Annotated in this window: 36 protein-coding genes; 14 read left to right on the forward strand and 22 right to left on the reverse strand. The window is 72.2% G+C overall.

The features are described 5' to 3' along the window. Positions 1 to 301: 301 nt before the first annotated feature. The gene (locus tag ACFWNV_RS23285; RefSeq protein WP_383950247.1) at positions 302 to 1,294 is read right to left on the reverse strand and encodes a helix-turn-helix transcriptional regulator; all 993 of its coding nucleotides are present in this window, start codon (positions 1,292 to 1,294) and stop codon (positions 302 to 304) included. 175 nt (positions 1,295 to 1,469) lie between these two features. On the opposite strand from ACFWNV_RS23285, the gene ACFWNV_RS23290 reads away from it, so the two are divergent. After that, a complete protein-coding gene (locus tag ACFWNV_RS23290) occupies positions 1,470 to 2,639 on the forward strand; it encodes an acyl-CoA dehydrogenase family protein (protein WP_383950250.1) in 1,170 nt (389 codons plus the stop codon). A gap of 67 nt (positions 2,640 to 2,706) precedes the next feature. Here ACFWNV_RS23290 and ACFWNV_RS23295 read toward each other — a convergent pair whose 3' ends face one another. Further along, on the reverse strand, positions 2,707 to 3,159 hold the full coding sequence (locus ACFWNV_RS23295) for a cell division protein SepF (RefSeq protein ID WP_214947996.1): 453 nt from the start codon (positions 3,157 to 3,159) through the stop codon (positions 2,707 to 2,709). Between the two features lie 283 nt (positions 3,160 to 3,442). On the opposite strand from ACFWNV_RS23295, the gene ACFWNV_RS23300 reads away from it, so the two are divergent. From ACFWNV_RS23300 to ACFWNV_RS23320, 5 genes are all read left to right on the forward strand, one after another. Continuing rightward, a complete protein-coding gene (locus ACFWNV_RS23300) occupies positions 3,443 to 4,594 on the forward strand; it encodes a DUF5685 family protein (protein WP_383950254.1) in 1,152 nt (383 codons plus the stop codon). A 384-nt stretch (positions 4,595 to 4,978) separates the two neighbouring features. Next, positions 4,979 to 5,863, forward strand: a complete 885-nt coding sequence (locus ACFWNV_RS23305; protein WP_383950257.1) for a S1 family peptidase — start codon at positions 4,979 to 4,981, stop codon at positions 5,861 to 5,863. Positions 5,864 to 6,010: 147 nt separating this feature from the next. Beyond that, entirely contained in the window at positions 6,011 to 6,853 is an 843-nt protein-coding gene (locus ACFWNV_RS23310; protein ID WP_383950260.1) for a DUF1684 domain-containing protein, read from the forward strand. 198 nt (positions 6,854 to 7,051) lie between these two features. Further along, on the forward strand, positions 7,052 to 7,876 hold the full coding sequence (locus ACFWNV_RS23315; RefSeq protein ID WP_383950331.1) for a S1 family peptidase: 825 nt from the start codon (positions 7,052 to 7,054) through the stop codon (positions 7,874 to 7,876). 116 nt (positions 7,877 to 7,992) lie between these two features. Further along, positions 7,993 to 8,472 (forward strand): hypothetical protein, encoded by a 480-nt coding sequence (locus ACFWNV_RS23320; RefSeq protein WP_383950263.1) that lies wholly within the window; start codon positions 7,993 to 7,995, stop codon positions 8,470 to 8,472. 20 nt (positions 8,473 to 8,492) lie between these two features. Here ACFWNV_RS23320 and ACFWNV_RS23325 read toward each other — a convergent pair whose 3' ends face one another. The 7 genes from ACFWNV_RS23325 to ACFWNV_RS23355 form a co-directional block, all read right to left on the reverse strand. Next, positions 8,493 to 9,389 carry a DUF4231 domain-containing protein gene (locus ACFWNV_RS23325; RefSeq protein WP_383950265.1) on the reverse strand — a complete coding sequence of 299 codons (897 nt, stop codon included), beginning with the start codon at positions 9,387 to 9,389 and terminating at the stop codon, positions 8,493 to 8,495. A gap of 91 nt (positions 9,390 to 9,480) precedes the next feature. Further along, the gene (gene fxsT, locus ACFWNV_RS23330; protein ID WP_383950268.1) at positions 9,481 to 13,497 is read right to left on the reverse strand and encodes an FxSxx-COOH system tetratricopeptide repeat protein; all 4,017 of its coding nucleotides are present in this window, start codon (positions 13,495 to 13,497) and stop codon (positions 9,481 to 9,483) included. Further along, positions 13,481 to 14,911, reverse strand: a complete 1,431-nt coding sequence (locus tag ACFWNV_RS23335) for a TIR-like protein FxsC (RefSeq protein WP_383950333.1) — start codon at positions 14,909 to 14,911, stop codon at positions 13,481 to 13,483. Before ACFWNV_RS23335 ends, fxsT begins: the two co-directional genes overlap by 17 nt. 43 nt (positions 14,912 to 14,954) lie before the next feature. Continuing rightward, the gene (locus ACFWNV_RS23340; RefSeq protein ID WP_383950270.1) at positions 14,955 to 15,689 is read right to left on the reverse strand and encodes an aminoglycoside N(3)-acetyltransferase; all 735 of its coding nucleotides are present in this window, start codon (positions 15,687 to 15,689) and stop codon (positions 14,955 to 14,957) included. A gap of 59 nt (positions 15,690 to 15,748) precedes the next feature. After that, positions 15,749 to 18,034 (reverse strand): radical SAM/SPASM protein FxsBH, inactivated beta-hydroxylase extension form, encoded by a 2,286-nt coding sequence (gene fxsBH / locus ACFWNV_RS23345; protein ID WP_383950273.1) that lies wholly within the window; start codon positions 18,032 to 18,034, stop codon positions 15,749 to 15,751. A 28-nt stretch (positions 18,035 to 18,062) separates the two neighbouring features. Then, positions 18,063 to 18,227, reverse strand: a complete 165-nt coding sequence (fxsA, locus tag ACFWNV_RS23350; protein ID WP_383950275.1) for an FxSxx-COOH cyclophane-containing RiPP peptide — start codon at positions 18,225 to 18,227, stop codon at positions 18,063 to 18,065. A gap of 407 nt (positions 18,228 to 18,634) precedes the next feature. Beyond that, entirely contained in the window at positions 18,635 to 19,537 is a 903-nt protein-coding gene (locus tag ACFWNV_RS23355) for an alpha/beta fold hydrolase (protein WP_383950278.1), read from the reverse strand. Between the two features lie 300 nt (positions 19,538 to 19,837). On the opposite strand from ACFWNV_RS23355, the gene adhE reads away from it, so the two are divergent. Then, the gene (gene adhE, locus ACFWNV_RS23360; protein WP_383950280.1) at positions 19,838 to 22,474 is read left to right on the forward strand and encodes a bifunctional acetaldehyde-CoA/alcohol dehydrogenase; all 2,637 of its coding nucleotides are present in this window, start codon (positions 19,838 to 19,840) and stop codon (positions 22,472 to 22,474) included. 99 nt (positions 22,475 to 22,573) lie between these two features. Here adhE and ACFWNV_RS23365 read toward each other — a convergent pair whose 3' ends face one another. Then, positions 22,574 to 23,131 carry a TetR/AcrR family transcriptional regulator gene (locus ACFWNV_RS23365; RefSeq protein ID WP_383950336.1) on the reverse strand — a complete coding sequence of 186 codons (558 nt, stop codon included), beginning with the start codon at positions 23,129 to 23,131 and terminating at the stop codon, positions 22,574 to 22,576. 214 nt (positions 23,132 to 23,345) lie between these two features. Between ACFWNV_RS23365 and ACFWNV_RS23370 the strand changes: the two genes are divergently transcribed. Then, the gene (locus tag ACFWNV_RS23370) at positions 23,346 to 24,743 is read left to right on the forward strand and encodes a purine-cytosine permease family protein (RefSeq protein ID WP_383950283.1); all 1,398 of its coding nucleotides are present in this window, start codon (positions 23,346 to 23,348) and stop codon (positions 24,741 to 24,743) included. 77 nt (positions 24,744 to 24,820) lie between these two features. Then, positions 24,821 to 26,473 carry an amidohydrolase gene (locus ACFWNV_RS23375; RefSeq protein ID WP_383950286.1) on the forward strand — a complete coding sequence of 551 codons (1,653 nt, stop codon included), beginning with the start codon at positions 24,821 to 24,823 and terminating at the stop codon, positions 26,471 to 26,473. A gap of 126 nt (positions 26,474 to 26,599) precedes the next feature. On the opposite strand, the gene ACFWNV_RS23380 is transcribed toward ACFWNV_RS23375, so the two are convergent. The 3 genes from ACFWNV_RS23380 to ACFWNV_RS23390 form a co-directional block, all read right to left on the reverse strand. Then, the gene (locus ACFWNV_RS23380) at positions 26,600 to 27,784 is read right to left on the reverse strand and encodes an AAA family ATPase (protein WP_383950288.1); all 1,185 of its coding nucleotides are present in this window, start codon (positions 27,782 to 27,784) and stop codon (positions 26,600 to 26,602) included. A gap of 78 nt (positions 27,785 to 27,862) precedes the next feature. Further along, complete coding sequence (locus ACFWNV_RS23385; protein ID WP_383950291.1) at positions 27,863 to 28,528, reverse strand: acetate uptake transporter; 666 nt, start codon at positions 28,526 to 28,528, stop codon at positions 27,863 to 27,865. After that, complete coding sequence (locus ACFWNV_RS23390; protein ID WP_383950294.1) at positions 28,525 to 29,628, reverse strand: DUF3533 domain-containing protein; 1,104 nt, start codon at positions 29,626 to 29,628, stop codon at positions 28,525 to 28,527. The genes ACFWNV_RS23385 and ACFWNV_RS23390 overlap by 4 nt, the downstream gene beginning before the upstream one ends. Positions 29,629 to 29,873: 245 nt before the next feature. Here ACFWNV_RS23390 and ACFWNV_RS23395 point away from each other — a divergent pair, with 245 nt between their 5' ends. Continuing rightward, a complete protein-coding gene (locus ACFWNV_RS23395) occupies positions 29,874 to 30,734 on the forward strand; it encodes an esterase/lipase family protein (RefSeq protein WP_383950297.1) in 861 nt (286 codons plus the stop codon). A 41-nt stretch (positions 30,735 to 30,775) separates the two neighbouring features. Here ACFWNV_RS23395 and ACFWNV_RS23400 read toward each other — a convergent pair whose 3' ends face one another. The 3 genes from ACFWNV_RS23400 to ACFWNV_RS23410 all read right to left on the reverse strand — a co-directional run bounded on the left by ACFWNV_RS23400 (position 30,776) and on the right by ACFWNV_RS23410 (position 33,508). After that, positions 30,776 to 31,810 (reverse strand): lytic polysaccharide monooxygenase, encoded by a 1,035-nt coding sequence (locus tag ACFWNV_RS23400; protein ID WP_383950299.1) that lies wholly within the window; start codon positions 31,808 to 31,810, stop codon positions 30,776 to 30,778. Positions 31,811 to 32,058: 248 nt separating this feature from the next. Further along, positions 32,059 to 32,541, reverse strand: a complete 483-nt coding sequence (locus tag ACFWNV_RS23405) for a DUF402 domain-containing protein (RefSeq protein WP_383950302.1) — start codon at positions 32,539 to 32,541, stop codon at positions 32,059 to 32,061. Between the two features lie 34 nt (positions 32,542 to 32,575). Then, positions 32,576 to 33,508, reverse strand: coding sequence for a GNAT family N-acetyltransferase (locus ACFWNV_RS23410; protein ID WP_383950305.1), 933 nt, complete (start codon positions 33,506 to 33,508; stop codon positions 32,576 to 32,578). A gap of 72 nt (positions 33,509 to 33,580) precedes the next feature. Here ACFWNV_RS23410 and ACFWNV_RS23415 point away from each other — a divergent pair, with 72 nt between their 5' ends. Further along, positions 33,581 to 33,973, forward strand: coding sequence for a GntR family transcriptional regulator (locus ACFWNV_RS23415; protein WP_383950308.1), 393 nt, complete (start codon positions 33,581 to 33,583; stop codon positions 33,971 to 33,973). 85 nt (positions 33,974 to 34,058) lie between these two features. Here ACFWNV_RS23415 and ACFWNV_RS23420 read toward each other — a convergent pair whose 3' ends face one another. Together ACFWNV_RS23420 and ACFWNV_RS23425 are read right to left on the reverse strand one after the other, a co-directional pair. Next, positions 34,059 to 34,601, reverse strand: a complete 543-nt coding sequence (locus ACFWNV_RS23420) for an FABP family protein (RefSeq protein ID WP_383950311.1) — start codon at positions 34,599 to 34,601, stop codon at positions 34,059 to 34,061. 117 nt (positions 34,602 to 34,718) lie between these two features. Further along, the gene (locus ACFWNV_RS23425) at positions 34,719 to 35,819 is read right to left on the reverse strand and encodes a DUF5925 domain-containing protein (protein WP_383950313.1); all 1,101 of its coding nucleotides are present in this window, start codon (positions 35,817 to 35,819) and stop codon (positions 34,719 to 34,721) included. 217 nt (positions 35,820 to 36,036) lie between these two features. Between ACFWNV_RS23425 and ACFWNV_RS23430 the strand changes: the two genes are divergently transcribed. After that, positions 36,037 to 36,837: an SGNH/GDSL hydrolase family protein gene (locus ACFWNV_RS23430; RefSeq protein ID WP_383950339.1), complete on the forward strand. Its 801-nt coding sequence runs from the start codon at positions 36,037 to 36,039 to the stop codon at positions 36,835 to 36,837. A gap of 64 nt (positions 36,838 to 36,901) precedes the next feature. Here the strand turns inward: ACFWNV_RS23430 and ACFWNV_RS23435 are convergent, their stop codons facing one another. After that, positions 36,902 to 38,602 (reverse strand): serine/threonine-protein kinase, encoded by a 1,701-nt coding sequence (locus tag ACFWNV_RS23435; RefSeq protein ID WP_383950316.1) that lies wholly within the window; start codon positions 38,600 to 38,602, stop codon positions 36,902 to 36,904. A 287-nt stretch (positions 38,603 to 38,889) separates the two neighbouring features. Here ACFWNV_RS23435 and ACFWNV_RS23440 point away from each other — a divergent pair, with 287 nt between their 5' ends. Beyond that, on the forward strand, positions 38,890 to 39,159 hold the full coding sequence (locus ACFWNV_RS23440; protein WP_267760327.1) for a hypothetical protein: 270 nt from the start codon (positions 38,890 to 38,892) through the stop codon (positions 39,157 to 39,159). 90 nt (positions 39,160 to 39,249) lie between these two features. On the opposite strand, the gene ACFWNV_RS23445 is transcribed toward ACFWNV_RS23440, so the two are convergent. Genes ACFWNV_RS23445 through ACFWNV_RS23455 form a run of 3 tightly spaced genes read right to left on the reverse strand, consistent with a single transcriptional unit; the run spans position 39,250 to position 42,231 of the window. After that, positions 39,250 to 40,446 (reverse strand): CaiB/BaiF CoA transferase family protein, encoded by a 1,197-nt coding sequence (locus ACFWNV_RS23445; protein ID WP_383950319.1) that lies wholly within the window; start codon positions 40,444 to 40,446, stop codon positions 39,250 to 39,252. Positions 40,447 to 40,477: 31 nt separating this feature from the next. Further along, positions 40,478 to 41,266 (reverse strand): ABC transporter permease, encoded by a 789-nt coding sequence (locus ACFWNV_RS23450; protein WP_383950322.1) that lies wholly within the window; start codon positions 41,264 to 41,266, stop codon positions 40,478 to 40,480. Further along, positions 41,263 to 42,231 (reverse strand): ATP-binding cassette domain-containing protein, encoded by a 969-nt coding sequence (locus tag ACFWNV_RS23455; RefSeq protein ID WP_383950325.1) that lies wholly within the window; start codon positions 42,229 to 42,231, stop codon positions 41,263 to 41,265. Before ACFWNV_RS23455 ends, ACFWNV_RS23450 begins: the two co-directional genes overlap by 4 nt. A gap of 70 nt (positions 42,232 to 42,301) precedes the next feature. Between ACFWNV_RS23455 and ACFWNV_RS23460 the strand changes: the two genes are divergently transcribed. After that, on the forward strand, positions 42,302 to 43,027 hold the full coding sequence (locus ACFWNV_RS23460) for a TetR/AcrR family transcriptional regulator (protein ID WP_383950328.1): 726 nt from the start codon (positions 42,302 to 42,304) through the stop codon (positions 43,025 to 43,027). Positions 43,028 to 43,193 lie beyond the last annotated feature (166 nt).

Raw genomic sequence — 43,193 nt, forward strand, 5'->3', positions numbered from 1 at the left:
CGCGCACCCACGGCGGGCCCCGGTCGACGACCGGGGCCCGCCGTTGCGCGTCCCGGACCGGGCGCGGGCCTTTCGCCGCCGGGCCCGGCCGCGAAAGCCCCGGAACGTCAGCGTCGCGCCCGGACGTTCCTCCATACCGGGTCACGCTTGTGTCACGGATTGTCGACAGTCCGCCACGGCGGAGTTCGTCCGTACCTTTTATTTCCCGCCCCGCGACACGCCCGGGGCGAATTCTGTTTCGAATTACTCCGGAACTCCCCGGAATTGTGGGCGCAGTGCACTCCGGGCGCCCTCCGCTTCCTCACAAATCCTTCACTTCCGCGGCGGGTTCACGCGGTTCCAGAGACCTGCCGAGCCGATCTCGCGCGGCCCGGATCCGATCCGTCAGCTCGGCCGGCTCGACGACCTCGAACTCACAGCCGATCATCATGAGGTGAATCACGAGGACATCGAGGCTGACCGCCCCGGTGCGCAGGATGCAGCTCCGCTCGTCGAGCGGTTCCAGGGTCCCGTCGGCCGGCCCGACGATCCGGGCCGCCTCCTCCTCGGGCACCCGCAGCCGGACGACCGCGCGGGCCGCGTACACCCGCTGGGAGATGCCCCGGGAGACGTACGCGGCGAGGTCCTCGGCCGGCGGCGGGCGCGGGGTGAAGCGCGGTCCGTGCGGGGGCCTGGGCTCGATCCGGTCCACCCGGAAGGTCCGCCAGTCCTCCCGGTCCAGGTCCCAGGCGACGAGGTACCAGCGGCGCTCGCTGCACACCAGCCGGTGCGGTTCGACGGTCCTGCGGGTGACGCTGCCCCCGTGGTCCCGGTACCCGAAGCGCAGCCGCTCGGCGTCGCGGCAGACGCCGGCCAGCTCCGTCAGCACGGAGGGGTCGATGGTGGCCGCACCCGCCCCGCGGAGCATGGGCACGGTGAACCGGTTCAGTGCGGACACCCGGGCCCGCAGCCGTGACGGCAGGACCTGCTCCAGCTTCGCCAGCGCCCGTACGGAGGCCTCGCCGATGCCCTCCACGCCGTTCCCGGCGGCGGTCCGCAGCCCCACGGCCACCGCGACGGCCTCGTCGTCGTCGAGGAGCAGGGGCGGCAGCTCGGCACCGGCCCCCAGCTGGTAGCCGCCGCCGGTGCCCGGACTGGCGTTCACGGGGTAACCGAGCTCCCGCAGCCGGTCCACGTCGCGGCGCACGGTCCGCGGCGTGACGCCGAGCCGGCCGGCCAGATCGGCCCCGGTCCATTCCCGGTGGGCCTGCAACAGGGACAACAGGCGCAGCAGCCGCGCGGAGGTATCGAGCATGTCCGCAGTCTGCCCGCCGGGCCGGGGGTCCCGGGACCGGGAACCGGGCGCTGGTCCCGGGCGCAGGTCCCGCGCACAGGACCGGAGTCACACCGGAAGCGGGTGGACCGGGGACCGCCGGACCGACAAACTTGCGGCGCTAGGTTTTTGTGATCCCGGCTCGCCAGGAGGCGCAGTGTCCTTCGTTCCCACCGACCCGCTCGGGCTCGACGAACTCCTCACGCCCGAGGACCTCGCGATCCGGGACACCGTCCGCGGCTGGGCCGCCGACCGGATCCTGCCGAACATCGCCGAGTGGTACGAGAACGGCGAGCTGCCCGGCATCCGCGAGATCGCCAAGGAGCTCGGCGCCCTCGGCGCCCTCGGGATGTCGCTCCAGGGATACGGCTGCGCCGGCGCGAGCGCCGTCCAGTACGGGCTCGCCTGCCTGGAACTGGAGGCCGCCGACTCCGGGATCCGCTCCCTGGTCTCCGTACAGGGTTCGCTCGCGATGTACGCGATCTGGAAGTACGGCTCCGAGGAGCAGAAGCAGCGGTGGCTGCCCGGCATGGCCGCGGGCGAGCTCATCGGCTGCTTCGGGCTGACCGAGCCGGACGTCGGCTCGGACCCCGGCGCGATGCGCACCCACGCCAAGCGGGACGGCTCGGACTGGGTCCTCAACGGCCGCAAGATGTGGATCACCAACGGCTCGGTGGCCGCCGTGGCCGTGGTCTGGGCGCAGACCGAGGAGGGGATCCGCGGGTTCGCCGTCCCCACGGACAGCGCCGGCTTCTCCGCCCCGGAGATCAAGCACAAGTGGTCCCTGCGCGCCTCGGTGACCAGCGAGCTGGTCATGGACGACGTACGGCTGCCCGCCGACGCGGTGCTTCCGGGCGTCACCGGACTCAAGGGGCCGCTCGGCTGTCTCAGCCACGCGCGGTACGGGATCGTCTGGGGATCCATGGGCGCGGCGCGCGCCAGCTTCGAGTCGGCGCTCGCTTACGCCAAGACGCGCGAGCAGTTCGGCAGGCCCATCGGCGGCTTCCAGCTCACCCAGGCCAAGCTCGCGGACATGGCACTGGAACTCCACAAGGGGATCCTGCTCGCCCACCACCTGGGGCGGCGGATGGACGCGGGAACCCTGCGGCCGGAGCAGATCAGCTTCGGCAAGCTCAACAACGTCCGCGAGGCCATCGAGATCTGTCGCACCGCGCGGACGATCCTCGGTGCCAACGGGATCTCCCTCGAATACCCCGTCATGCGGCACGCCACCAACCTCGAATCGGTCCTCACCTACGAGGGCACCGTCGAGATGCACCAGCTCGTCCTGGGCAAGGCGCTCACCGGGCTCGACGCCTTCCGCTAGGCCCGCGCGGGGCCCGCTGGATGCCGGGAGGGCCGGAAGGAACCGTAAGGAACCGGTGAGGCCTTGCTCAGCTCTGGTTGAAGAAGTCGCGCGAGCGGCCGCCGGACTCGCCGCTCACGATCTGGGTGTCGGCCGGGGTCAGCAGGAAGACCCTGGTCGCCACCCGCTCGATCGAACCGCGCAGACCGAAGGTCAGACCGGCCGCGAAGTCGACCACGCGCTTCGCGTCGCCCGGGTCCATCGACGACAGGTTCACGATGACCGGAACACCGTCGCGGAACAGCTCGCCGATGCCGCGGGCGTCGCGGAAGCCGTCCGGGGTGACCGTCGCGATGCGGCGGCCCTGCTCGACGGCGGACTCCGACGCCACCTTGACGCGCGGGTCCGTGACCCACTGCTCGCCGGGGCCGACCACCGAGCCTCCCTGCGGAGCCTCCGCGTAGTCGTCGTCGTAGTAACGCTCGTCGTCGCTGTCCTCTACGAGACCCAGCCAGGCACTCGCCTTGCGCACCGAACCCATGGACGCCTCCTTTCATCGCGGTCAGTTCTGTCTTGTCTTCCGCGTCCCTATCGTCGTCCATGATGCTGACAACGCGCCAAGTGGATAGTCGCCGCGCAGGGGTTTCGTGACGGTACTGGTGCAGAACATCCGTTGCACGGTCAAGGATCCCAGCGGCTACCGCTGCTGTCTGAGTGAAAATACGACCAGTGCATCCGTACGGGTGAGGGACGGGGGCGTACGGGTGACGGCCGGTCTCGCTACCATGCCCGTCAGCACGCGTATGACACACGGGGGAATCGTTTTGTTCGGCATCGTCAGACCCTGCACGCACCGCCTCGGGGAACGGTTCAAGACGGAGTGGATGGCCCATCTCTGCGGGCTGTGCCTGGCACTTCGGGGCGACCACGGCCAGTTCGCGAGGATCGTCACCAACTACGACGGGCTGCTCGTCTCCGTTCTGACGGAGGCTCAGTCGGGTCCCGCCCCGGGCTCCCGGCGCACCGCCGGCCCCTGTCCACTGCGCGGGATGCGCACCGCGGCCGTGGCCAACGGCGAGGGTGCGCGGCTCGCCGCCGCCGTCTCGCTGGTCCTGGCCTCCGCGAAGGTGCGCGACCACGTGGCCGACCGGGACGGCCTGTTGGCCCGCGCCCCGATCGCCCTCGCGGCGCGCCGGGTGGCCCGGGGCTGGGACCGGGCGGGCGCCCGTACCGGCGCCTCGCTCGGCTTCGACACGGCGGTGCTCGTCGACGCCGTGGACCGGCAGGCGGGCATCGAGACCCTGGCCGGAGCCGGCACGCCGGTGCTGGTGGTGACCGAGCCGACCGAGACGGCCACGGCCGCCGCCTTCGCCCATACCGCGACCCTCGCCGGACGGCCAGGCAACGCCCCCGCGCTCGCCGAGGCGGGCCGCTACTTCGGGCGGCTCGCCCACCTGCTGGACGCCGTCGAGGACCAGGCCGCGGACGCGGCGGCGGGTGCCTGGAACCCGCTGACCGCCACCGGGACCCCCCGGGCCGAGGCGCGCAGGCTGTGCGACGACGCGCTGCGCGGGATCCGGCTGGCGCTGCGGGAGGTGGAGTTCGCCGACGCGGGGCTCGCCCACCGGCTGCTCGTGCACGAGCTGCGCACCTCGGTGGACCGCGCCTTCGGCACCGCCGGCTGCTCCCACACGGCGACGGCCCCGGCTCCCGAGGGCTCCTTCGGGCCGCCCCCGGTGGACTTCGGCCCGCCCCCGGCGCCCCCGCGCAAGCCGCGCCGCGACCTGCTGCCGGGCTGCGCGGTGGCCCTCGGGCTCTTCTGCACCTGCCAGCTGTGCTGCACGGAGCACGAGGGCCCGTGGTCCCGGGAGCGGAAGGACCCGTGGTGCGATGCCGGTGACTGCTGCGACGGCTGTGACTGCTGCGGTGACTGCGGGTGCGGTGACTGCTGCTGCTGTCCCTGCGACGGCTGCTGAGGACGTCCGGGCTCCGCTTCGGCTCCGGCTCGGCTTCGGATTGGTTCCGGCTTGGCGCGGGCTTGGAGCGGGCTTGGTCCGGTCTCCCGCGCCCTCGATCCGGCAGGGCGATTTCCAGCCGTTCCGGAACTCGGTGTGCGGCGGGCGACAGCGCGGCCTGGGCTGCGGCAAGGGAGCGCTTCGGCCGAGGAGGTAGACGCGGAGCGGACAGTGGCTTGAACCAGCCCTTGCCCCGCGCGCCTCTCGCCGGAAAACCTTCGATAGCATTTACGGGGTTTGTCAGGGGCACGGCGAACGGCGATCTGCCGGCCGCGGCTCCTGGCGACTGCACAAGCTCGGGCACCGCACCTGCCCGGGCTTCGATTTCCTTCGGGAGGACAATAAGTGACGATCAAGCGCATCTTCCGTTCCCGGCTCTTCGCCGCGGCCGTCGGTCTGACCGCCGTGGCCACCCTCGCGGGTCCCGCGACGGCGGCAGAGGCCCCGAGCGGCAGCAGCGTCACCGCCGAGCGCCTCGCCGCGGCGGATGCCTCGCTCCTGCGAGCCGACGTCCCCGGCACCGCATGGGCCGCGGACCCGGCCACGGGGACCCTCGTGGTGACCGCGGACTCCACCGTCTCGGACGCGAACATAGAGAAGATCAAGAAGGAGGCCGGGGCGAACGCCTCGGCGGTGCGCATCGAGCGGACCCACGGCAAGCTGTCGATGCTGACCAGCGGAGGGGACGGCATCTGGACCACCTCGTGGCGCTGCTCCCTCGGCTTCAACGTGCACAAGGGCAGCACGTACTACGTCCTGACCGCGGGTCACTGCGTCAAGGGTGCCGGTACCTGGTACACCAACGCGTCGCGTTCCACGAAGATCGGCGCGAACGTCGGCGCCAGCTTCCCGGGCAACGACTACGGGCTGGTCCGCTACGACAACAAGGCCCTCAAGCACTCGGGCAGCGTCGGCAGCCAGGACATCAAGACCGCCATCAACGCCACGGTGGGCCTGAGCGTGAAGCGCCGCGGCAACACCACCGGCACGCACGGCGGCAAGGTGACCGGCCTGAACTGGACCGTGCACTACACCAGCGGTGAGACCGTCAAGGGTCTGATCAAGACCAACGTCTGCGCCGAGCCCGGCGACAGCGGCGGCCCGCTCTACTCGGGTACCCGCGCGGTCGGCCTCACCTCCGGCGGCAGCGGCGACTGCAAGGCGGGTGGCACCACCTACTTCCAGCCCGTCAAGGAAGCGCTGGCCCGCTGGGGCGTCAGCGTGTACTAAACCCACACGCACCCTGCTTCACCGTTGATCGCTGGACCCCCTCCCGCCTGCCGGGTGGGGGTCCAGTGCGTTGGGGCATGCGTGCGTTCGTGGCCATTCCCGAGCCTTGCGGTTCTCGGCCGGGCCGGTGTGGAAGGGTTGAGCGGCATGAGCGCTGACGCAGCCGACACCGGCGACACCGATGATGCGGAAGATCCGACCACCGCCTGGAAGCAGTGGCACGAGCACCGGGTGGCCACCGCGTCCGCCCCCTACGGGCCGCTCGCACTGACCGGCACCTACTGGCTCGCCGACTACCCGGAAGGTCGAATTCCGGCCGTTCCGGGGCTTTGGCGGGCCACCGGCGGAGGCGTGAGTCTGACCGCGGGGCCGCAGGACGGGATCACCCTGGGCGGCGAGCCCCTCGCCGGCGCCGCCGTGCTGGCCGCCGACGAGAGCCCGCCCTCGCGCTCCCGGCTCGCCGCCGGGGAGGTGCGGCTCGTCGTGATCCGGCGCGAAGGGGAATGGGCGGTACGGGTGTTCGACCCGGCCGCGCCGGGCCGCGCGGCCTTCACCGGGATCGAGGCCACCCCGTACGACCCGGCGTACGCGGTGCCGGGGCAGTTCACCCCGTACGGGCAGGAGCGGACCGTCCAGGTCGAGAACGTCGACGGGCGGGCGCGCGGGCTCGGCCTGGGCGGCGAGCTGAGCTTCGTCTTCGCCGGGGACCGGCACACGCTGCGGGTCGCGGTGGACGAGGAGGACGGCAGTCTGTGGGCGGTCATCGGCGATGCCACCGGCGGCCGTTCGAGCTACCGGTTCCGGTTCCTGAAGCCCGGAACGCCCGCCGCGGACGGCTCCGTCACCGTGGACCTCAACCGGGTCCAGCTCCCGCCGTGCGCCTTCGCGGACCACTTCGTCTGCCCCTTCCCGCCGCCCGGCAACACCCTGCCCTTCGAGCTCTCGGCGGGCGAGCGGCGGCTGAAAGGCGCCCTTGCTAGCGGTATCTGACACCAGGAGACTCCCGTCAGCGTCTCTCGGGGCTTGTCAGGGGCACGTCGAACGGCATCGCGTCCGTCGTGCCCCCGGCCGCCCTCCACGGGCTCCGGCACCACCCCACCCCGCCGGGCCTCCGACCCCCACTCGGGAGGACGACAAGTGACGATCAAGAGCATCATCCGTTCCCGGCTCTTCGCCGTGGCCACCGGCATGGCCGCCGTGGCCGCCCTCGCGGCCCCCACGGCCGCGCACGCCGACGGCGGGTTCAGCGCCGACCGGCTCGCCTCCGCCGGGGCCTCGGTCCTGCGCGCCGACGTGGCCGGCACCGCCTGGCACACCGACCCCGCCACCGGCACCCTCGTGGTCACCGCCGACTCCACCGTCTCGGCGGCCGACATCGCCCGGATCCGCAGCGAGGCCGGAACGAACGCGGCCGCCCTGCGCATCGAGCGCACCCCCGGCAAGCTGCGCAAGCTCGTCTCCGGCGGCGACGCCATCTACGCCACCAGCTGGCGCTGTTCGGCCGGCTTCAACGTGCGCAGCGGATCCACGTACTACATCCTGACCGCCGGCCACTGCACCGACGGCGCGGGCACCTGGTGGACCAACTCCTCGCACACCACCGTCATCGGGTCCACCGTCGGCTCCAGCTTCCCGACCAATGACTACGGCCTGATCAAGTACGCCTCCAACTCCCCGGTGCCGCCCGGCACCGTCGGCAGCCAGGACATCACCAGCGCCATCAACGCCACCAACGGTCTGGCCGTCACCCGCCGCGGCTCCACCACCGGCATCCACAGCGGCTCGGTGACCGGCCTCAACGCCACCGTGAACTACGGCGGCGGCGACGTCGTCTACGGGATGATCCGGACCAACGTCTGCGCCGAGCCCGGCGACAGCGGCGGCCCGCTCTACTCGGGCACCCGCGCGGTCGGCCTCACCTCGGGCGGCAGCGGCAACTGCTCCTCGGGCGGCACCACGTTCTTCCAGCCCGTCGTCGAGGCGCTCAACGCGTACGGCGTGAGCGTCTACTAGCCCTCGCCCGGGGCCGCACCACGGACCCGTGCGCCCCCGCCGCACCCCTGGACGTCCTCCCGCCTTCTGGGAGGATGTCCAGGGCGTTCGTGTCCACGGGGGGAGCGGGTTTCTGCATGAAGCGAATCGGCGTGACCGGGCACCGGTCGATCCCGAACGAGCTGCTCGGCCATGTGGAAGACGGTCTGCGGGCCGTACTGGGCGGCCACGAGGGGCCGTTGGAGGCCCTCTCCAGCCTCGCCGAGGGTGCGGACCAGCTGTTCGCCGCCATCGCCCTGGAATACGGCGCCGACCTCACCGTGGTCATCCCCAGCGGGGACTACGAGGAGGGCTTCGAGGACACCGGCGCCCTGGACCGGTACCTGGGGCTCAAGCGCCGGGCCGCGCAGGAGGTCCGCATGGACTTCGCCCGCTCCACCGACGAGGCCTACTACGCGGCCGGCACCTACATCGCCGATTCCTGCGACCGCCTCGTCGCCGTCTGGGACGGCCTGCCCGCCCGCGGGCACGGCGGCACCGCCGAGATCGTCGCCTACGCCCGCGCGCTCGGCAAGCCCGTCACCGTGATCTGGCGGGAGGGCGTGGCCCGGGACTGAAGCCACGCCCGCCCGGTCCGTCAACTGCTGTGCCGGGCAAGCCAGTCCGTGTGCTGCGGGGACACGTACCGCTCGGTCTCGTAGACCGACGTCGGCCACTGCGTCTCGGTGATCGTCGTCTGCATCACGACCATCATCGCGGAGAGGTCCTGCTCGATCAGCGTGTGCGCCTCGATCAGCGGATGGTGGCGCCGCACCTCGTTCCAGGCGATGCCGGCCGTCGCCGCCGCGCTCAGCAGCCCGGTCAGCGCCGGCCCCGGACCCGAACCGAACGCCCCGAAGAGGGCGAACAGCAGTGCCAGCAGGGTCAGCAGCACGATCGACCACGACCACAGGGCCGTGGCCCGCCGGGACACCTCCGTCTTGCGCTGGTACCAGTTGCGCTGCTCGATCAGCCGGTCACGGACGTACGTCTCCCTGCGGACCTGGTAGTCCAGCCCCCGCAGCCGGAACATCGCACCGGTGATCTCCCCGCCGTCGGGCACCAGCCCGGCGGTCCGCGGATCCTCCCAGCCCATCTTCCGCAGTTCGTTCAGTCCCGCCTCCAGCCGGGTCCGGTACGTCTCCTCGACGCCCGGGACATCGCTGCCGAAGGGCGCGCCGTGGACGGCGTACCGCCAGGCCAGCGATTTGATGAACTCCGCGGCGCTGCGGTTGAGCTGCCACTGCGGGCGGGCCCGGCGCCGGGTGGCCCGTACGCCCACGCCCAGCACCGCGGCGTACGCGAGCACGCTGAGGAGCCCGGACAGGTAGGCGGAGCCGATCTTCGGCCCCTCGGGCAGGGCGGCGATCGCGGCGGCCACGACGAGCAGCATCAGCTGGGCGCGGGTGGCCTGGGTGGACTCCCGCTGCCGGGAGATCGCCGCCTGGTCGGTGTGGTGGAAGAGGGCCGGCAGGTCCTCGTTGCGAAAGGTCATGCTGTCACTCACAGCGAACCCCCCAGTCTGCTGTTCGTCCGTGGATCGGGGAGGTGCGGGGGCGGCTCCCGGCGGGAGCCGCCCCCGCGGGTCACACCGCAAGCGGCTCCAGGTCCCGGTGGACCCGGCGCTCGTCGCGGGCGTACCGCGTCAGCCCGTGGTCCTCGCCGAGCAGCCGGGTCAGCTCGGCGACCGCCTCGGCCCGGACCCGGTTCGCCTCCTCCTTGCGGCCCATCATGTCCAGGCTGACCGCCATGTTGGAGGAGCTGGCCAGGGTCTCCGGATGGTGCACGCCCAGCGCCTCGCGCAGCCGCATCACCGAGATCCGCTCCAGCTCCAGGGCGCCCTCCGGATCGCCGAGGTCGGCCCGGGCGTTGGCCAGGTTGAGGTTGGCGAAGATGGTGTGCGGGTGGTTGTCGCCCAGCACCTCGCGCATGTGCCGGATGGTCTGGCGCAGCAGCGGGTCGGCGGTGTCCGCCGCCCCCGTGCCCCAGTGGAACACCGCGAGGTTGTTGACCGCGGCCAGGGTGTACGGATGCCGCTCGCCCGGCACCTTCACGTACTCGTCCACCACCTCCTGGGCCAGGTCCCGCGCCGCGCCCGGGTCCCCGGTCGCGAACAGGTCGGCGGCCAGGTTCAGTTCGCAGGCCAGGAGGTCCGGGTTGACCGAGGTGTACTTGGCCCGGTACCGGTTGCGGGTCGCCGTCGTCAGCCGCAGCGCGTCCTCCACGTCACCCGCCCTGCGCAGCGAGACCGCGAGGTTCTTGGCCGCCGACAGGGTGCCGGGGAAGGCCCGGCCCAGGGTCCGCTTGTAGATCTCGTACGTCCGGCTCAGCAGCTGCACCGAGTCGTCGTACCGGCCCACCTCGCGCAGGTCGCGCGCCAGGTTCTGCGCCGAGGACAGGGTGTACGGGTGGTCCGTGCCCAGCACCTCGGTGCGCCGGTCGAAGACCTCCTGGTCGATCTCCCTGGCCCGCGCGTACTGCCCGATCATGCGCAGGTTCAGCGCCAGGTTGTTCGCGGCCGCCAGGGTGCGCGGGTGGGCCTCGTGGAAGATCTGCCCGAAGCCCTCGTGCGCCGCGTTGGCCAGCTCCATCGCCTCGCCGTAGCGGCCGAGCGCCCCCAGGTCCATCGCCAGACCGCTGGTGGTCATGTACGTGTGCGGGTGCGAGACGCCCAGCGCCGCCTGCTGGCGCTCCAGCGTGCCCTCGTCCAGCTCCATCGCCTCCACGAACCGGCCCTGCGAGCGCAGGATGTTGGAGAGGTGGAAGCGCAGGTACAGGTACTGGAGGTCGTCGCCGCCCAGGGTCTCGCGCCAGGTCTCGCGCAGCTCCTCGCCCAGCGCGTACGCGGCCTTGAAGTCTCCGCGCTTCCACAGGTAGCGGACGCGGTCGATCAGCAGCCGGCGGGTCTCCGGCTCCTTGCAGAACCGGGCCTCCGACGGGGTCAGGTGCGGCCAGATGGTGTTGAACCGCGGCCAGGTCTCCGGGTTGTCTATCGGCTCGTCGTCGTCCGGCCGGGCTCCCGCGAGGATCCGGTGCACCGCGTGCCGGGCCTCGCGCTGCTCCTCCTCGGAGAGCTGCGCCCGGATCACCGCCTGCACCAGGCGGTGCACCTGGATGCTGTTGCTGACCTGGTCGACCTTGGCGAGGGCGAAGCGGCCGATCTCCCGGATGACGCGGCCGAGGACGAGCTTCTCCTGGAGGGAGGAGTCGTACGGCTTGAGGGCGTCGATCATCTCCTTGCTGTAGAGCAGGTTCGCCGAGATGGGCTCGGGTGCGAAGAAGGCGCACAGCTGGAGCAGCCGCACGGCCGCGGGGGAGCGGGACTGGAGCCGTTCTATGGAGACGTTCCAGGTGGCGGCCACCGGCTCCGGGTAGCCGGGCGGCTGGTTCAGCGCCAGCACGCGGGCGGCCTGCTGGGCCAGCTGCTCGATGTACGCGGACACCGGGGTCGCGGTCTCCGCGATCCAGGCTCCCGCCTGTTCGACGGCCAGCGGCAGGTCGCCGACGGCGACGGCCACCTGCTCCGCGTCCTCCTTGCTGAGGCCGGGGGCCCGGCGCTGGAGGTGCTCGATGGACTCCTCGCGCAGGAACACGTCCACCGGGAGGGCGTCGCCGTACTGGGACCAGGACTGGTTGCGGGAGGTGACCAGCACGTGCCCCGGGCCGCCCGGCGGGAAGTACCGCTTGAGGGTCTCGGGATCGTCCGCGTTGTCGAAGACGAGCAGCCAGCGCGAGGAGGGAACCCCGCGCCGCAGCAGGTCGATCGCTTCCTGGGAGGCGGCCGACATGTCCTCGCCGGTCTGCGCACCGAGGCGTACGGCCAGTTCCGCGAGGGCGGCGACCACGTCGTCGGTCTGCTCGGCGGAGATCCACCAGACCAGGTCGTAGTCGGCCATGAACCGGTGCACGTACTCCAGCGCCACCTGGGTCTTGCCGACGCCGCCGAGCCCGAACAGGGTCTGCGGCTGCGGCAGCACCACGGATATGCCGCCGCCGAGCTGGTCGCGCATCCGCTCCAGCACGATGGAGCGGCCGGTGAACCCGGGGTTGCGGGGCGGCGCGTTCCAGATCTTCGGGACCGTCCCGGGGAAGCGGGGGCCGGGCGCGGAGGCGCTGGCGACGGTGTCGGGCAGCGCCATCGGGCGTTCCACCGCGCGCAGCAGCGCGGTGGTGGCGTGCACCTCGTCCAGCCGGAACAGGTCCACCGGGTTGCGGTCGATGTACGGGGTCGACAGGCGTACGTCGCCCACCCGCAGCGGCACCAGCTGGCGGCGGCCCCCGGTCGGGTCCTCGGCGGCGGCCCGCTCCCACACGTCCACCGCGCGGGCGGACTTGAGGTAGGCGCTGGAGAGCAGCACCACGGTCCGCGCGGCGGTGTCGACGCTGATCCCCGTACCGCCCAGGGTGTCCCCGCCGGCGGCGGCCGGGGCCCTCTCGGCGGAGACGTCCCGGGGGACGACCCGGAAGCCGGCCCGGGTGAGCACCGATTCGATCCAGTCGGCCCACATGCGGTTCTCGGCGACGTAGGAGAGGAAGAGGTCCGCGGGCAGGGCCGGGCGGCGCCGGGTGAAGGCGTCGCGGATGCGCAGGCGCACCTCCTCGCCGATGGCGGGCATCGAGGTGACGTCGCCCTCGGTGACCACGGCGGTGAGCCGTTCGAAGGCGGAGAGCAGGGAGTTGGTGAGCCCGGCCTCGTCCCCGAAGGTGGCCAGGGTCTCCTCGTAGGCGTAGTAGGGGCGGTACGGGATCTCCACCGCGCCCCAGTAGGAGGTGAGGTCGTCCCCGATCAGGCCGTTGGGGAAGCGGTCGAACTTGATGCGGGCCAGGGCGCGGCCGGCGTCGGCCTTCTCCTTCTCGCCCTCGTCGATGCGCATCGGCACCGGATAGATCTTGATGCCGCGGTCGTTGAACCGCTCGTCGATCTGCCGGGCCACGGAGGCCGCGCCGTCGATGGACTGGTCGGACAGGGTGAAGCAGTCGACCAGGACGTCGGGCAGGTGGACCGTGCAGATGTCGGCTATGTCGGAGAGGCCGGTGCGGCTGTCGATCAGGACGTAGTCGTAGTTGCGCTTCATGTCCGCGCGTAAGGCGTCGAAGAAGAGCCCGCCGCCGAGCCGGTCGTAGAAGTTGTCCCAGTCGAAGGTCGAGACGGTCGCCGAGTACTCGCGGTTCTGCCGGCCCGCCGAGACGAAGTCGAGGGTCCCGCCGTCGGGGAACTCCCAGCCGAGGTTCTCGGGCGTGAGCGAGACGGCGTGCGGCTGGATCCGGGCGTAGTCCTTGTGCCAGTCGTCCGCGCGTTGCACCGGGCTGGTGGCCGCCCAGGCGTACTCGCTGATCAGGTCGATGACACCGGTGGTGGCGCCGAGGGTGGAGGGGTCCAGGAAGGGGTGGAAGAAGCGGTGCAGGCCGGGCGCCTCCAGGTCCCAGTCCACGGCGAGGACCCGCTTGCCGTTGGCGGCGAGGATCCAGGCGGTGTTGGCGAGCGCCATCGTGCGGCCGGTGCCGCCCTTGTACGAGTAGAAGGTGACGATGCGCCCCTCGCGGTGCTCGTCACGGCTGCCGTGCTGGGTGTCATGGCTCTGGCTGTCACGACTCGATGTCATCCGCGTCCCCCCGGTCGTTGTCGTTGGTGTCTGTGGGCCCGCCGTACCCGTCGCCCGTGGTGCCCGTGGTGCCCGCGAGGCCCGCGGTGGGCGGGAAGGGGGCCGGCGGCGGGGCCGGCGGTCCGTTCATCCCCATCGGACCGAGCAGCCGGGGCCGTTCGGTGCCGGCCACGGGGCTGCCGGCCGGCGGATAGACCTGGGCGTGTCTGAGGAACTGCTGGGCGGCGGCCTCCACCACCTGCGGCAGGATCTGCCCGAGCGTCTCCATGTTGGCCACGCCGTTGGCGGCGGCCCGGCAGGCGGCCCGGCCCTGGCTCATCTTGACGGGCATGGTGTCCTCGAGCCGGTGGGCCAACTCGCTCTCCTTCGCGCGGCTCTGGTGGTCGTACCGGTTCCACGGCACCACCACGTTGATCCACGGCCGGGACTCCTGGTCGAAGGCGGCCAGGCGCTGCCGGCGCTGTTCGTCCTCCACCGCCCACCGGTCCACGATGAGGATCTCGGGCCGGGTGGGCGGCTGTTTGGAGTCGAAGTGGCCGGCCTCGTCGTCGAACGAGCCCACCGTCGTCTGGTAGTTGAGATTGCGGACCAGGTCCTCGGCGACGTAGGCGATGGGCCGCTGGGAGACCGGGTGGTACGGGTTCCAGTCCAGCGCGCTGTCCCCGTAGTACTCGGGGCTGCGGCCCTCGGGCAGATCGTGCCGGGAGGAGGCGGCCACGGTCACGTGCAGGGTGCGGGCGGTGCTGCTGGGAGTACCGCTCGGGGGGCCGAAGGCGCTGGGCACGAGGCGGTAGTCGAGCGGCCGGATCGGATCGAGCCGGACGGTCTCGGCGACCCGGACGATCCGCTTGGCGAGTTCGTACACGGCGCTCTCGTACTGCTCGGCGTAACCCCGCAGTTTGATCAGTCCGTAAAGCCCGTCGGTGACGTACCGCTCGCCGAAGGTGTTGTGGTTGAACTGCAACCGCTCGGCGGGAAGCGGCAGTTGGGAGGGCGGTACCGGCACCCATAACGCGGGCACGATGGCCTCGGCCGGCTGATTGCTGAGCGCCACGTGGTGGATGGTGCGCTGCGCGAAGGCGAACCACTCCTTCCCGCACATTTCGCTGGCGAAGTAGCGCGGCGAGAACAGCGGGACGAAGACCCGGCAGGTGGCGAGCGCCGCCCCGAGCCGTTCCGACCAGCCCTCACCGCTGCGTATCTCCCGGTCCATGAAGCCGGCCTCGGCTCCCGCGGGCAGATTCGTCAGCGCCATGACATGACTGCAGAGATCGCGGAAAAGCCGCTCCACCCACATGTCCGGGTCCGGTCCTCCCGCCCCGAACCTCGGTGTATGCGCATAACTGAGAAAAAAGTACGGCTGCACTGATGCGGGCACACGACCCCCGTCCCGAAGATGCGAGCGAAGAAACATCATTCCGGAGCTGCTCCGCCACATCCCCTCATCGTTCAGTCAATCAGCGTCTGTTTTCGGTCATCCATTCAAGCGCGTGATCGACGGCATGCGGAAGGGCGAAGAGCATGGTCGATGCCCCGCCGATCCGCCCCCGGCGAATCCCCTCTTCGGGGAACGCCCTGCCGATCTCGGCGAAATCGCTGTCATCCAGCGCGATGTCCTCGTACGCGGTCCACCCTTCCCGCTTCGGACCTTCAGGCTGCCCCCCTGAAGACCCCGGAAGGTTCACCTTCACCACACACTCGTACATGCGCAAGGGGGGCTTCGGAATTCGATACTCCGCGAGATGGAAAGCGGTACAGACGGAAAATCCCACATTGATCATGAGTACCTCCCATCCCTCCCCGCACATCTTTCCCAGGGGTGATTCCTCGCCCAAATGGCTGGTCAGCGGATGTTCCGCACACAGTTCCCGGGAGCCTTCGCCGACCGCGGAGAAAGAGGTCTGCGGATGCCCGCTGCGGACCGCTCCCGGGGCGGTGCGCACGGCCTCGGCCAGCACCCCCATTCCGTGGCTCGGGGTGCGCTCCGGGTCGAAGGCGGGCATCCGCGCGCGGAAGGCCCGTACGTCCTCATCGGAGAGGCCCGCGATCCGGGCCAGGTGCGCCGTGGAGGTCTTGGAGTTCTGCGGGGTGAAGGCCGGCGCCGCGAGGGCGCCGTCCGGGCCGACGGCGGCCAGGAGGGCGCCGCGCAGCTCCTCGGCGCGCAGACCGGTACCACCGAGCGAGGCGTGCACCAGGAGGCGGGCGCCGGGGCGGACGCCGAGCGCGTGGAGCGGGGCGGCGGGCCCCCCCGTCACGCGTCGACCGCCTTCAGTTCCCAGCGGAGCTGCTCCACGAGCCGCTTGCCGGTGCTCGTCAGCTCCGCCGCGCCCGACAGCCGGTCCAGCGCCCGGTTGATCCGGTCCAGCCCGCCCGGCTCGGCGGTGGCGGTCGCCCGCAGGTAGGCCTCCACGGCCACCCGCTCGTGGACGTCGGCCAGCAGCCGGGACACCGGGACCGGGTGCTCCCGCCACGGCGAGGGGTGCTGCCACTCCCCGTCCAGCGCGTACAGGTCGGCCACCTCGGTCAGCGCCTGGAGCCCGGCCCGCCGCCGCCCGGTCAGCAGCGCGAGCGCGGTCTCCGCCACCCCGGCCGCGTACGGCACTCCGAGCGCGCCCGGACCGTGCCGCCCCGCCTCGCCCCAGCCGCGGGCCTGCGGGCCGCCCGCGAGCGGGGTCAGCGTGGTCAGCCCGGTGGCGGCCGCCCGCGCGAACCCGGGCACCGAGGCGTGCAGCAGCGCCCATGCCGCGTCGAGGCGCTCGCGCCACTCCTCGGCCTCCCCGGCGCCGAGCCGCAGCCTGGGCGGGCGGGCGAAGCAGTTGCGGTGCGGATCCAGGTCCTCCAGCGCCACCGGGACCGCGCCCGGCCCCGGCGACCAGGTGCGTACGGGCTGCCAGCGGGCGTCACCCGCGGCGGGCCCGAAGCGGTGCTCGGGGCGGCCCTCCTCGCGGGCGGCGTACCCCCCGTCGACGGCGTGCAGGGTGGCCCGCCCCTCGGTGCCGGGCTCGCCCAGGCGCAGCAGGCCGAGCGTCGGCAGGTAGACCTCGCCGTCCCGGTAGGCGACCTCGGCGGGCAGGTCGAGCCCGCCGCGCAGCACGGCGGCGGCGGCCAGCGCGGTCAGCCTGCGGGCCGCCTGCGGGGCGCCGGGGCGGCCCTGCCCGGCGGGGTCGAGGCAGGCCATGACCCAGGTCCGGGTGAAGGGGTGGGCCAGTACGGCGTCCAGCGCGTCCGCGCCCGCCCGCCCGGCCCGCTCCACGGCACCCAGCACCCGCCAGGCCCGGTCCCAGTCGGAATCACCCGTACGGCGGTCGTTCAAGAGGGCGAGCAGGTCCCGGGTGAGCTGCTCCTGGGAGCCGGCCAGCTCGGCCGGGTCGGAGAGTTCCGGGGCGCTCGCGCGGGTGCTCGTACGCCCCTCCACGCCATCGACGAGCTCGCGCAGGTCGGTGCAGTAGACGGAGGGGTTGTCGAAGTCCCCGGCGGCCTCCGGGCCGCCAGCTCCCTCGGGACCGGCCTTGTAGCGGTGGGTGTAGAGCCCGCCTCCGCACGAACGTACGACGGGGCACCGGCGGCACGTGTCGCTGACGCCGGCCAGGCCCAGCTGCCGGGCGCGGACCCCGGGATGGGCCGCGACCAGGTCGAAGGGGTGGTCGAAGACGTTGAACCCGGTTGCGGCGGCCCCCTCGAAGGCGCTCTTGAGGGAGTCGACCTGCTCCAGGTTGCCGTCGGTCTCCACCACGACGAGGTCCGTGGGCGCGAGGCCGAGCGACTCGGTGAGGCTGGGGCCGCCGGCCAGGGTGGAGAACAGCGAGTCGAAGAGCCGTACGGGGACCGGGCGGCCGAGGCGCTCCCAGTGGTCGAAGACCCGCAGCAGCCAGCGCGCGTAGGCGTCGGGGGCCTCGTCGGGCCGGACCGGGGGCGTCTGCCAGGTGGCGTGCGGGAGGAGGAAGTCCACGCGCGGCGGAACCAGTTCGACCAGGGCGTCGAGGACGGCCACGGGATCGTTGGCCACGTCGATGGTGCAGAGCAGGCCCTGGTACAGGTGGCGGTAGGGCTCGGTGCGCAGCAGGTCCACGGCGGCCAGCACGAGGGGGTGGCTGGTGCGCCCGTCGGCGTAGCGCCGGTGGCGGTCGTTGGCCGCCTGGTCCCCGTCGAGGGAGACGCTCACGCTGACGCCGAACTCCACGAAGAGGTCCAGGTAGCGGCGGCTGAGCTGGAGGCCGTTGGTGTGCATGCGCAGGTCGAGGGCGGCGATGCCGTCGAGGGCGCGGGTGAATTCCTCGCACACGAGCCGGAGGCGGGCGGTGCCCGCGAGAAGCGGTTCCCCTCCGTGAAGGATGACCGTGACGGAGGGGAGTGCGTGTGTCCTTGCGTGTTCGGCGAGGCGCGACGCGGTGTGTGCGATCACCTCGGGGGAGATCACTTTGGGCCGGGCGCGCCAGCTCTGATCTGCGTGTTCGTAGACGTAGCAATGATCACAAGCGAGATCGCATCTGCTGTGAACTTTCAGGACGATCTCGCGAAAAGCGATCAGGCCGGTCATTCCACCAGTCTAGAGCGCTGACTTGTCGTCAGAGTGCAGAGTTGAAGATGGGCGTCTGAACCTTTCGGCCGGATTCCGTCGGGAGGACGCGACCCAGGGTCGCGGCCGCGCGCGCACCGCGGACGTCGATCCGGTCGAGCGGGACGCGGGAGGCAGCGACGGTGCTGGCCGGGTGGGTTGCGGAGGTGTTCATGACGCCGTCCTCGGGGAGGTCATGGGGAATGGGAGGGGTTGACATTGACGAGAAGCCAGTGTCTGGCGCGGACTTTACCTTCCCGATGGGTGATCGGCGTGCCGAACTGCGCAGGTCCTTGTTACAGAATGATGTCCTGTTCAGGGCCGATCGGGCGGCTGTGGCAAACATGATCGAATTCGCGCGGGCCCGGTATTCGCCCGTTTGCCTCAAAGCAAGATCCTTTCTATTCGCAGGCCTGCCGCGGCGGCGGGTTCCGGGCTTCCGACCTCCATGGATGCCGCTCCGTCCGCTCGGGGTGGCCTACCTCGGCAAGGCGCCGTGGAGTTGGGCGGCGCCGGACCGCAAGTTGCTTGCGGTGAAGGCGGTTTGGTGGTGCGACGGGTTCCGCGCGGGCCGGAACCCTCCTACGCCGGCTGCTGTTCGTTGACGGGTGGCGCGGGCACCTCCCTGAGCAGCCACGTCAGTACGTCGGGCAGGGCGTGCAGCGCCGCGAAGTGCGCGGCGGCCGGATCGATGTTCGTGGTGGCGCCCGGGATGCGGCCGGCCAGCCAGCGGGAGTGGCCCACGGGTGAGAACACGTCGAGCTCCCCGTGCCAGATCAGCACCGGGCAGCGGATGTCCGCCGGGTCGAAGCCCCAGGGGCTGCTGAAGGAGATGGCGTCGTCGATCCAGCCGTAGGCGGAGGTGCGGACCCCCTCGCGGTAATTGCGCAGCAGCATGGCCCGCAGCCCCGCGTCGGCGACGATCATGCGGTCGCTGTCCGTGAGCTCGCGGCGCAGCTCGTCCAGGAGCCGTCCGGGGTCCTTGGCGATCCCGGCGGCGCGCGGGATCAGCCGGGCGGCGAGCTCCTCGGGGTCCCGGCCGGCGGTGGAGTGCTCCCGGATGTTCGAGGGGGACATGCCCTCGAACCAGTCCAGGTCCTCCGCGTCCCGGGGGGCCAGGGAGACCAGTGCGGCGGTCCGGGTGACCCGGTGGGGGAGCAGGGCGGCGCAGGCCAGGGCGCCGGGGGCGCCGCCGGAGCGGCCGGCCACGGCGAAGTGCTCCAGGCCCAGGGAGTCGGCGATCGCCGTCACCTCGGTGGCCACGTCGGCGACGGTGCGGCCCGGGTGGCGGTCGGAGCCCCCGTAGCCGGGCCGGTCGTAGGCGATGAGCTGCATCCGGCGCTGGTAGAGGACCATCCCGCGGGGTGCGGGGCCCAGGCGGCTGCCGGGCGTGCCGTGGAGCAGGAAAACGGGTTTGCCGTGCGGATCGCCCCAGCGCTCCCACGTCAGATTCCGTCCGTCCGCAAGGCGCACCTGACTGCGCACGCGCTCCCTCCTTCACGGTCGACGCGACTCGTCACGGTGATTGTGCTCGCTGGGTGGGGAGTGCGGTAGGGCGCACTTGGTCAGAAATTCTTGTGAAAGTTTTCACAAGCGCACAGGGGTCTTAGGTCCCGAGGTGTCAGTGCAGGTCAGAGCCATGATCGGGGAGGTGTGAACGGGTGTGAACGGTCCTTCGGCCCGGTGGATAAGGGCTTTTTCGGCGGCGCGGCTTCCGCTTTTGGGTGTCGAATTGAGTCATCAGGAAAGCGGTTCAGGTTGAGTCGAAATGAAGGAGTTCCTGCCATGCAGGCGAACGAGATGGTGGATGGACTGGTTCAGGGGGCGCTCACGGCGCTCGACCAGTTCTCGTCGTTCAACCAGGAGCAGGTCGACCACATCGTCAAGAAGGCCTCGCTGGCCGCTCTGAGCCAGCACGGCGAGCTCGCCCAGCTGGCGGTCGAGGAGACCGGCCGCGGCCTCTTCGAGGACAAGGCCGTCAAGAACCTCTTCGCCTGCGAGCACGTCGTGAACTCGATGCGCGGGCTCAAGACCGCCGGCGTCATCCGCCGCGACGAGCTGAACGGCATCACGGAGATCGCCGAGCCCGTCGGCGTCGTCTGCGCGATGACCCCGGTCACCAACCCGACCTCCACCACGATCTTCAAGGCGCTGATCGCCCTGAAGACCCGCAACCCGATCATCTTCGCCTTCCACCCCTCCGCGCAGAACTGCTCGGCCGAGGCCGCCCGCATCGTCCGCGACGCCGCCGTCGCCGCCGGCGCCCCCGCCGACTGCGTCCAGTGGGTCACCGCACCCTCCATGGAGGCCACCGGCGCCCTCATGAACCACCCGGGCGTCTCCACCATCCTCGCGACCGGCGGAAACGCCATGGTCAAGGCCGCCTACTCGTGCGGCAAGCCGGCCCTGGGCGTCGGCGCGGGCAACGTCCCGGCGTACGTCCACAAGAGCGCCAAGCTCGGCCGCGCGATCCACGACATCGTGCTCTCCAAGGCCTTCGACAACGGCATGATCTGCGCCTCCGAGCAGGCCGTCATCCTCGACACCGAGATCTACGAAGCGGGCCTCGCCGAGTTCAAGCGGCTCGGCGCCCACGTGGTCTCCGCCGCCGAGAAGACCAAGCTGGAGCAGTTCGTCTTCGGCACCACCGCCTACGCGGCCGACGCCAACGGCGCCAAGCTGAACCCGAACGTCGTCGGCAAGTCCCCGCAGTGGATCGCCGAGCAGGCCGGCTTCACCGTCCCCGCCGAGGCCTCGATCCTCCTCGCGGAGTGCAACGAGGTCGGCGAGAACGAGCCGCTGACCCGCGAGAAGCTGTCCCCGATCCTGGCCTGCCTGAAGGCCTCGGACACCGAGCACGGCCTCGAACTGGCCGCCGCGATGGTCGAGTTCCACGGACTGGGCCACAGCGCCGCCATCCACGCCGAGGACGAGGAGCTCGTCGAGGAGTTCGGCAAGAGGGTCAAGGCGATCCGCGTCATCGCCAACTCGCCCTCCACCTTCGGCGGCATCGGCGACGTCTACAACGCCTTCCTCCCCTCGCTCACCCTGGGCTGCGGCTCGTACGGACACAACTCGGTGTCGAACAACGTCACCGCGGTCAACCTGATCAACGTCAAGCGGATCGGACGGCGCAACACCAACATGCAGTGGTTCAAGGTCCCGCCGAAGATCTACTTCGAGCGCAACTCCATCCGCTACCTCGGTGAGATGGACGGCATCAGCCGGGTCTCGATCGTCACCGACAAGACGATGGTCTCCATCGGCTTCGTGCAGAAGGTCGTCGACATCCTGCAGGCCCGCGAGGGCGCCGTGTCGATCCAGATCATCGACAACGTCGAGCCCAACCCGGAGCTCTCCACCGTCCAGGCCGGCGCCGCGATGATGCGCGACTTCAAGCCCGACACGATCATCGGCCTCGGCGGCGGCTCGCCGATGGACGCCGCGAAGATCATGTGGCTGATGTACGAGCGCCCGGAGGTCGAGTTCGCCGACACGAAGGAGAAGTTCTTCGACGTCCGCAAGCGCGCCTACAAGTTCCCCTCGCTCGGCGAGAAGGCCAAGATGGTCGCCATCCCGACCACCTCGGGCACCGGCTCCGAGGTCACCCCGTTCGCCGTCATCTCCGACCCGGCCGCGGCCCAGAAGTACCCGCTCGCCGACTACGCGCTGACCCCGAACGTCGCCATCGTCGACCCGATGCTGCCGATGGGCCTCCCGCCCAAGGTGACCGCCGACTCCGGCTTCGACGCCCTGACGCACGCCACCGAGGCCTACGTCTCCGCCTACTCGAACGACTACACCGACGGTCTGTGCCTCCAGGCCATCAAGCTCATCTTCGAAAACCTGCAGCGCTGCGTGGTCGACGGTCCGAACGACCCCGAGGCCCGCGAGAAGATGCACAACGCCTCCACCGTGGCGGGCATGGCCTTCGCCAACGCCTTCCTGGGCATGGTCCACGCCATGGCGCACACCCTGGGCAACACCTTCCACGTCGCCCACGGCCGCACCAACGCGCTGCTCCTGCCGCACGTGATCCGCCACAACGGCACGGTCACCCACAAGGCCACCCCGTGGCCCAAGGCCGAGGTCTACCGGGCACCGGAGCGCTTCCAGGAGATCGCGAAGATGCTGGGCCTGCCGGCCGCCACGGCCGCCGAGGGCGTCGAGTCCTACGCCAAGGCCGTCGAGGAGCTCCGCAGCAAGTGCGGGATCACTGCCTCCTTCGCCGAGGAGGGCGTGGACGAGCAGGCCTTCATCGAGGCCCTGCCGACCCAGGCCATGAACGCCTACGCCGACCAGTGCGCCCCCGCCAACCCGCGGATGCCGATGATCGACGACCTGAAGCAGCTCATGCGCCAGGCCTACTACGGCAACGCCGAGGGCGCCCCGGCCAAGAAGGCCGCCGCCAAGAAGAAGTAATGCTTCTTCCCACCGAGAACCTCCGCTAAGGAGCGGAAAAGCCCGCCCGGGGCGCTAAGGCCCGGGCGGGCTTTCCACATGTCCGGACGCCGGCCGTACTCAGGTGTGCGGGATCAGCAGGGCCGCCGCCGAGCGGGCGCGCTCCAGGGAGGTGGCCCGGTCGGCGCCGCGCTCGCCCAGCACGACCCGGGTGCTCAGCCCGTCCAGCAGCGCCAGCAGCTCCGAGGCCCGGGCCGGGACGTCCAGGCCGGCCGCGAAGCGGCCCTGCTCCACGCCCTTGGCGAGGAGCGCCTCCAGGTCCCGCTGCCAGCCGTCGTCGATCTCCTGCTGGGCGGCGCGCAGCGGCTCGTTCGAGGGGATGCGGGCCCACAGCTCGATCCAGAGGGTCCAGCGCGGATCGCGGGGGCCGCGGGGCAGGTAGAGCTCCAGGAAGAGCGCGAGCTTGCGGTGTGCGGTGAGCCTGCGGCCCAGCAACTCGCTGCGCTCGCCGGTCAGTTGCTGCTCGCTCCAGTTCAGGGCGGCCAGCAGCAGGCGGTCCTTGCTGCCGAAGTAGTACAGGATGTGGCCGCCGCTGGTGCCGAGCCGTTCGGCGAGCGCGGACATGGTGAGCGTCGCCAGCCCGTCCTCGGCGATCGCCGCCATGGCCTCTTCCAGCATCCGCTCCTGGGCGATCCGCCCGTCGCGCCGCCGTGCCGCTCCCGCTGCTCCCGCCACTGGTGCCGCCCTTCCGATCTTCGTGGGCCGACCTTATCCCGGACAAGGTCTTGACGGGGTCCCGGTCGGGGGCGCATCTTGAATGCCATTCAAGAACTTAGAACGCCGTTCAAGGTCGGCTTCGCGGTTCACCGGGTCGGAGATCAGGGGCAGACGCATGGCACACCAGGAGACGACGGCCGACGTCGACGAGGTCTTCAGAGTCGAGACGCACGGCATCGACCCCATCCCCGACGCCGAGCGGCACGGCGGGGCCAAGGACCTCTTCTGGCTCTGGTTCGGCTCCAACCTGACCTTCACCTACGTGATCAACGGAGCCCTCGCCGTCGCCTTCGGCCTCAGCTTCTGGCAGGCCACCGCCGTGGTCGTGATCAGCGGACTGTCCTTCTTCGCGGTCAGCGCCGCCGGCCTCAGCGGCATCCGCACCGGCACCGCCACCCTGGTCATCTCCCGGGCCGCCTTCGGCGTACGGGGCAACTGGCCGGCCGGCGTCCTCAACTGGGTGGTGAGCATCGGCTACACCATCGTCAACACCGTCGTCGGCACCCTGGCCCTGGAGGTCTTCTTCGCCGAGGTCGGCCTGGGCGAAGGCACCCTGATCCGGGCCGCCGCGCTCGGCATCACCCTCGCGCTCACCTTCGCCGTCGCGATGTGGGGCCACGCCACCGTGCAGTTCGCCGAACGCTGGATGGCCTACGTCCTGGCCGTCGGCTTCGGCGCCGTGCTCGTCTTCGTCCTGCCCGGCACCGAGACCGCCGCCCCGGCCGACGCCCTGGCCCCGGGCCTGTCCGGCTGGAGCCTGGCCTTCGTCGTGATGCTCGCCGGGCCGTTCTCGTACCTGCCGATGCCCGCCGACTACACCCGCTACCTGCCCCGCACCACCACGCTGAAGTCGATCACCTGGATGGGCGCGCTCGGCGGGTTCCTCTCCTCCGTCGCCCTCGGGATCGCCGGCGTGGCCGCCGCCACCCAGACGGACATGACCGACGCCGTCGCCGGGGCCGAGAGCCTGCTGCCGGGCTGGTTCCAGCCGCTGTTCCTCGCGCTGGTGCTGGGCGGCTCCGTCACCAACTCGATCATCACGCTCTACTCCTCCAGCCTGAACCTCCAGGTCCTCGGCATCCCCTGGAGCCGGTCCCGGGCCATCGTGATCAGCGCCGCCGTGACCGCCGCCGGATCGCTCGCCGCGCTCTTCCTCACCGACTTCACCACCTCGCTGCTCTCCTTCCTCTCCCTCCTGATCATCGTGTTCGCCCCCTGGGGCGGCGTCTTCCTCGCCGACATGCTGCTGCGCCGCTGCCGCTACGACTCCGACGCGCTGCACGCCGGGAGCGCGGGCGCCTACTGGTACCGCTCCGGCTACCACCCGGCGGGCATGACCGCCCTGCTCGCCGGTATGGCCTTCGCCGCCCTGACCTGCGATTCCGAACTGTGGACCGGGCCGCTCGTGGCCCCGCTCGGCGGCGCCGACCTGACCCTGCTCGGCTCGGTGGTCTCCGGGCTCACGTACTGGGCCCTCGCCCGGCGCGTGCCCGCGTACGCCCCGGCCGCCTGAGGCCCTCCCGGCCTCCCGGTCCGGCCTCCCCGGGCCACCCGTCTCTCCGTTCCCCCTCTGCACAGGAGCACCACCCCATGTCGCACCCCGCCCCCGCCGATCTGCTCCTCACCGGAGCCCGCATCCACACCGTCGACCCCGAGCTGCCCGAGGCCGAAGCCCTCGCCGTGCAGGGCGGGCGGATCGTCTGGGTCGGGCCGGACGCGGAGGCCGCCGACTGGGCGGGCCCGGACACCGAGCGGATCGACGCGGGCGGCCGGCTCGTACTGCCCGGGTTCATCGACGCCCACAACCACGTCCGCCTCGGCTCCGACGACGCGTGCGTGCAGCTCGCCGGGGTGCGCACGCTCGAAGCGATCCTCGACCGGATCGGCACCTGGCGCGAGGCCAACCCCGACGCCGAGTGGATCGAGGCCGAGGCCTTCGACTACTCCGCGATCCCCGGCGGCCGCATGCCCACCGCAGCCGACCTGGACCCGGTCACCGGGGACATCCCCGCGATCGTGCTCTCGTACGACGTCCACACGGCCTGGCTGAACACGGCGGCCATGCACCGGCTCGGCGTCGCGAAGGACCGTACCGACCTGCCCTTCGGCACGGCCGCCGTGGACCCGGAGACCGGTGAACCCACCGGATTCGTCAAGGACTTCGCCATCAAGGGCCTCTCCCGCGACGGCCACCGCGCCCTGCGCGACCTGGGCGTGCCGTGGGCCTCCCCGGACCGCCAGTACGGGCGCCTCGCCAAGAGCCTCGACGACGCGATCGGCTTCGGCATCACCACCGTCGTTGAACCGCAGAACTCCCTCGACGACCTGGAACTGTACGACCGGGCGCGCGCCGAGGGCCGGCTGCGCTCGCGGATCGTCGCCGCACTGTTCCACCCGCGCGGCACCACCGAGGAGGACCTCGACCTCTTCGAGGCGGCGGCGAAGGTGCACGCGGGGGACCGCTTCCGGGTCGGCCCCCTGAAGCTCTACATCGACGACGTCGTGGAGCCGCGCACGGCCGCGCTGCTGGAGCCCTACACCAGCTGCGGGGCGCACCGGGGCGAGACCTTCTACCCGGCGGAGGAGTTCGCCGGACTCCTCGCCCGGCTGGACGCGCGCGGGTTCCAGTGCTTCGTCCACGCCACCGGTGACCGGGGCATCCGTACCGTCCTCGACGCCGTCGAGCACGCACGGACGGTGAACGGCCCGCGCGACGCCCGCCACCAGGTCGTGCACGTGGAATGCCTGGACCCCCAGGACGTACCGCGCTTCGCGCAGCTCGGCGTGGTGGCCTGCATGCAGCCCCGGCACTGCGCGCCGGAGATCGCCGGTCCCGGCCAGGACTGGGCGGAGAACGTGGGGGAGGACCGCTGGCACAAGGCGTGGCCGATGCGGAGCCTCGCCGAGGCGGGCGCCGTCCTGGCCTTCTCCAGCGACTGGAACGTCGCCGAGATGGACCCGATGATCGGCATCTACACGGCACTGACCCGGCGCCCCCTGGACGGCGGCGAACCGTGGCAGGAGCAGGAGACGGTGGACGCCCGGACGGCGGTGTACGGCTACACGATGGGCTCCGCGTACGCCAACTTCCTTGAAAATGACCGGGGTTCCCTCACGGTCGGCAAGGCCGCCGACTTCGTGATCCTGTCCCGGGACATCCTCGCGGTGGCCCCGGAGCAGATCCCCGGAACGGTGGCCGAAACGGTGGTGGTCGCGGGCGAGGTGGTCCACCGGGCGGGGTAGGTTGACGCAACTTCTGCCGCAGGCCCGGGGGGACCGCATGGACGCGCTGCTCGGCCCCGGCGCGGGCGGCGCCGGGGTGAGCTTCAAGGCCCCGCTGCGCGCGGCGGTCGCGGCGCCCGCCGGCGGCTACCGCTTGGGCCAGTACCACAGGGGTTCGTCCAGGGGGCCCTCGCGGTCCGCTACCTCGGTCTGGCCGAAGTCTTTGAGGAGGGTGATGGTCTGGAGGTCCACGCGGTGGCGGTGGACGCCCTCGGCGAGGGCCTGCGCCAGGGGGGCGGCGTGGGTGACCACCACCGTCTGGGTGTTCCGGGCCACCGTCAGGATCAGGTCCGCGAGCGGGCCCAGCAGGTCGGGGTGGAGGCTGGTCTCCGGCTCGTTGAGCACCATCAGGGCGGGCGGGCGCGGGGTCAGCAGGGCGGCCGTCCACAGCAGGTAGCGCAGGGTGCCGTCGGAGAGTTCGGCCGCGCCCAGCGGGCGCAGCAGCCCGTGCTGGTGCAGCTCCAGTTCGAAGCGGCCGTCCCGTTCCGCGACGGCCACGGTGCTGCCCGGGAAGGCGGCCTCGACAGCCGTGTCCAGGGCCGCGTGGTCGCCGGTTTCCCGGATCGTCTGGAGCGCGGCCGGCAGGTCGGAGCCGTCCGCGGCGAGCACCGGCGTACGGGTTCCCACGCGCGCGGTGCGGGACGGGGCGTCGGCGTCCGTGCGGACGTGGTCGTAGAACCGCCAGGAGCGGATCAGTTCGCGCAGGGCCAGCAGGTCGGGGGCCAGTTGCGGGTCCGCGAGCTCGCTGAGCATGGAGTCGTACGGGCGCAGGGCGCCGTGGGTGCGGTGCCAGCCGCCGTCGGCGGTACGGGTGCGCACGGCGGGCCCGGCGCGGTCGGAGAGCAGGGCGGCGGGGCGCAGGACCGGCCCGGCCCAGGTGCACTCCCGCTTGATCTCGGGGTCCAGCCCGAAGAGCGAGTCGGGGACCGGTGCGGGATGGCCGAAGTCCACCGCGTAGCCGAACTCGTCCCCGGCGAAGCCGAGCCGCAGGCTCACCGGTTCGGAGCGGACCGTCGGCTGGACGGCGTACCGCCCCTCGCGCACCGCCCGCCCGATCTTCTCCGGGCCGGCCCACAGGGTGGAGGGCAGGCCGCCCTCCCGGGCCAGCGCCGCGATGGCGCCGCCCCGGGCGGAGTCGGCCAGCAGCCGCAGGGACCGGTACAGGCTGGACTTGCCCGTGCCGTTGGCGCCCGTCACCACGGTGAGCCGGCCGAGGGGGACGATCAGTTTGCGCAGGGAGCGGTAGTTCTCCACCGCGAGCGTCGTGATCACGAGGCCGCGTTCATGCGGGCGGCCATGCGGGCGGCCATGCGGCGGCGACCGTACCGGGAGCGGTGATGCACGCGGCGGTCATGCCTCCGGGTGCTCCTCGGGGGCGAGGAAGCGGCCCATCGGCAGCACCTGACGGCCCCAGGTGCTCGCCATGATCTGCCCGGCGAGCAGGTACGTGGCTCCGAGCGCGGCCAGCAGCCCGCTCCAGCCGGTGATCCGGTTCCAGATCACCGAGCCGGTGAACCCGCTGACGGTCATGGCCACGAAGACCACCAGCACGCACGTGAAGGTGGACAGCAGCACCAGGTGGATCCGCCAGCTGCCGATCCACAGCACGAACACCACGAACACCCACGGCAGCGTGAACAGCGCGCTCACATCGCCCCGCAGCGCCGGATCCGTGGCGGGCAGCACGTACTGGATCAGGAGCGCCTTCGACATCCAGAACAGCCCGAAGCCGCCGAAGACGGTCGCGTGCCAGGTGTCTCCGCGCTGCGCCTGGAAGAGCCCGGCCAGCAGCTGGGCGAGCCCGCCGATGAAGAAGCCGACCAGCGGCAGCACGGAGTGGCTGAGGTGCTCGGGGAAGATGCCCGCGTCGATGCCGGTGGCGAGCGTGGTGACCACGATGAAGCCGGTGAGGCCGAGGGGGCCCAGCTGCGCCTGCGCGCTGGGCTCCATCCGCTTGACGGAGACGGCCTGTTCGGCCGGGCCCATGCGGTTGCGCACGTGGACGGGGTTGTTCATCGCACGGCTTCCCTCTCGGGCAGGGCGTCGGGTCCCTCCGGGAGCCCGCTGCCGACGGCCGCGCCCGCCTTGCCCCGGCGGCCCGCCGCACAGGCCAGCGTGATCGCGGAGCCGAGCACCGCCCAGCCGCTCAGGACCAGCAGCGGGCCGGTGATGTCATTGCCCTTGAAGTACGCGATCGAGCGCGCGGCGTACGTGCCCGCGCCCGGCGGCAGCCACGGGCCGATGGCCTTCCAGAAGGGCGGCAGCAGCGGGTACGGGTAGGCGCCGCCGGCGCTCGGGTTGCCGAGCACCACCACCAGCAGGATCGCCAGGCCGATGCCGACCACGCCCGCGAGCCCCTGGAAGGCCAGGGTGATCGCGCCGACGGCGAAGACGACGAGGGAGCCGAGCCCCCACAGGGCCCAGATGCTGCCGGGCAGCGCCCCCAGGACCGGGTCGGCGATCACCGAGCCGAGCAGCCCGGCCGCGATGGAGTACACCAGCAGGGCGCCGAGCCGGATGATGGCGCGGTGGACGTTCGCGGGCCGGGCGCCCGCGCTGATCGCGAGGATCGCGGCGCACAGGTAGCCGCCCACGCACCAGCCGACGACCAGGTAGAACGAGCTCAGGCCGCGCCCGTCGCCGGCGGCCGACGGGGCCACGTCCACGACGCGGACGGTGCGCCCCTGGGTCTTCTCGACGAGGCCGACGACCTCCTCGACGGCCTGCGAGAGGGAGGCTCCGGCGCCGCTCGCCACCAGCAGCTTGTCGGTGGTGCCGGCCGGGTCGATGATCAGCGCCCCGTCCACGTCCCGGTTCTGGATCTGCCGCAGCGCCGTCGCCTCGTCCTGCACGGCACGGGGGTCGAGGGGTTTGCCCGGCAGCGCGGAGAGCTGCTTCGCCGTCTGCTCGGCGACCGGCCGGGCGGGCGCGGCCACGGCGATCGGGATCTCGCTGGGTTTGGGGTGATGGAAGGCGCCGACGTACGAGGTGATGAAGGCGAGCTGGAGCGCCAGTACGCCCAGGACCAGGAGAGCGGCCCGGGTGGTGACGGCGTCCTTGATCTCGGCGAGGAAACCGCCGGACTGCCCTGGGTCTACATGGGGGGACTGGGTCATGTCTCACACGCTCGGCCTACCGGGCGCCCGGCGCAGCAGGGGAGGGCCGAATGGATGACGGCCGTCGGGGTGGGCCGTCAGGACGCACCGCGGATTTTTTACCGACGCGTAACTTCCCAGTTTTGCTACTCGCCCGTAATTTAGCGGCTGCAGCACCCCCTTGTGATCCGGATCACGGGACGTACCCCCACGAACTTCCCGCGCCATCCCTCGTTACTCCCCTTGAGCCGCAAGGAGATCACACGATGCTGCCCTGGAGACGCCTGCTCCGCCCGCTGGCCGTCCTCGCCCTGACCGCCGCCGCACTCGTCGCACCCACCGGAGCCGCCCAGGCCGCTTCGGCGCCGAGCAGCGGCTGGAACAACTGGTCCTGCAAACCGTCCGCCGCCCACCCCCGGCCCGTCGTGCTGGTCCACGGAACCTTCGGGAACTCCGTCGACAACTGGCTCGGCTTCGCCCCGTACCTCGTACAGCGGGGCTACTGCGTCTACTCCCTCGACTACGGGCAGCTGCCCGGGGTCCCCTTCTTCAACGGGCTCGGCCCCATCGAGCAGTCCGCCGGGCAGCTCGACGTCTTCGTGGACAGGGTGCTCGCCTCCACCGGAGCCGCGAAGACCGACGTCGTCGGCCACTCCCAGGGCGGCATGATGCCGCGCTACTACCTGAAGTTCCTCGGCGGCGCCGCCAAGGTCAACGCCCTCGTCGGACTCGCCCCCGACAACCACGGGACGACCCTGCTCGGCCTCACCAAGCTGCTGCCGTACTTCCCCGGGGCCGGGGACCTGATCAGCGAGGCCACCCCGGGCCTCGCCGACCAGATCGCCGGATCGCCCTTCCAGAACAAGCTGAACGCGGGCGGGGACACCGTCCCCGGAGTCGCGTACACGGTGATCGCCACCCGGTACGACGAGGTGGTCACCCCGTACCGGAGCCAGTTCCTCAGCGGTTCCAACGTCCGCAACGTGCTGCTCCAGGACCTGTGCGCGGTGGACCTCTCGGAGCACGTGGCCATCGGGCTCACCGACCGGATCGCCTGGCACGAGGCGGCCAACGCCCTCGACCCGGCGCACGCCGAACGCACCACCTGCGCGTCGGTCTTCTCCTGACGGCGGCGGCGGGCGGCCCAGGCGGGCCGCCCGTTCCGTCATCAGCGGCCGTGGCGGCCCGGGGTCGCACGGCGCCGGGCCAGCCCGAACAGCACGGCCGCGCCGACGGCCAGCACACCGGCTCCGCCGATCGCGATCACCGGGGTGGCGGCGCTGCCGCCCGTCTCGGCGAGGTGGGTCCCGCTCTGCGAGGGGATCGGCGAGGGGGCGGCGCCGCCGTTCGTCTTCGGGTCGTTGTCCCCGTGGCCGCCGTGCTCCACCGTGGACTTCGAGGCGCCCTGCGAGATCTGCTCGTCGGTGGGCGCCGAGGGGACCTCCGCGGGGAGCGTGGACGGCTGCCCCGAGGGCACGGAAGTCGGCTTCGTGCTCGGCTTCGAGGTCGGCCTGGCCGTGGGCTTGGCGGTGGGCTTGCCGCCGCCCCCGCCCGTGCCGCCCCCGCCGTTGTCCTTGCCGAAGACCACGTCCGAGCAGCTGTAGAAGGCCTCCGGGCTGTCCGAGCGCTGCCAGACGCTGTAGATCAGGTGCCGGCCGCTCTTGTTCGGGACGGTGCCCGAGAAGACGTAGTCGCCGTTCTGCATCCCCGGGTCGGTGACCTTCACGAAGGGCGCCGGCTCCAGGTCGGACCACTTCAGCGGCTTCGACGGGTCGTAGCCGTCCTTCGTGACGTACAGCTCGAAGGAGCCCTTGTGCGGGGCGGTCCCCTTGTAGCGGAAGGTGTGCGCGCCCGCGGCCATCGGGCCGGCCGGCCAGTCGGCGCGCGCCAGGTCCAGCCCCCTGTACTTGTCGTTGCCCGCCGAGCACAGCTGTCCGTCCGGGATCAGGGCCTTGCTCTGACCGGCCGCGTTGGCGATGTTCACCGCGTTCCAGTCGTAGAAGGCCTGCGCCCCGCTCGCCGCGACCGCCGCCTTGCAGGCCGCCGACTTCGGGGACTCCGGGCCCTCCGCGTAGCACGCCGCCACCCGGCTGACCGGGTCCGTCATCGAACCGTGGGCGGCCGCCGGGGCGACGGCGTACGCGGCCACCGCGAGCGGGGCGAGTCCGGCTGCGATGCGGGCGGCGGTACGGCGTGCGGGCATGGTGGATCTCCTCTGGGCACGGCACAGGGCTGCGCGAGTCGTGGGTGCGCCGGAAGGCCGGGGCTGTGCGGCGCCGCCCCTCACGGGTTCGCGGCGCCGCCACCGGCCCTCCCTGGCCCAGCCAAGCTAACCGCCCGGAAGCCGGGTTCCACGGGGTTCGGGCCCCTGGAGCCGATCCTTAGGGCGCACTTAAGGAGCCACTAAGCGGGCGCACAGAAAGCGGCCCGAAAGCCCTGTGGGGCCCCGGTTCAGGTGAGGAGCGCCGTCAGCCCGGCCGCCGAGCGGGCCTGCGCCTCCAGGGCGTCGAGGGCCCGTACCGCCTGCGCGGCCGCCTCGGGATCGGCAGCGGCGAGCCCGCTCGCGGCGAACTCGTCCTCGTCCAGACGCAGTACGGAGCCTCCGTCTGCGGACACCCACAGGTCGAGGTCCAGGTCCTCCACCAGGATCACCCCGTCCGCCACCGAGGCCGGCCGGGTCATGTCGCAGTACCAGCCCTTGAGGACGCCCCCGCCCGTCCGCACCTCCTTGACCGCGTACCAGCGGTCGCGCCAGAAGTGCTCGGTGAACACGTCGCCCGGCTCGAAGCGGACGAAGCCGAAGTCGCGTACGCCGGGGGCCGCCCAGGGGGCCCGTACGGTGATCCGGGTGCCGGTGTCGGCGACCAGCTCGGCCGGGTAACGGATCTTCGTACGGCCCGCCTTGGTGAGGGTGACGGTCAGCCGGCCGGTCATCGCGGTGTCTCCTGCATCGTGGTGTCTCCCGTTCTCACAGCTGCTTGGTGAAGCGCGTCTCCGTGGCGCAGACCTCGTACCCGAACCGGGCGTTGACGGCGAGCATCGGAGCGTTGCCGGTGTCGTTGCCGGTGAACGCCTCGGTGCAGCCGGCCGCGCGGGCCCGCAGCAGCGAGTCGGTCTTGGCCAGCCGGGCCAGTCCCCGGCCGCGGAACGGGCGCAGGGTGGCGGTCATGGCGGAGGAGTACCGCCCGGCCCCGTCGGTGTGGGCGGCGGTGAAGCCGGCCACCTCGCCGTCCACCAGGACCACGGTGGTGAGCTCCCGGTCGAGGTACGGGTGCTCCCAGGTGTTCCGCAGCCAGTCCTCGTAGTCGTCGAACTCCACCGCGACATCGCCCGGTTCGTCCAGGGTCCCCGCCGCGTCGGCCTCGAAGAGCGGGCGCGGATCGGCGGCGAAGGCCGAGCCGGGGCGCAGTTCGACCCCGTCCGGCAGCTTCCCGGGAAGCGCCGGCGGGCCGGCCGCGGCGAGGTCGAGGCGCAGGAAGTGGGCGGAGCGGGAGGCCCGGTAGCCGTGGCGTTCGGCGAAGGCGCGGTGCGGGGGCTCGTCGAGGACCCAGGCGTACGAGGCCTTCGCGCGCGCGGCCGCCAGGTGCTCCTCGGCCGCGCCGAGCAGGGCGGTTCCGGCACCGAGGCCGCGGTGGGCGGGGTCGACGTAGGCGTTGACGAAGCCCTGGCCGGGCTCGGGGCTGTCGTACACGATCCCGACCTGGGCGGTGCCGACGACCAGGCCTTCGGCGTTCTCCGCGACGAGGAGGCGGTAGTGCTTGTCGGGGTGGGCGGAGGCCAGTTCGAAGGCCACCCCGGCGGCGGTACTGATCATGAAGGGGAGGGCGGCGCGGCGCACCCGTACGACGGACTCGGCGTCGGGCAGGTCGTTCGGACGCAGATCCCGGATGGTTGTGGTCACCTGGGCGACGGTAGGGGCGGAAGGGGTCCCCGCGCCTGCGAATTTCCCGGCGGATGGGGGACAATCGCCCGCGTGACCTCGACTTCTCCGCACCTGAAGATCCGCATCGACGGCGCGGCGGGCGCCGCCGCCCCCTACGAGCAGCTGCGCGCTCAGATCGCCGCCGGTGCGCGGGCGGGCCGGCTGCCCGCCGGGTTCAAACTGCCGACGGTCCGCGGGCTCGCGGAGGACCTGGGGCTGGCGGCGAACACGGTCGCGAAGGCGTACCGGGCGCTGGAGTCGGACGGCGTGATCGAGACGCGCGGCCGGGCGGGCAGCTTCGTGGCGGCGTCCGGCGACGGTCCCGCCCGGGAGGCGGCCACCGCCGCGCAGGCCTACGCGGAGCGGGCGCGGCGGCTGGGCCTGACCTTCGACGAGGCGACCGCGGCGGCGCTGGACGCACTGCGCGCGCGGTACGCGGACTGACAGCCGGACGGGGCTGACAGGCCGGGCGGACGGGCCCCGACGGGCCGGGCGGCCCGAGTGGCCGGACGGGCCGGACCGGCCGGGCTCAGTCCTTGCGGGGGAACAGCCGGGCCTGGAGGTGGTGCTGCATGGGCTGGCCCACCGCGGCCATCTCCTGCACGATCGTCAGCCCGCCGTCCTGGAGCGCGTACCGGCGGCGCATGCCGGTGACCTCCTTGGCCCGCGGGGTCAGCCCCACCGTGTCGGTGGCCATCTCGATCTCCGTACCGGAGACCTGGCCGACGTACGTCTCGACGATGCCCGTCGGGTGGGCGAGCGTGACCTCGACCGAGGCGTCGGGGAGGATGCGCCACCAGCCGGTCTCGCGGCCCGCGGGGCGAACGGCGGTGCCGGACTCGTCGATCAGCCACGCGCGGGACTCGTAGACGAGGAAGGGCCGGCCGTCGTGGCTGAAGCTGATCTCCTGCTCGTACCGGAACCCGTGCTCCAGGGTCGGGTACTCGCCGCTGCCCCGGCCGTGCCAGCGCCCGATGAGGCCGAGCACCGGCTGGAGCTGCGGGTGCGGCTCGGGGCCCTCGCCGAGGACGTGGCTGTCGGGGAAGGGATTCTCCTGCGCCGGTTCGAGCACGGTGCGTTCTCCTGTTCGTGGGTCCCCCGGAGGTGCGGACGGCCGGTGGGGGCCTTCGGCCGCGCCCCCATTGTCCCCGCCGTACGCGCGCCTGCCCACGCCGTGCGCGCGCCGCGCCTACAGGTACATGCCCGCTTCCGTGTCCTGGCCCTGCGGCGGCAGCAGGGCGGCGGTCCCGGACCCGCCGCGGCGCAGGGCGTAGAGCTCCGCCAGCGTCGCGCCCTCGCGGGAGATGCCCTCGTCGGTGCCGAGCCAGTCCACCGCCTCGCGGTGCGTCAGCCGGCCGATCTCGATGCGGGCGAGGCACCGCCCCGGCCGGACCACCGCCGGGTGGAGCCGCTCCAGGTCCTCGTTGGTCGTGACGCCGACCAGGACGTTGCGGCCCTGGCCGAGGAGCCCGTCCGTGAGGTTCAGCAGCCGTGACAGCGCCTGCCCGGCGGTGTGCCGGGCCTCGCCGCGGATCAACTCGTCGCAGTCCTCGAGCAGCAGCAGCCGCCAGCGGCTCTTCGCCGTGCCCTCGTCCTCGCCGATCGCGATGTCCATCAGGTAGCCGATGTCGTTGAACAGCCGCTCCGGGTCCAGTACGCAGTCCACCTGGCACCAGTCCCGCCAGGACCGGGCGAGCGTGCGCAGGGCGGAGGTCTTCCCGGTGCCCGGAGGGCCGTGCAGCAGGAGCAGCCGGCCTGCGATGTCGTCGGGGGTGACCTTCATCAGCCGGTCCATGGCCCCGGCCACCGGAGCCGTGTAGTTGGGCCGCACCTCGTCCCAGGTGCCCGCCGCGATCTGCCGGGTGGTGCGGTAGGGGCCGCGGCGCGGGGAGACGTACCAGAACCCCATCGCCACGTTCTCGGGCTGCGGTTCGGGCTCGTCCTGCACGCCCTCCGTGGCCTCGCCGAGCACCCCGGCGGCGAGTTCCTCGCTGACCGCCGTCACCGTGACGTCCGCGCCCCGGCTCCAGCGGGAGACGAGCATGGTCCAGCCCTCGCCCTCGGCGAGCGTCGCGCTGCGGTCGCTGTCGCGGGCCGAGCGCAACACCGTGGCCCCGGGCGGCAGCAGGGTCGCACCCGGCTTGACCCGGTCGATCGACACGCTGTGCGAGTGCGGCTGCTCGCCGGACGCGAAGCGGCCGAGGAACAGCGCGTCGACGACGTCCGACGGGGAGTCGCTGTCGTCGACGTTGAGCCGGATCGGCAGCGCGTCCTGAGGGTTGGCTGGCATGGCGCCCATGATCCGGCACGAACTGGCCTGATGCACCCGTGTTTCGCTGGATCGGGTGGCGCGATCGCCTCTTCAAACGCCGTGCGGGTGAAGATTCGCGCCGCATGTCCACCCCGAACATTCTTGGCATGGACACTTCCAGCGAACCTCGGTTCCTTGTACCACGGACTCAGGAGTAACTCCGGAGTAACCCCCACAAGGAGCCGCACACATGAGCATGAGAATGCCTCGTTTCGCCGCCTTGGCCTCTGCCCTGTTACTCGCCGCGGGCGCAGCCCTCCTCGGAGCCGGTCAGGCCACCGCCGCCGCCGACTTCGGCTACGTCGCCCTCGGTGACTCCTACTCCTCCGGCGTCGGCGCCGGCAACTACGACAGTGCCAGCGGGAACTGCAAGCGCACCACCCGCGCCTACCCGGCCCTCTGGGCCGCCGCACACGCCCCCCAGACCTTCTCCTTCGCCGCCTGCTCGGGTGCCCGTACGGGTGATGTGATGAGCGGCCAGCTCACCCCGCTGAACGCCGGCACCGACCTCGTCAGCATCACCATCGGCGGCAACGACGCCGGATTCTCCGACGTGATGACCACCTGCGTGCTCCAGTCCGAAGCCACCTGCGTCAGCCGGGTCAATCAGGCCAAGGCGTACGTGGACTCCACCCTCCCCGGCCAGCTCGACCAGGTCTACAACGCCATCCACAGCCGGTCCCCGTCGGCCCGCGTGGTCGTCCTCGGCTATCCCCGCTTCTACAAGCTGAACGGCAACTGCGTGGCCGGGCTGTCGGAGGGCGAGCGCACCGCCATCAACGGCGCCTCCGACTACCTCAACGCCGCCATCGCCAAGCGCGCCGCCAACCACGGCTTCGCCTTCGCCTCCGTCGCCGGCTCCTTCACCGGGCACGAGATCTGCTCCGGCAGCGAGTGGCTGCACAGCCTCAACTGGCTGAACATCGGCGAGTCCTACCACCCGACCGCCGCCGGACAGTCCGGCGGCTACCTGCCCGTCTTCACCAGCGCGGCCTGACGGGTCACGGGCCGGCCGTTCACGGACCGGCCCTTCACGGACCGGCCCTTCACGGACCGGCCCTTTACGGACTGACCGTCGGACCCGGGTTCGCGGACGGGGAGGCGGTCGGTCCGGCCGTACCAGGGGAGGAGGCCCCGGCCGTCGGGGTCTCCTCCTCGCACGTCACCGAGAACTCCAGCCAGTCCGAGGCCGCTTCCGACGGGGCCCGGACCTCCAGCCGCACCGCGTCCTCGAAGGTCGCGTCCGGATAGTGCGTCAGCTCCGTGTGCTCCAGCCGTACGCTCCCCGGCCCGCCCGCCGGGTAGGCGAGGGTCTGCCAGCCCGGTCCCGAGGTCTGCCCGCTGCGCGTGGCCCACCGGTACTCCACCGTCGCCGGGGTCCGGTCCACCGCCACGGTGGCGGTGAAGGCGGGTGCCTCGGCGGCGGGCGCCGGACACGGGCCGCGATAGGCGTCCCGGACGGCCTGTACGGCGGACAGGGCGATGCCGGGCGCCGTGGCCGAAGGAGAAGGGGAGGGGGAAGGGGAGGGCGAGGGCGAGACGGACGCGCTCGGCGACGGGCTGGGGGAGGGCGGAGCGCTCTGGGTGACGGTCGGGCCGGTGGTCGGCCCGTCACCGCCGTCCCCGCCGGTGTCGCGGTCCTTCAGCAGCAGCCATCCCAGCAGGGCCACCACCACGATCATCACCGCGATCCCGCCGCCCAGCACCAGCCCGGCCCCGTTCCCGCCGTTCCCCTCGTTCCCGCCGTTCCCGGCGCTCTCCCGGGAAAGCGCCGGGAACGGCCCGGTCCCGTGCTGCGGCAGCGGCGGGGTGGGGCGGCCGTACCGGTGCTGCACCGCTGCGGTCGGGTCCTCGGACCCCGGCGCCGGTGCGGAACCCGACACCGGCCCGCCGGAGGCCCGTACGGTCCCGCCCGCGCCGACGATGCGCAGCATCCGGGAGGCCTCGGCCGCGGACAGCCGCTCCCCGGGGTCCTTGACCAGCAGCCCCTCCAGGACGGGCGTCAGCGGTCCGGCCCGCCGCGGCGGCGGGAACTCCTCGTCCACGACCGCCCGCAGCGTGGCCACCGGGGACTCCCGGTGGAAGGGCGAGACCCCCTCCACGGCCAGGTACAGCATCACGCCGAGCGCCCACAGGTCCGACGCGGGACCGGGCTCGCGGCCCAACGCCCGCTCGGGCGGCAGGAATTCGGGGGACCCGACCACCTCGCCCGTCATGGTGATGGCGCTGGAGCCCTCCAGGCTCGCGATCCCGAAGTCGCCGAGCACCACCCGGCCGTCGTTGGCGATCAGCACGTTGCCCGGTTTGACGTCCCGGTGCAGCACCCCCGCCTCGTGCGCGGAGCGCAGCGCGGCCAGGACCTGTTCGCCGATGTGCGCGGTCCGCTGCGGGGTGAGCGGCCCGTCGCCCTCCAGGACCTCCGCGAGCGAGAGTCCCCGTACGATCTCCATCACGATCCAGGGCCGGCCGTCCTCGGTGGCCACGTCGTAGACGGTGACCACGCCCCGGTGCGAGACGCGGGCCGCGGCCCAGGCCTCCCGCTCCAGGCGCCGGTACATCCGGGCCACCTCGGCCTCGTCCATCCCGGCCGGGGCGCGCACTTCCTTGATGGCGACCTCGCGCCCCAGGACCTCGTCCCGGGCCCGCCACACGATGCCCATCCCGCCGCGGCCGAGCGGACCCAGCAGGCGGTAGCGTCCCGAGATGACGCGGTCGCCGGCGCCGTCCCCGCCCGATGCGGACTCAGTCACCGAAAGCCTCATTCACGCGCGCCCCCAAGAGCGTTACCGGACGATCACTCCAAGTTAGCGCAGAGCGCGCGCCGTGGCTCCGGTCGCGACAGGAGTCACGCAGTCGGCGCCGATCCGGTTCCATGTCCACCGAACCCCACCGGATTTCGCGGAGAGTGACGATCGACTCCGCTGAGTAATCGTCAACTCCCGCTCGCCACACGGGCAATTCACACCACCGGGATACCCGTGCGCGACGTGGGGACGATAGGGTTACCCTGCCCGGTGGGCCGGGTGCCCTCATACGGGTGGGGAGAGACATGGAACAGATAGCAATGCGCAGCAGGCCGCCTCGCGTGCCTGCCATCACCTGCGGCAGTGGTGCGACCAGTTCGCGCCTCGACCGTCACCTCGCGGTGCTGGGCGGTCCCGCCCTTCCGCACCGCGAGACCGCCGAGGCGACGCTGCTGATGCGCGAGCTCACCTCGCGCGATCACACGCACCGGCTGCGGAGCCGGAGCGCGCGGGTATCGCTCTTCGCGCCGCTGCGGAGGCTGCGGCGGACCCTCTTCGGCAGCCGCCGTTCGTAGCCGTCCGCTCTCCGGGGCCTTCGCGTCCCCGGCCGCACTGCCGCCGTTCGGTCCCGGCCCGAACCACCCGGCCCGATCAACCCTGCCCAGTCAGCGAACCACGCCGTCCCGGCGCAGTGCCGCGATCTGTTCGCCCGTCATCCCCAGGGCGTCCAGCAGGACTTCGGTGTGCTCGCCGAGCGCGGGCACCGCACCCATGTGCGGTGCCGCGCCGCCGGGCAGCCCGATCGGCGGCAGCAGGGCCCGCAACGGGCCCGCGGGCGAGCCCACTTCCCGCCAGCGGTCCCGGGCCTCCAGCTGCGGGTGCGCGGCGAGCTGCGCCACCGAGTTCAGCCGCGCGCAGGCGATGCCCGCGGCCTCCAGCCGCCCGATGGCCGCGTCCGCGCCCAGCCGGCCCAGCGCTTCGGCGACCACCGCATCGGTCTTCACCCGGTTCGCGGTGCGCGCGGAGTTCGTCGCGAACCCCGGATCCTCGGCCAACTCAGGCCGCTCCAGCACCTGTTCGGCAAGGCGCCGCCATTCCCGGTCGTTCTGCACCGACAGCAGCACCCGGTCCCCGTCCGCCGTCGCATAGGCGTCGTAGGGCGCGATCACTGCGTGGGCGAGGCCCGTCCGCACCGGCTGTTCCCCGCCGTGCATGGTGTGGTGCAGCGGATGCCCCATCCACTCGGCCAGCGCGTCCAGCATGGACACCTCCACCCTGCCCCCGCGCCCGGTGGTCCCGCGCCGCAGCAGGGCGGCGAGCACGCCCGAGAAGGCGTACATGGCGGCCGCGATGTCCGCCGCCGGGATCCCCGCCTTGACCGGCTGCTCCGGGGTGCCGGTCACCGAGACCAGGCCGGCCTCGCACTGGACGAGCATGTCGTAGGCCCGCTTGTGGGCGTACGGGCCTTCGGGTCCGTAGCCCGAGACGTCCACGGCGACCAGCCGGGGGTAGCGGGCGCACAGCGCGGCCGAGTCGAGACCGAGCCGGGCGGCGGCCCCCTGGGCGAGGTTCTGCACGAACACGTCGGCCCCGTCGAGCAGCCGGTGCAGGACCTCACGCCCGCGCGGGTCCTTGAGGTCGAGCGCGATCGACTCCTTCCCCCGGTTGGCCCACACGAAGTGCGAGGCGAGACCGTGCGCGGCGGTGTCGTACCCGCGGGCGAAGTCCCCGCCGTCGGGCCGCTCCACCTTGATCACCCGGGCGCCGAGGTCGGCGAGCTGACGGGTGGCGAAGGGTGCGGAGACGGCCTGTTCGACGGAGACGACGGTGATGCCGTCGAGGGGAAGGGGCTCGATAGTCATGGGCCCTGCCTACCGGGTGCGGCCCGGTCTGTCACCCCTGGCCGCGCGCGAACCGGCGCGTGGCGGCGGGCACGAACAGGGCCAGCAGCACCAGCGACCACAGCAGCGCCCCGGCGACCGGGTGCGCCACCGGCCAGGCGGCGCCGGCCGCGGCCTCGCCGCCGGCATTTCCGCACAGCGAGCGCACGGCGGTGGCGACCGCGCTGATCGGGTTCCACTCGGCGACCGTGCGCAGCCACCCGGGCAGCCCGGCCGTCGGCAGGTACGCGCTGGAGAGCAGCGGCAGGATGAAGGTGGCGCTGCCGAGCTGCCCCGCGGCCTCCTCGCTCTTGCTCAGCAGGCCGAGGTAGGTGCCCATCCACGCGGTGGCGAAGCGGAACAGCAGCAGGATGCCGAGGGCTCCGAGCGCCCCCGGGAGCCCGTTCTCCGTCCGCCAGCCCATGGCCAGCCCCACCAGCATCAGCGGCACCATCGACACGCCGGTGGTCAGCAGGTCCGCGGCCGTCTGTCCGAGCGGCACCGCGCTGCGGCTCATCGGCAGGGTCCGGAAGCGGTCCATCACCCCGCGGTGCGCGTCCTGGGCTGCGGTGAACATGCCGGTCATCAGGCCGTTCGCGGCGGTGGCGGCGAGCAGCCCCGGAACCAGGAACTGCCGGTACTCGGAGCCCGGCATGGCGAGCGCGCTGCCGAAGACGTAGCCGAAGAACAGCAGCATGGTGATCGGCATGGTCTGGGTGAGGATCAGCAGGGCCGGGGCGTGCCGGGCCTTTTGGAGCTGGCGGGTGAAGACGGCGCCGCCGTCGGTCAGCAGGGTGCTCATGCTGCGTTCTCCTTCAGCTCGGGGGCGGGGCGGGGTCCGGTGAGGCGCAGGAACACCTCGTCGAGGCTGGGCGGGCGCAGGCTCGCGTCGGTGACGGCGATGCCGGCCGCGTCGAGCGCCCGCACGATCCGCGGCAGGGTGAGCCCGGAGTCGAGCACGGTCGCACCGACGGTGAGCCGCTCCCGGTCCAGGACGGGCAGCCCGCCGGTCAGCCGGTCGAGCACGGCGGCGGCGCCCGCGAGGGCCTCGGCGGCGTCGACGGACACCTCGGCGTAGGCGCCGATCAGGGCCTTGAGCTCGGCCGGGGTGCCGGTGGCGGCCGCCCGGCCGTGGTCCACGACCACGATGTCGTCGGCGAGCCGGTCGGCCTCCTCCAGGTACTGGGTGGTGAGCAGCACGGTGGTGCCCTCCCGCGCGAGGTCCCGTACGGCCGTCCAGATCTGCTCGCGGGCCGCCGGGTCGAGACCGGTCGTGGGCTCGTCGAGGAACAGCACGCGGGGCCGGGTGACCAGCCCGGCGGCCAGGTCGAGCCGCCTGCGCATGCCGCCCGACCAGGTGCCGGCCACCCGGTCGGCGGCCTCGGTGAGGCCGAATTCCTCGAGCAGCTCGCCGGCGCGGTCCCGGGCGGCCCGGCCGCGCAGTCCGGCGAGGCGGGCGAAGAGGCGGAGGTTCTCGGCTCCGGTCAGGTCGCCGTCGACGGAGGCGTACTGGCCGGTGGCCCCGATGGCGCGGCGGACGGCCGCCGGGTCCCGGGTGACGTCGTGGCCCGCGACGAGGGCGCGGCCGGCGGTGGGTTCGGTGAGGGTGGTGAGGATGCGGACGGCGGTGGTCTTGCCCGCGCCGTTGGGGCCGAGGAGCCCGCAGACGGTGCCCTCCGGGACGGCGAGGTCGAGGCCGCGCAGGGCGTGGACCTCACCGTAGCTCTTCTCCAGACCCTCACTAAGTACGGCGTACGTAGTAGTCATGTGCTGCACCCTACATGACTACGTACGCTGTACGTAACTACGATGGTGAGGATGGACGAGGTGATGAGCGATGACACCCAGCGGCCGCTCCGCTGAACCCGAAGTGATCTGGGCCCGCCCGCCGCGGGCCGGCCGCGGCCCCCGGCCCGCGCACAGCCGCGACTCGATCGCCGCCGAGGCGGTGCGGATCGCCGACGAGGAGGGGATCGACGCCGTCTCCATGCGGCGCGTGGCAGCCGGGATCGGGGCCGGGACCATGTCCCTCTACAACTACGTGCCGCGCAAGGAGGACCTGTACGAGCTGATGGTCGACGCGGTCAGCGGGGAGTACGACCTCGTGCCGCCGACCGGCGACTGGCGGGCCGACCAGCTCGCACTGGCCCGCCAGACCCGGGCCGTCATGCACCGCCACCCCTGGCTGCCCCGACTGCTGAGCCCGGCCCACGGATTCGGCCCGAACGCCCTGCGGTACCTGGAACACAGCCTGGCCTGCCTGGTCCCGCTCGACGCCCCGGGCGGCGAGAAACTGGAACTGATCGCCGCGGTCAACGGCACGGTCGCGGCCTTCGTCTCGGGCGAACTGGCCCTGGCCGAACGGGCCCGCCAGCTCCCCTGGGACGAAGCCGCCGAACAAGGCGTACGCGCGGCCTGGCTGGGCTCCCGCCTGGCGACGGGCGACTACCCCCTCCTGGCGGGCGTCCTCGCCACGGCCCAGGGCATCCCGGGCGAACTCCCGGACCCGGCGGCGGTCTTCGACCGGTCGATGGTGCGGCTACTGGGAGCTTGGGGGGTCTGACGGGGCGTGCTCGGCCGCCCGGACCTCTCCAGCCGGGGTCGCGAAAGTCCAGCCCCGCTATCGCTCGGGCTGCGCAAATCCAGCCTCGCCGGCGTTTGAGGCGCGGGGTCTGGGGCGGAGCCCCAGGGGGTCCGGGCGCCGCCCGGTACCCCGCTAGCAGCCCGTC

This window comes from Streptomyces sp. NPDC058401, from assembly GCF_042722885.1.
Lineage (GTDB): Bacteria > Actinomycetota > Actinomycetes > Streptomycetales > Streptomycetaceae > Streptomyces.

Bases quoted from the DNA above. Each gene is read 5' to 3' on its own strand.
- ACFWNV_RS23285 (WP_383950247.1), bottom strand. From the start codon at position 1,294: ATGCTCGATACCTCCGCGCGGCTGCTGCGCCTGTTGTCCCTGTTGCAG.
- ACFWNV_RS23295 (WP_214947996.1), bottom strand. From the start codon at position 3,159: ATGGGTTCGGTGCGCAAGGCGAGTGCCTGGCTGGGTCTCGTAGAGGAC.
- ACFWNV_RS23310 (WP_383950260.1), top strand. From the start codon at position 6,011: ATGAGCGCTGACGCAGCCGACACCGGCGACACCGATGATGCGGAAGAT.
- ACFWNV_RS23315 (WP_383950331.1), top strand. From the start codon at position 7,052: ATGGCCGCCGTGGCCGCCCTCGCGGCCCCCACGGCCGCGCACGCCGAC.
- ACFWNV_RS23320 (WP_383950263.1), top strand. From the start codon at position 7,993: ATGAAGCGAATCGGCGTGACCGGGCACCGGTCGATCCCGAACGAGCTG.
- ACFWNV_RS23325 (WP_383950265.1), bottom strand. From the start codon at position 9,389: ATGACCTTTCGCAACGAGGACCTGCCGGCCCTCTTCCACCACACCGAC.
- fxsT (WP_383950268.1), bottom strand. From the start codon at position 13,497: ATGACATCGAGTCGTGACAGCCAGAGCCATGACACCCAGCACGGCAGC.
- ACFWNV_RS23335 (WP_383950333.1), bottom strand. From the start codon at position 14,911: ATGTTTCTTCGCTCGCATCTTCGGGACGGGGGTCGTGTGCCCGCATCA.
- fxsBH (WP_383950273.1), bottom strand. From the start codon at position 18,034: ATGACCGGCCTGATCGCTTTTCGCGAGATCGTCCTGAAAGTTCACAGC.
- fxsA (WP_383950275.1), bottom strand. From the start codon at position 18,227: ATGAACACCTCCGCAACCCACCCGGCCAGCACCGTCGCTGCCTCCCGC.
- adhE (WP_383950280.1), top strand. From the start codon at position 19,838: ATGCAGGCGAACGAGATGGTGGATGGACTGGTTCAGGGGGCGCTCACG.
- ACFWNV_RS23365 (WP_383950336.1), bottom strand. From the start codon at position 23,131: ATGCTGGAAGAGGCCATGGCGGCGATCGCCGAGGACGGGCTGGCGACG.
- ACFWNV_RS23370 (WP_383950283.1), top strand. From the start codon at position 23,346: ATGGCACACCAGGAGACGACGGCCGACGTCGACGAGGTCTTCAGAGTC.
- ACFWNV_RS23375 (WP_383950286.1), top strand. From the start codon at position 24,821: ATGTCGCACCCCGCCCCCGCCGATCTGCTCCTCACCGGAGCCCGCATC.
- ACFWNV_RS23385 (WP_383950291.1), bottom strand. From the start codon at position 28,528: ATGAACAACCCCGTCCACGTGCGCAACCGCATGGGCCCGGCCGAACAG.
- ACFWNV_RS23390 (WP_383950294.1), bottom strand. From the start codon at position 29,628: ATGACCCAGTCCCCCCATGTAGACCCAGGGCAGTCCGGCGGTTTCCTC.
- ACFWNV_RS23395 (WP_383950297.1), top strand. From the start codon at position 29,874: ATGCTGCCCTGGAGACGCCTGCTCCGCCCGCTGGCCGTCCTCGCCCTG.
- ACFWNV_RS23400 (WP_383950299.1), bottom strand. From the start codon at position 31,810: ATGCCCGCACGCCGTACCGCCGCCCGCATCGCAGCCGGACTCGCCCCG.
- ACFWNV_RS23405 (WP_383950302.1), bottom strand. From the start codon at position 32,541: ATGACCGGCCGGCTGACCGTCACCCTCACCAAGGCGGGCCGTACGAAG.
- ACFWNV_RS23425 (WP_383950313.1), bottom strand. From the start codon at position 35,819: ATGCCAGCCAACCCTCAGGACGCGCTGCCGATCCGGCTCAACGTCGAC.
- ACFWNV_RS23430 (WP_383950339.1), top strand. From the start codon at position 36,037: ATGAGAATGCCTCGTTTCGCCGCCTTGGCCTCTGCCCTGTTACTCGCC.
- ACFWNV_RS23435 (WP_383950316.1), bottom strand. From the start codon at position 38,602: ATGAGGCTTTCGGTGACTGAGTCCGCATCGGGCGGGGACGGCGCCGGC.
- ACFWNV_RS23440 (WP_267760327.1), top strand. From the start codon at position 38,890: ATGGAACAGATAGCAATGCGCAGCAGGCCGCCTCGCGTGCCTGCCATC.
- ACFWNV_RS23445 (WP_383950319.1), bottom strand. From the start codon at position 40,446: ATGACTATCGAGCCCCTTCCCCTCGACGGCATCACCGTCGTCTCCGTC.
- ACFWNV_RS23450 (WP_383950322.1), bottom strand. From the start codon at position 41,266: ATGAGCACCCTGCTGACCGACGGCGGCGCCGTCTTCACCCGCCAGCTC.
- ACFWNV_RS23455 (WP_383950325.1), bottom strand. From the start codon at position 42,231: ATGACTACTACGTACGCCGTACTTAGTGAGGGTCTGGAGAAGAGCTAC.
- ACFWNV_RS23460 (WP_383950328.1), top strand. From the start codon at position 42,302: ATGACACCCAGCGGCCGCTCCGCTGAACCCGAAGTGATCTGGGCCCGC.